We start from the raw sequence: 56,286 nt of genomic DNA, 5'->3' as shown, positions 1-56,286 counted from the left end.
GACGCCATCGCTCAAGCTGCCCTCAAAGGCACGGTTGACCGATTCCTTGGCAGCCATGACGGCAATCTGCGAGAAGCCACAGATGGTGATGGCTGCACCAAGGGCTTCTTCCATCATCTTGTCGTAGGACACGACGCGGCTGACCAGGCCAGCGCGCTCGGCCTCGGTGGCATCCATCATGCGCGCAGTCAGTGCCATGTCCATGGCCTTGGCCTTGCCCACAGCGCGGGGCAGGCGCTGTGTGCCACCAGCGCCGGGAATCACGCCCAGCTTGATTTCAGGCTGGCCAAATCTGGCGTTGTCCGCCGCAATGATGAAGTCGCACATCATGGCCAGTTCGCAGCCACCACCCAGTGCAAAACCGCTGACAGCTGCAATCACGGGCTTGCGGATGCTGCGGATGGCTTCCCAGTTGCGGGTGATGTAGTCGCCCTTGTAGGCATCAGCAAAGCTGTACTTGGCCATGGCACCGATGTCAGCACCCGCAGCAAAGGCGCGCTCGCTGCCGGTGATGATCATGCAGCCAATGTTTTCGTCGGCATCAAAGGCCTTGAGTGCCTCGCCCAGCTCGTTCATGAGCTGGTCATTCAGCGCATTGAGCTGTTTGGGGCGGTTCAGGGTGATGATGCCGACCTTGTCCGCCTCCACGCGGACTTCGATGGTTTCGTATGCCATGGGCTTGTTCTCCTTGTCGTCTTGTGTGTGCAAAACCAGCACATGACTATACCCAAGCAAGCCCGCAGACTGGCTTACGGTTTACGCTGACAGCCAGCGGTTCACAGCCGCTTCGTCCTGCACACGGAGTTTGTAATTGGACAGCGGTGCACTGGCCTGCGGCAGGGGCAGCGTCAGACGCAGCAGCTGTCTGTCGCGTGCGACCAGCGCCGTGATGGAGGTCGTGCCCTGGGGCGCATACATGGCCAGCTCTTCGAGCTTGCCCAGACGCCAGCCCTGGCCTCCGATCTCGATGCCGTACCATTCGTCGCCTGCCATCATGCCGGCCTGCTCGGCCAGGCCGCCGCGCAGCACCTGCTTGATCAGCACGCTATGGCTCTCCTGAACACGCAGGCCCAGCGCCTGTGCCGGCACGGGCTGGTCGGCATCTGCGGCTACGCCGTGGGCAGCCAGCAGCTCGGTGACAGGCAGCTCCTGCGTGCCGTGCACCCAGGCTTGGAGTTCGGTTTCCCAGCTGCGGCCAGTCAGTGCCTGCAGCACGGTCAGCACATCGGCCTCGCTCATGGCACTGCCCTGGCAGCGCTGCCACAGGGCACGCATCACGGCGTCCAGCGTGGTCTGACCTTCCTGGCGCAGCTTCAGGTCCAGACTCATGGCGACCAGTGCGCCCTTGGTGTAGTAGCTCACCGTGGCATTGGCCGTATTTTCGTCCTGGCGGTAATACTTCACCCAGGCATCAAAGCTGGACTGGGCGACGGACTGCACCTTACGGCCCGGGGTCTGCTGTACCTGGTTGAGCGTCTTGGTGATGAGCTTGAGGTAGGTGGCGTTGTCGATCAGCCCTGCGCGGCGCAGTAGCAGGTCGTCGTAGTAGCTGGTAAAGCCTTCGAAGAACCACAGCAGCTCGGTGTAGTTCTCCTGATCGTAGTTGTAGGGCACCAGCTCTGCAGGGCGCAGGCGCTTGACGTTCCAGGTGTGGAAATACTCGTGGCTGATCAGGCCCAGCAGCTGTACGTAGCCGTCGCTGGCTTTGTCCACGCCCTGGCGCGGCAGATCGCTGCGGCTGCAGATCAGGGCGGTGGAATTGCAGTGCTCCAGACCTCCGTAGCCATCATGCGTGACATTGAGCATGAAGACATAGCTGCTGTGTGGCGCTACGCCCCAGAAGTCGATTTCTGCCTCACAGATCTTCTGGGTATCACGCAGCAGGCGCTCGCCGTCAAAGGATGCAGGGGCACCAGCAACCACGAAGCGGTGCGGCACTCCGCGTGCGGTGAAGCTGCTGCTCCAGAAGTTGCCCATCTCTACGGGGCAGTCCACCAGCTCGTCGTAGTTTCCTGCGGTGTAGGTGCCAAAGCCCTGTGCATCGACCTCCACAGCGCTCAGGCCGGTAGCCAGCTTCCAGTCCGGCACCTGGGCCGATGGGCTGATGCGCAGCTGGTGGGGTTGTGCCTCCTGGCCATGCACGCGCAGCAGCAGGCTGGTGCCGTTGAAAAAACCACGGCGCTGGTCCAGCCAGGCGGTACGCACGGAAGTGTCGTAGGCATTGACCAGATAGCTCAGCTCCACAGGCGCATTTGCGCTGCAGTCCAGCTGCCACTGGTGCTTGCTCAGTTGCTGCACGGCAATGGGCTGGCCGTTTTGGCGGGCGTTCAGCTCCTGCAGGTTCTTGGCAAATTCACGCACCAGATAGCTGCCGGGAATCCAGACGGGCAGTGACACCAGCTGTTGCGCGGCAGGTGTAGCAATGCGCAGCGTGACGCGGTACTGGTGGGCATGCAGGTGGTGCAGTTCAACGTGGTAGTGCAGGCTGGCGGTCAGTGTGGGCATGAAGGTCTGAAGTCAGAACAAAACAGAGGTATTGAAAGCAAAACAGGCTGCCTGGGCAGCCTGTTGCGGGTTTATTGTTTGTGCGCTGCGGCGAGGTATTTTTCGACCTCGGCCGCGGGAATGGCGCCGGGCACACGTGTGTTGTCGGCAAAGATCAGGGTCGGTGTGCCAGTGATCTTGTGCTTGCGGCCCAGTGCCAGATTGCGCTGGATGGCATCAATGTCACAGCTGGCGGCAGCGGGGGCCTTGTCCTTGAGCATGTAGTCATGCCAGGCCTGGTTCTGGTCCTTGGCACACCAGATGTTGCGCGACTTCTCGACGGAGTCACGGCTCAGGATGGGGTAGAGGAACATGTGGATGGTAACGTTGTCCACATTCTGCAGATCACGCTCAAAGCGCTTGCAGTAGCCGCAGTTGGGGTCTTCGAACACGGCGATTTGGCGCTCGCCATTGCCGCGCACGATCTTGATGGAGTCCTCCAGCGGCAGTTGCTTGAAATCAATGGCTGTGAGCTGGTTGATGCGGTCTTCGGTCAGGTTGCGCTGGGCCTTGGTGTCAATCAGCTCGCCCTGAATCAGGTAGTCACCGGTGGCATTGGAATAGAACACGTCATTGCCAATACGCACTTCATACAGCCCCTTCATGGGGGTTGCAGTGATTTCGTCCACGGTCTGCAGCTGCGGAATACGCTCTGCCAGGGTTTTGGCAATTGTGTCCTGAGGCTGGGCAGCCATGGCACAACTCCAGGCTGCGGTCGCCATCAAAGCCGTCACAAAGAATTTCATGGCAAAGATTCCAATGCAAAAAAGAAGTAAATGGTGGTTGGGGCTCGAAGCGTGCAAAAGGTTCCTGAAAGAAGCTTTGCAGGTCAGCGCATGAGCCCCATGGCCTGACGGGCAGCCCAGTCCTTGAGCAGGCCGCTGCGTTCAAAGTTGCGCATGCCCCAGTTACGCAGTGTCTGCAAGGGCGCTTCGGTACGGGTGAACAGCTGCTGCAGGCCATCCATGGCCAGACCCAGCGGAGCCAGACCTGCCTTGCGTTCGCGCTCATAGCGGCGCAGCAGCTTGAGGTCACCGGGGCTGCGCCATTCGCCGCGTGCCTGCAGGATGCGCGAGAGCGTCTGCACATCGGCCAGGCCAATGTTCAGTCCTTGTCCTGCCAGAGGGTGTACCGTGTGTGCGGCGTCACCTGCCAGCACCCAGCTGGTGGGGGTGCGGGCATCGCTGCTGCCGGGCACAGGGCCACACCAGCGTTTGGCCACGGCCTGCTGCAGCGGCCAGCTCATGCGCGGGCCTTGCAGTGTCAGCTGGCCCAGGCCGCCCTGGCTGATATCAGTCAGGGCTTGAACAAATTCAGCTTCATCGGCTGTCTGCCAGTAGGCGGCATCGGCCTGTGCCACCGACCACACCACAGCCACGCTGCGGCCATCGGCACCGTCGAGCGGCAGCAGCGCCAGAATGCCCTGGGGGGAGAACCACTGACGCGCCACCTGGCCGTGGGGCAGCTCGCACTGCAGGCGTGTGGCAATCGCATGCTGGTCGTAGGGGGTGACGTCAAAGTCCACGCCGAACTCAGCACGGGTGGCGCTGGCTCGGCCTTCGCAGATGGCGGTCAGCGGGGCATCCACAGGGGCGTCCACCACCTCGACCTGGGGCTGGTAGCGCACGGCCTCGGCCAGGCGCTGCTCCAGTGCGGGGACATCCACAATCCAGGCCAGTGCATCTACGTCCTGCACTTGCGCATCAAAGTGCACGCTGCCGTCCTGGTCGCCATGCACTTCCATATGGCGTACCGCAGTGGCGCAAGAAGCATCCGGCCAGGCACGCAAAGACTCGAGCATCTGCCTGGAGTTGGCATTGAGTGCATAGGCCCTGACATCGGCCTGTGCCGATGCCGCACGCGGTGCTGCCACCAGAGCAACACACAGCCGCTCTCGTGCCAGAAGGAGAGCCAGAGTGCGGCCGACAATGCCAGCCCCGCGAATACATACATCAAAGGTTTGCGCCATAGGTTGCACATTGTAGGCAGGGCAGCCCGTCTGCGGAGAGACCTCTGCAAACAAGAAGGGGCGCTTGTAGGCAATCTGCTATCGGGGCCGCACAATGGTGAGATGACAGAGTTGCAGACCGATTTCGATGTCACAGGCACCATAGGCGCGCTGTGGGTATTTCCGATCAAGTCCTGTGCCGGTATTGCGGTGCAGCAGGCACGCTTGCTGGCCAGCGGGCTGGAGTGGGATCGCGCCTGGATGGTGGTAGATGCGCAGGGGCGCTTCATCACCCAGCGTGAGGTGCCGCAGATGGCCTTGATTCAGCCACGGCTGGATGTGGCCAATGGTCAGCTGCTGGTGGCACATGCCGGGCAGGAGACGCTGTCCGTGCCACTGGCGTTGCCTTGGATGGAGACTGCACCGCAGCGCATGGTGCAGGTGTGGAAGAGCCAGGTGCTGGCATGGGATATGGGGGATGCAGCCGCACAGTGGTTCAGCCAGGCGCTGGGCCGGGCTTGCCGTCTGGTGCGCTTCGATCCTGCGCAGCAGCGCCTGTCCAACCTCAAATGGACGGGGGGCATTGAGGCACCGAATCAGTTTTCCGATGGCTATCCTTTGCTGGTCACCACCAGCGCAGCGTTTGAAGGGCTCAACGCCCGACTGCAGGCGCAGGGGCATGCGGCCGTAGATGGCCTGCGTTTTCGCGCCAACATCGTGCTCGACGGGCTGGCTGAGCATGAGGAAGACTTTATCGACGCCGTCTGGGTGCAGGCGGCAGCGCCGGTTGCCATTCGTCTGGGCAAGCCTTGCTCGCGCTGCCCGATTCCGAACATTGATCCGCGCACGGCCACCTTCAGCCCCGAAGTAGGGGACACCATCGCCCAGTACCGGCAGGATGCACGGCTGGATGGTGCCATCACCTTTGGCATGAATGCCGTGGTGGCGCAGGGCGCCGGGCAGATGCTGCAGGTGGGGCAGACTGTAGGCGGCCAGCTGAAGTTTGATTGAACCGCGGTGCATCTTCGTTAAGATGCCGTTCAACTTTGGAGGAGTACATCCATGAAATACATGCTGCTGGCAGCCACGGCTGCTCTCACTCTGGCGGGCTGTGCCACACAGACAGCCAACGACCCCATGGCCAAGGAGGGTGCGCCCTATGTGGTCACACCTGACTATGACCATGCCATGGTCTGCGATACACGCTATGACGACCTGCGCAAGTGCGAAGATGCGCTGAAGGCCCTGTGCGGCAAGCGCGGTTTCCTGGACCTGCGCATTCGCCCCCTACGCGAGCCCGGCAGCGATGTGGACAGCGCTACGCACCGCCTGCTGCAGCTGCAGTGCAAGCCGCGCCTTGCCAAGTAATTCGCGCTTGCCGTGGACAGCAAAAAGCCAACCTTCCGGTTGGCTTTTTTGTGGGTCAAATATGCCTCAGAGGCTTACTACACAAGCGCTGGAAGCTATGTTTATTGCATGCACAGCCAGCGCCTGAACTGTCGGTGGCTTATTCCTTGATGGCGACTTCACCGCGCAGGGTGTAGGTCATGGCTTCGGTGATTTTTACATCCACCATCTGACCAATCAGGCGCTCGTTGCCAGGGAAGTTCACCACGCGGTTGCACTCCGTGCGGCCCATGAGTTCGCTCTTGTCGCGCTTGCTGAAGCCTTCAACCAGCAGCTTTTGCACGGTGCCCACGCGCTCCAGGCTGATGTCCTTGATGTTCTGGTTGATCACAGCCTGCAGCTCCTGCAGACGGCGCAGCTTCACCTCGTGCGGGGTGTCGTCCTGCAGGTTGGCGGCAGGCGTGCCGGGGCGGGGGCTGAAGATAAAGCTGAAGCTGTTGTCAAAGCGGATGTCGTGGATCAGCTTCATCATCTTCTGGAAGTCTTCTTCCGTCTCGCCGGGGAAGCCGACGATGAAGTCCGAGCTCATGGCCATATCGGGGCGAATCGCACGCAGCTTGCGCACCGTGCTCTTGTATTCCATAGCGGTGTAGCCGCGCTTCATGGCCATCAAAATCTTGTCCGAGCCGTGCTGCACGGGCAGGTGCAGGTGGGACACCAGCTGTGGAATCTTGGCGTAGGCCTCGATCAGGCGGGGGGTGAACTCATTGGGGTGGCTGGTGGTGAAGCGAATGCGCTCAATGCCGGGGATTTCCGCCACGTATTCCAGCAGCAGGGCAAAGTCGGCGATCTCGCTGGTGTCACCCATCTTGCCCTGATAGGCATTCACGTTCTGGCCCAGCAGCGTCACTTCCTTGACGCCCTGGTCGGCCAGGCCGGCCACTTCTACCAGTACGTCTTCAAAGGGGCGGCTGACTTCTTCACCACGGGTGTAGGGCACCACGCAGTAGCTGCAGTACTTGGAGCAGCCTTCCATGATGGACACGAAGGCCGATGCACCTTCCACGCGTGCGGGGGGCAGGTGGTCAAACTTTTCAATCTCGGGGAAGGAGATGTCCACCTGGGGCTTGGCCTTGCTCTGGCGTGCGTTGAGCAGCTCGGGCAGGCGGTGCAGGGTCTGGGGGCCAAACACCACGTCCACGAATGGGGCACGCTTGATGATTTCGTCACCCTCTTGGCTGGCCACGCAGCCGCCCACGCCAATGAGTACGCCTTTTTCCTTGAGGTGCTTGATACGGCCCAGGTCGGAGAACACTTTTTCCTGTGCCTTTTCGCGCACGGAGCAGGTGTTGAACAGAATCAGGTCGGCCTCGTCGGGGTTGTCCGTGGGTTCATAGCCCTGGGCGGCGTTCAGCACGTCGGCCATCTTGTCCGAGTCGTACTCGTTCATCTGGCAGCCAAAGGTCTTGATAAATACTTTTTTGCTCATCGTGTGTGCCATGCAGTCGCGCAGGACTGCTGCATATGGGAAAAGGGGAAAAGAGCGCAGCGCCGCCAGCAGGCTGTGCGGCGTTGCAGTTCAATGGGGTGGGGGCGTATCTGTCAGCGCTTTTTGAAGGCGCTGGCCGCTTCTTCCGGCGTGAGAATCCAGGCGGTGAGCAGCCACTGGGTGCTGGCTTCCCGGACATAGGCCACACGCAATGCTTCGTTCTGCACGGTGTGGGCAAATATCAGCTTGTTGTCAGGAGCGAAAAGCCTGAAGCCCGGTGCAGTGCGCACAGGCTTGCCATTGATTTCGGCGCGTGGAATCTGCTCAATGCGCAGCACGCCGTATTGCACATGGCTAGGGAAATTGCGGTAGCTGGCCTTGGGAATGGTCGAAGGCGCAGTCTGCACTGCGGACAGCGTCGTCTGTGCCTGGCCAGGCAGAGCCATGGCAAGCACAGGGGCCAGAAAGACAGATGCAAGCAAGCAGCGGGTCATGGTGTTCATCCAGGGGCTGACAGACCGGCGCATTCTACGCAATGTGTACGCAGGCAGTGCCTTGCTCAGGCTTGCGGGGCATCCAGATGCAGGCCAGCACCTGGGGCATACAGCGTGGCCTTGGGTGGGCGCGCCAGGCCCCAGAAGCGCAGCCCAGTGAGTTCCGCCATGCGCACGCCCATGGCCGTGGGGGCAGAAATAGTGGCCAGCGCAGCAATGCCGAGCTTGGCGCATTTGCGCACCAGCTCATGGCTGCCACGGCTGGAGAGCACCACAAAGCCCGGCTCACTGAGGCGGCCCGTGCGTGCTAGGCGGCCCAGCAGCTTGTCCAGCGCATTGTGGCGGCCCACGTCTTCGATCACATCGTGCACCTGTCCGTCCAGCGTGGCCCAGCCAGCGGCGTGGATGGCGCCGGCTTCGGCATTGAGCACTTGCTTGGGCGGCAGGTGGTCTATGGCTTTCAACACGGTGGGCAGGTCCACCTGTGCCACCCAGTCGCGAGCAGGCAGGGCGTCGAATGTCAGATCGAGTGCCGCAAAGCTCTCCACCCCGCAGACCCCGCAGCCTGTGCGGCCACTCATGCTGCGGCGGTGGTCTTTGAGGCGCATGAAGCAGCGCGAAGCAATTTCCAGCTGCACTTCCATGCCATCCATGCCAACAGGCAAACCGGCTGCGGTGGCAGAGACCGGGCGCACGTCCACGCCATAGCAGTCGGCGGCGCTGTCGATGATGCCTTCGCTGAGCGCAAAGCCGATGGCAAAGTCTTCCAGGTCCAGTGGCGTGCCCATCATCACCGCATGGGCGATGCCGTTGAACACCAGGGCAATTGGCACTTCGTTGGCCAGCACGCGCTGCTCGGCCTGCACGCCGCGCTCGGCGTGGTGAAAGCGCACGTCGCAGCGGGTCAGTGCAGGGACATCGGGAGTTTCAAGAGAGCAGGCGCTGGCATCAGTCATACAGCGGATGATAGGCCGCTGCGTTTAATCCAGCAGGGCCACGCTTTTGATTTGCGCAATCACAGACTGGCCTTGGTGCAAGCCCAGCTCGCGTGCTGAACGTGCTGATACGCGTGCCAGTAGCGTGGTGCTGCCCGCCTGCAGGCTGAGCATGACCTGGCCGGGGCTGTCCTCATGCAGCGTCGTGAGCGTGGCGGGGATGCGGTTCAGAATGCTGCTGCCCTGCGGTGCCTGCAGCGCAATGCTCACGTCCCGCGCCAGCACGCGCAGGCGTACGGCGTCCCCCAAGCGGCGGTTGGCAGCGCCGCTGATCAGGAGCTGGCCACCGTCAAAATGCACGGTGCTCAGGTGGTCCTGCGCGTCATAGGCCGTGATCTGGCCTTGCACCAGGCTGGCAGCTTCGGCAGCCGGTGCCATGGGGTGTTCGCTCTGGGCCATGGCGCTGGCCGTGTCGCCCGCAAACACGGCGCGCCCGGCCTGCAGCAGCACGACATGGTGGGCCAGCCGCGCGACTTCGTCCTGCGCGTGGCTCACGTAGAGCACGGGCATGTCGAGGTTTTTTTGCAGACTTTCCAGATAGGGCAGCACCTCGGCCTTGCGCTGGGCATCCAGGGCAGACAGGGGCTCGTCCATCAACAGCAGTTGCGGGCTGGTAGCCAGCGCCCGTGCAATGGCTACGCGCTGGCGTTCACCGCCAGAGAGCGTGGCCGGGCTGCGCTCCAGCAGATGGCCAATGCCCAGCAGCTCCACCGCCTGCTCCAGCTGCACCTTGCGGCGGGCTGCCGGGGTGCGCTTGAGGCCATAGGCCAGATTGCCGTGCACGCTCAGGTGGGGGAACAGGCTGGCTTCCTGAAACACATAGCCCAGCGCACGCTGGTGTGTGGGCAGCCACTGGCGTGTGGCCTCGTCCTGCCAGACCTGGCCGTTGATGGTGACGCGACCCCGGGCACGTTCCAGCCCGGCCATGCTGCGCAGCACCGTGGTCTTGCCGCAGCCCGATGGGCCAAACAGCGCGGTAATGCCTCGGCCGGGCAGCTGCAGATGCACATCCAGCGTGAAGTCGGCACGCTGCAGTGCCAGTTGGGCTTCGATCATGCGCGCTCCTTGCTGGGTTGCAGCCAGTGCAGCAGCATCAGCACCACAAAGCTGAAGACCACCATGCCACCCGCCAGCCAGTGGGCGCTGGCGTAGTCCATGGCTTCTACATGGTCGTAGATCTGCACGGACACCACGCGCGTCACGCCCGGGATGTTGCCGCCAATCATGAGCACCACGCCAAACTCGCCCACGGTGTGCGCAAAGCTCAGCACGGCAGCGGTGACAAAGCCGGTGCGCGCCATGGGCAGCACCACGGTAAAAAAAGTATCGAGCTTGCTGGCCCCCAGCGTGGCCGCCACTTCCAGCGGACGCTGCCCCAGGCTTTCAAAGGCACGTTGCAGGGGCTGTACGGCAAAGGGCAGGGAATAAATGATGGAGCCCACGACCAGCCCCGGAAACGTAAATGGCAGATAGCCCAGCCCCAGCCATTCGGTGAACTGGCCTACCGGGCCGCTGGGGCCCATGGTGACCAGCAGATAAAAACCAATCACCGTGGGCGGCAGCACCAGAGGCAGGGCCACGACTGCGCCCACCGGTCCCTTCCAGCGTGAAGCCGTGTGTGCCAGCCACCATGCCAGCGGGGTGCACAGCACCAGCAGCAGCACGGTGGTGACCGTGGCCAGCTCCAGTGTCAGCCTGATGGCGGCCCAATCTTCGGTAGATAGCATGCCCAGCGTGTGAAGAATTAAAAAAATGAGCTGCTAGCGCTGATGAATCAAGCACTTCAATATGAAAACTATTTGAAGTGCTTGATATTCAAGCGCTAGCTGCTTCAAAAACCATAGCCGTAAGCGCTGATGATGGTGCGGGCCTTGTCGCCCTGCAGGTAGCGCATCAGTGCCTGGGCGGCTGCGTTGTCTCTGGCCTGATTCAGCACAATCGCATCCTGGCGGATCGGCTCATGCATGGTTTCAGGCACGATCCAGCCTGAGCCTGAGTTGATGCGGCCATCTTGCATAACCTGCGACAGGGCCACAAAGCCCAGCTGGGCATTGCCCGTGGCAACGAACTGGTAGGTCTGACCAATGTTCTCACCCTGCACAAACTTGGGCTGGACCGCATCCAGCAGCCCCAGCTTGCGCAATGTCTGCTCCGCCGCCAGGCCGTAAGGCGCAAGCCTGGGGTTGGCAATGGCAAGGTGCTGGAAGTGGTTGGCTTTGAGCACTTCGCCTTGCTCATCCACATAAGTACTGTCCTTGCTCCACAGCACCAGCTTGCCGATGGCATAGGTGATGCGCGAGGCTGCATCGGCCTTGCCTTCGCGCGCCAGTTTTTCGGGCGTGGCCGCATCTGCCGACAGCAGCACGCCAAAGGGTGCGCCGTTGTGGATCTGGGCGTAGAACTTGCCGGTGGAGCCAAACGACAGCTGCGCCTGGTGGCCTGTGTCCCTGGCAAACTCCTGTGCAATCTTTTGCATGGGGGCTGTGAAATTCGAAGCCACCGCCACCGACACCGTGTCGGCATGTGCTGTGGCAGCCAGCACAGCAGATGCCAGCAGACTGGTGCGCAGAACAGAAGCGATCAACATAAGCGTTATTCCTTTTTTGAATAGCGAAAGTATAGCTGCAACGTTATTCCTTGTGTGAATAGCGGCATGATAGGGCCATGTCTTCAAACACTGCTGATTCATCTTCATCCCTGCTGCAGGCGCTGGGTCACCCCCTGTCTGACCGGCGTCTGCAGGTGCTGCGTGCGCTGGGAGAGTGTGGCTCCATCTCGCAGGCGGCCCGCGCAGTCGGCGTGAGCTACAAGGCCGCCTGGCAGGCCATTGATACCCTGAGCAATCTGGCCGGCGTGCCCGTGGTGCAAAAGTCCGTGGGCGGCGCGGGTGGCGGCGGGGCCAGACTCACCGAGGCAGGCCAGGAATTGCTGCGTGCGGCTGAGGCCCTGGCGCAGGCCAAGGGCGCAGTGATGCAGCAACTGCAGTCCAGACTGCCCGTGCAGCGCTTGGGCATTCAGACCAGCATGCGCAACCAGTGGCCCTGCATGGTGCAGCAACTGGCAATGAGTGGCCCGCTGGCACAGGTGCATCTGCAGGGGCTGCATGCCGATGTGACCGTGCAGGCACGCATTACGGCCGAGAGCGCGCAGCTGCTGGGTCTGCACAACGGTATGCAGCTGCTGGCCATGTGCAAGGCCACGGCAGTAGAAGTGACGGCGGCCACTGCATCACTGGCGCAGGGCAACAGCTGGCAGGGCAAGATTGCACGCATCACCCCCGGTGCGCTGGGCGATGAAGTGGCGGTGCAGCTGTCACCCGGCATGCAATGGGTGGGGTTTGCTGCTGCACACACAGGCTGGCGCGTGGGCCGCAGGGTGCAGGTGCATGTGCCTGAAGCGGCTGTGGTGCTGGCGCTGGAAGGGGGAATGCTGGGCTGATGACGGTGCGCTGGGCGCAGTGCCAATGGAGCAAAGAAAGACGGGAATGGAAAGCTTATCTGCGCCTAGACAACAACGTGATTTGCTGCTTTTTGCGACAATACCGGGCTTGAACCCGGTTTCACAGCCTGCATGCCTGTTGCAAAGTCTGGCTGCTGCCTGTGCAGTGGCAGGCTGCCAGCAGTGCTGGTGAAGGTGATGAATATCTGCATGGTGCAGGTAGACCAGAAAGAAAAGACGCAGTGAGCATTTTTGATCGATTGATTTCTACGTTGTCAGGGAGTGGTGCCCAAGATGCGCCGGCCTCTGCCTCCGCAGCTGCCGCTGAAAGTGAAGGGCAGAAGCGGCGCTTCATGGGGCGTGAAGGCGTGGAAGCTCATCAAACAGCACCTGTTGTAGAAGAAAAAGGCTTTGATGGCCCCTCCGAGGTCTGGCTGCATGTGCAGCCCGCCACACAGCGTCTGCTGCTGGTGCCCGAGCTTGGCATAGGTACGGGCGAAGAGCTGACGCCCAAGATGATGCAGGACCTGCAGCGCAAAGGCCTGTGCGATGCCGTGGCCTACCACGCGGGCTACGAGCAGTACTGGAAGATGCCATCGCAGGAAGCCATCCTGCGTACCCCTTCGCTGTACTCCATCGAGACACCGCTGCCGCACAAGGTCAAGCTGGATACCCGCCTGGTCAAGCAGGACGAGGCGCGCGGCTTCTGGATGCATGTGCGCATTCGCGGCGAAGAAGAGCTGCAGCACTTGCAGGAGACGGAAGCCCCCGCCTGATTTCAGGCGTTGCTGCACACCAGACGCCTGTCCTGTGACAGGCGTTTTTGTTGGTAGCGGTTGGAACGGCGGTTGGGGATCAGTGCTCGGTGCGCTCTTGCGCGGGAGCGCTGTCGTCAGGGCGCATATGTGCATGTACGCGTTCCCAGACCGCGTCGGTGAACGCAGCACCCAGCTCACGCATGCTCTGGCGCAGTGCGGCCAGTCCTTCCTGCGCCGAGCTGCTGAGCATGTACTCCGGCGGTGCCAGCAGCAGGTTCAGCGGCTCTACGGGCTGACTCAGCAAGGCATTGCCGAACAGTGCACCCCAGACAAAGCAGGCCATGCGGCTGGTCAGGCGCTGGTAGATGCGGCGCAGCCAGGAGACAGGAGTGGATGACTTTTTGTTGCGCGTTGCCATGAAACATGCAGCCCAGCCGCGAATGCTGCTGTTTTAAGAGCAGTCAGGGCTTGAATTTTAAGGCGTAGCAGGGCTGATGCTGCAAAGAATCTGTATGTAAATACAGTGACTGAGATTTTTTGGAAAAAATGCGCAATTTCAAAAAAGATGTGAAAAATGTGCCTATAATTCGTAGCTTCAGCGGCTGTAGCTCAGCTGGATAGAGTACTTGGCTACGAACCAAGGGGTCGTGGGTTCGATTCCTGCCAGCCGCACCAAACGACAAGCCCCAGAACTGCAAAGTTCTGGGGCTTTTTCGTTTTTCCCAGCTGCTAATGCGCCTGAGGCGCTCAGCTGGGCTGCAGTGCTGGTACCGGCGCCTTGGGCAGGCGCAGGATAAAGCTGGCGCCGTGGCCGACTTCGCTGACCACGCTGATGCTGCCGCCATGCTGCTGGGCCGTGGTGTGCACATAGGCCAGGCCCAGGCCAAAGCCCTGGATCTTTTGTGCCTCGTGCTGTGCCTGCCGGGTAAAGGGGGCAAACAGGCGTTCCTGCTCTTTGGCGCTGATGCCATCGCCCTCATCGCGCACGGTGATGCACCAGGCATCGCCATCCTGGGCCAGGCTGCAGTACACCGTGCCTTCCACAGGGCCGTACTTGATGGCATTGCTGATCAGGTTCACACAGGCGCGGCGCAGCATGCTGGCGTCTCCCAGCACCCAGGCCTCTTCTTCCTGGGGCATCCAGTCCAGCTCGACCAGGCGTGCGTTGGCGGCTGCCCAGGTGTCGTCCAGTGCCTGGTCAATGATGGCCCCCAGTTCCACCGGCACACGCTGGGCCGTGGTGTGCTGGGCACGGGCCAGGTAGACAAAGTCGTCAGCCAGGGACAGTCCGTTGCGTGCGTAGCGCTGGATGCGCTCGATGAGGACGGAAGAGGTGTCCTCCTGCCCAAAGTGCTGCTCCATCTCAATGGCCGTGAGGATGGCACCTATGGGCGCGCGAATATCGTGTGAGATGAAGTGCAGGGCCTGGTCGCGCTGGGCCATGGCGGCACGCAGTTCGCTGATGTCCACCAGACTGACCAGCCAGCCGGTGTCACCAGCCACGGAAAACGGCTTGCTCAGCATCAGCAGGCTGCGTTGCTGCAGGTCTATGCCTTCGCGCTGCATGGTCTTGTCCAGTGGCGGAGGCTGCTCGCTGCTCCACAGCGGCTGCAGGCTGCCACGTTCTACCGCCCCCTCCAGCAGTTCGGCGATGGGCTGCAGCTCCTGCAGCGGACGCTGCAGCTGCTGGGCATAGCGGTGGGCCGCCCTGTTGGCCAGCACGATCTGCCCCTGGCGGTTGCAGACCATGGTGGGCGATGGCAGCTGCAGCAGGGTGTCGGTCACAAACTCATGCAGCTGGCGCAGCTGCTGCGTAGCCTGCTCCACGGCCAGAATGCGGCCTTGCAGAAAGTCGCCTCGCCGCGGCACAGCGGCAGGCGCTGTGTTCAGCCCCTGCACGCGCAGATGCTGCATTTCCTGGTTCAGAAACTGGGCTGCGGTACTGAGCCTGCGCCAGCTCCACAGCGGGTAGGCCAGCAGCAGCACCAGCAAGGCGGCCGCCGGGCTGAATACGGTGTGGGTGAGGGTGGGGGCCAGAGCGTGCAGCAGCAGCGTCAGCAGTGCCAGCCCCAGGCAGGTGAGCAGGGCTGCAGACGGGCCCAGCACGGACAGTGCGGCCAGTCCCAGTGCCACGGGAAGCAGGTTGAAGATGCGGTTGGCCCAGGGGCTGGCAGTGCTCACGTGTTGCTGCTGCAGTGCGCCGCTGACGATGTGGGCCAGCATTTTCACATTGTGCAAGGCGCTGGGGCTGGCGCCGCTCGGTGGCAGCACCGTGGCACCAAGGCCGGTGGCGGTCGCACCGATCAGCACATGCTTGTTGCGAAAGGCGCTGGCTGGAATCTTGCCCCGCAGCACGTCGATATAGGAGTAGGTGATGAAAGGTGCCTCGCCCCTGGCAAAGGCAATCCGGATCGGCTGGCTGCGCAGCCATGGGCCGGAGGCAGATGGCGCATCGGTCTGGGCGGTGCTGCGGCAGTCCGGGCCCTGTGGCTGACTCAGGCAGAGCATGGACAGGCCCAGGTGCAGCCACTGGTGCTGGGCAAAGCCTTCTCTGGCATAGAAGCTGCGCACGCCACCGTCCGGGTCCAGCGGCAGGTGAACGTGGCCCAGCCGTGCAGCGGTCTGGGCAAACAGTGGCAGCGGCAGGCTGGTGGTCTGGGCGTTGCCGCTGCTGACCAGCGGCAGAACCACGCGCCCGCTGCGCACCATGCTGTGGGCCAGCAGGGCGTCGTCTTCGGGGTAGTCCAGATCGGCTTCGGCCAGCAGAATGTCCAGCCCAATGGAGCGTGGCTGGCCCATGCTGACGAAGTCGATCAGGTGTGCATGCAGGGCGCGGCGCCAGGGCCAGCGGCCAATGCTGGCAAGGCTGCGCTCGTCCACGGCGATCAGGACCACATCGGGCGATGGCTCGGGGCTGTGCAGCCGCAGCGCCAGGTCTTTGAACCACAGATTGGCCCGGGGAAACTGCAGGGGGCCGGACAGCCAGAACACCAGCGCCAGCAGGCCCAGTGACATCAGCAGCCATTCCAGCGTGAGCGAGCGTTTCATGCGGAAAATATCAAAAAAAGGAGCTGCTTGCGCTTATCTTTCAATGATTTGAAAGTTAATTGCATTGAAAAACCTTGATGGATAAGCGCTAGCAGCTCTCTTTTTTATCTGTCCCAGCGTTCAATACCCAGGCCTGTGCCGGACTGCACGGGCTGGCCCGTGCCATCGAGCAGCAGATCGCGCACCTGCACGCTGCGTGGTGGCGAGAAGGCGCTGTTCAGCCCCGATGGGTCCTGCACCTGAATGCGCACATGCCAGGTGCCTGCAGGTAGGCCTGCGGCCGCCCAGCGTGGGCTGTCGAGCAGTGTATCCAGTGCTGGTGCTGTGCCATCGGGCGTGGCAAAGGCCTGCAGGCGGTAGCGCTGACCAGGCTCGCCGGGCCAGTGGATGGTGCTCAGGCCGGCGACGGTGTGCTCCTGCATATTTGCTGCGGAGAGCGTGGCTGGCCGGGGCGCAATGCGGAAGCGGTGCGGATCGGCAAATGGCCCGCGGTCGGGCTGCCCGGCCATGCTGCGCACACTGGCAGCGCGCCATGCGTAGTCACCAGCGGGCAGGTTTTGCAGGTCGATGCGGCAGTCCTGCGCAGGGCTGCTGCTTTGCAGAGCAGGCTGTGCAAACGCACTGGTGGCAATGTCTGCATCTGCTGCAGGCAGGGCAATGATCTGGTGGCGGTAGCTGTCAGCGCCATCCACGGGGGTGCACAGCAGCTGGGCTTCACCCAGGGCCAGCGTGGCTCCGGGGGCAGGCGTTTGCACCAGCGGTGGCACGGGGTGGGCTTTGACGCGGATCGGCAGCGTGCGCGGCAGACCGCTGATGCCGTACGGGTCCAGCGCCCGTACATGCAGGTAGTAGCCGCCATCAGGCAGGGCGGCAAAGCGTGCCTGCTGGCCCTGCACCTGGGCATTGCGCAGCACCTTGTGGCCCTGCGCATCGCTGCTGATGCTCACCAGCCAGCCCTGTGCCTGTGGCATGGCAGGCAGGGGAATGTCCAGCCACTGCGCGTCTTCATACAGGCTGGGCAGGGACTGTGCACTGGGCGCGGGCAGCAGTGCCGTGACAGGGCCGGGCTGGCCATTGGCCGCCACGGCCATGCCAAAGTGAGGGGGGAGCGTCTGCACGGCGGACTGAGCGCCGGTCAGCGACTGCATGGCCACCTGGCCCTGCAGTACAGCGGCTGTGGTGCTGCCGTCGGGCTGCAGCTGCACGTCAAAGCGGGTGCCGCGCACACTGGTGGCAGCAACGGGCGTGCGTATGTCCAGATGGCGCTGGGCATCCGGCTTGCCGGGCACCTGTATATCTACACCGCCTTGCTGCAGTTCGAGGACGGACTGCAGGCTGCCCGCACGGCCACGGCGGCGCAGCTGGTTCAGCTGCACGGAGGAAGCCGCGCGCACCTGAATCAGGCTGCCGTCGGCCAGCTTGACGGTGACGAATGCATCGGGCGAGAGCTGCAGCTGGTCACCTTCCTCAAGCGGCATGCCAGGCTGCACAGGCACGGCGGCTGTGGTGCTGCGGTTGCGCAGCTGGGCATTGCCCTGCACAAAGTCCACCGAAGCCGTAGCCTTGCGCATCAGCCACATGGGCACTTCCAGCATGGAGCCGGGCTGCAGGCGGTAAGGGCTGCCCACCTTGTTGTGGCTTTGCAGGGCCTGCCAGAGCGTGGCATCGCCCAGATAGCGCTGGGCAATCTGGGTCAGCGTGTCGCCAGTCACGATGCGGTGGGCAATGACCTGCTGCGGTTGCGACGTCTGCTGCGCAGCAGCAGGCAGCAGCACCAGGGTGCTGCACAGGGCCACGGCGCAGGACGATGCGGAAATGCAGAAGGCAGTGCGAGGGAGCATGGTGACGGCGGAAAGTGTGGTGGCTGTTTAGCTGAGGTGGCTGTCCAGGCGGTAGCCCAGACCGTAGACCGCAGCAATGGAATACGCATTGCCGGGCCGCAGTTGCAGGACTTGCCGCAGGCGGGACACATGGGTGTCCAGCGAACGCGACAGCACTTCGGCGTTCTGGCCCCAGACCGCCTCACGCAGATAGTCGCGTGACAGCAGGCGGCCTGCGTTCTGGAACAGCAGCAGGGCCAGGGCGAACTCGCGGTGCGTCAGCGCCACATGCTTGTCCTGAAAGCTGACCGTCAGCTGTGAGCGCGTAAAGATATAGGGGCCGAAGTGCTGTACATCGTCGCTGGGAAACGGATAGGCGCGGCGCAGCAGGGCCTGAATGCGTGCCTGCAGCTCGGCCACACGCAGCGGCTTGATCATGAAGTCATCCGCCCCGCTCTGCAGCCCCTCCACCACATCGCGTTCTTCGCTGCGGTGGGTGATGAACAGAATCGGCAGCTGGGACTCCAGATGCTGCCGCGCCCAGCGCACCACCTCAGGGCCGCTGGTGTCGGGCAGTTCCCAGTCGACGACCAGCAGGTCAAACGTGTCGCGGCGCAGCGCCAGCATCAGCGCCTGACCTTCTGAAAACAGCGCGCAACTGTGGCCCATCTCCTGGGCCACGCGCTCAATCATGGCCAGCTGTGCGGGATCGTCATCCAAAACGGCAATGCGCATAGCGGCACCTCCCCCTTTTTTTGCAATCAGTCTGTGTCAGCCTTTATTGTTTGCTGCTTCCTGCAGTGTCTGCAGCGCCTGCAGTACATCGGTATCCGAAACACCTTCGCCCAGCTGGACGCAGGCCTGCAGGGCACGCAGTGCATCGGCACCCTGCTGCTGCAGTTGCGCAATGCTCTGGCCGGCCTGTTTGGGTTGCTCAAACCCTGTGCTTTGCAGCAGCAGGCTTCCGTCGGCAGCCATGAACTTGAAGTAGAACTTGCCATCGGCTTCGCGGTACTGCTTGAAGCTGGGCAGTGCCACCTTGGCGGCCTTGGCCTTCTTGGCATGACCGTCCTGGCTGGCCAGGCTGCGCAGGCCCACGGCGGCGCGCAGCTTGGTGATGAAGGGGCGGCTGAGCGCACGGGCACGTTCGGCACCGATCTGCAAAGCGGCTTCCACCTTCTCGGGATGGGCCATCAGGTCTTCATAGATGGCGCGCTTGGGTGCGATTTCGGCATCGATGCGCTCGAACAGCATGTTTTTCGCATCACCCCAGGCAATGCCTTCGGCAAAGGCCTTGCGCATGGCTTCGGTTTCCTCGGCGGTGGCAAAGGCCTGGTACAGCTGGAACAGGGCAGAGCCTTCGGTGTCCTTGGGCTCCCCGGGGGCGCGCGAGTCCGTCACGATGCTGTTGATGAGCTTTTTCAGTTCATTGCGGGGAGCAAACAGCGGAATCGTGTTGTCGTAGCTCTTGCTCATCTTGCGGCCGTCCAGACCTGGCAGCGTGGCTACGTTTTCTTCAATAGCAGCCTCGGGCAGCACAAAGTGCTCGCCATACAGGTGGTTGAAGCTGGAGGCAATGTCGCGCGCCATTTCGATGTGCTGGATCTGATCGCGCCCCACAGGCACTTTGTGCGCGTTGAACATCAAGATGTCAGCGGCCATCAGCACGGGGTACATGAACAGGCCAGCGGTCACACCGTCGTCCAGTTCCTTGCCTGCTTCGGCATTCTTGTCCTGCGACGCCTTGTAGGCGTGGGCACGGTTGAGCAGGCCCTTGCCGGTCACGCAGGAGAGGAACCAGTTCAGCTCGGGAATCTCGGGCACATCCGACTGGCGGTAGAACACCACATGCTCGGGGTCCAGACCACAGGCCAGCCAGCTGGCGGCAATTTCCAGCGTGGAGCGGTGCACACGGGCAGGGTCCTGGCACTTGATCAGGGCGTGGTAGTCGGCCAGGAAATAAAAACTTTCCATGCCGGGGGTGCGACTGGCGGCCACGGCAGGGCGAATGGCGCCTGCGTAATTGCCCAGGTGAGGTGTGCCGGAGGGCGTAATGCCAGTCAGAAAACGGGTGGTGCTCATATCTCAAACCAAGTTATCAAAAGAGGCTGCACGCAGGCAGCCTGAATCAGTCAAAGCTTTGTGTGTTTACTGCAGCGCAGACAGCAGGGGGCTGATGAGGGTGTTGATCACGCTGTAGCCAATGTCCATCAGCGGGCGCAGCCAGACCGTGCCCACAATGCCCAGCAGGACCAGCGCCAGCACGATGAAAAAGCCATAGGGCTCAATGCGCGAGAAGGTGATGGCTGCCTTGGTAGGCAGCAGCCCCACCAGAATGCGGCCACCGTCCAGCGGCGGCAGCGGAAACAGGTTGAAGGCCCACATCACCAGGTTCACCAGCACACCGGCGCGTGCCATTTCCATGAAAAAGCGCTCTTCCACATTGGTGGCAACCAGCACGACCAGCAGCAAGGCCCAGGCAATGGCCTGCACGAAGTTGGAGGCAGGGCCCGCCAGTGCGACCCAGATCATGTCGCGCTTGGGGCGGCGCAGATGGCTGAAGTTCACGGGCACGGGCTTGGCGTAGCCAAACAGGAAGGCACCCGAGGTCGAAAAGTACAGCAGCAGCGGCATCAGAATGGTGCCGATGGGGTCAATGTGCTTGATGGGGTTGAGCGTGACGCGGCCCAGCATGGTGGCGGTGTAGTCACCAAAGTAGCGCGCGGCATAGCCGTGGGCAGCTTCGTGCACTGTGATGGAAAACAGCACAGGAAGGGCGTAGATAAGGACGGTTTGTATCAGATCGTTCACGGTGTCATTGTCTCAAACATCCACCGCTTGCGGTGGTTTGCCATTGCAGCCCGTTTTACAGGCCAATTGCAGACAGCGGGCCTGCGCCTTCACGCACACACACGGGCGGGTTGCCCAGACGCATGGGCGTGAGGTCAATCACCGTCGTGGGCTCCAGCGGGCAGGCACCGGCATCGACAATGGCGTCGATCTCGTGCTCAAAGCGTTCGCGGATGGCTTCCGGGTCGTTCATGGGCAGCTCTTCGCCCGGAGGAATCAGCGTGGTGGCCAGCAGCGGTGCCCCCATGAGTTCCAGCAGCATCTGCGTGCCTTTGCGGTCCGGTACACGCAGGCCAATGGTCTTGCGCGAAGGGTGGCTCACGCGGCGTGGTACTTCCTTGGTGGCATCCAGGATAAAGGTGTAGGGGCCGGGGGTGCCCAGCTTCATGAGGCGGTACTGCTGGTTATCGACCAGGGCGTAGTTGGCCAGTTCGGACAGATCACGGCACAGCAGGGTGAGGTGGTGCTTGTCATTGACCTGGCGAATGCGGCGCAGGCGTTCCACGGCATTCTTGTCATCCAGCTGGCAGACCAGGGCATAGCTGGAGTCGGTCGGCAGGGCAATGACTCCGCCTTTTTGCAGCAGCGCGACGGCCTGCTTGAGCAGGCGTGGCTGCGGGTTGTCCGGATAGATTTCAAAGTACTGGGCCATGGTGCTTCCTTGATCTTGTGCGCGGTATGCGCATTGTGCGCCGTCTCTGGCGCTGCTGCATGCAGGTCAGATGCTCACAAAATGTGGGGGCAACCTAGCAGATACGGTGCTGCAGCAGCTCCCACACGCCGGTCAGCCGTGCAGGGTCAGGTGGCAGGCCGCCAAGGTCGATGGAGGACTCTTGCGGGCTGTGAAAGTCACTGCCGCGTGAGATGGCCAGGTTCAGCTCCTGGGCCAGATCCGCATAGTGTTCGTATTCGTGCGGTGTGTGGCTGCCGCAGACCACTTCCACAGCCTGACCGCCCAGCTCCTTGAAGCGGCAGAAAAAGGCGTACTCCTCCATGGGGCTGAAGTGGTAGCGCGCAGGGTGGGCCACCACGGCCACGCCCTGAGCATCGGTGATCCAGCGCACAGCGTCTTCCAGCGATGCCCAGCGTTGCGGCACATAGCCAGGTTTGCCTGGCACCAGATAGCGCTGAAACACTTCCTGCGTGCTGCGGCAGGCCCCGATTTCCACCAGATAGCGTGCAAAGTGGGTGCGCGAGATCAGCTCCGGATTGCCCACGTATTTAAGCGCCCCTTCGTAAGCGCCAGAAATGCCCGCAACCGCCAGCTGCTGCGCCATTTCTCTGGCGCGCGGACCGCGGCTGTGGCGCACGCTGTGCAGGCCATCGCGCAGCTGTGCATCGTCCGGATCAAAACCCAGACCCACGATGTGTACGGTGGTGCTGGCAAAGCTGACAGAAATTTCCACGCCCGTCAGAAAGGACAGCCCCTGCTCCTGCGCGGCTGCATGGGCCAGGGGCAGTCCGCTGATTTCGTCATGGTCGGTCAGTGCCCACAGCGTCACGCCGCACGCTCTGGCACGCTGCGCCAGTGCCTGTGGAGACAGGGTGCCGTCGGAATAGGTGGAGTGGCAATGCAGGTCGGCCTGGAAGGGGAGGGAGGAAGGCATGGGATGGGGCATAGGTCAGCGGCGCTGCCGTTTAAAAACAACAGGCAAGTGCTGATTCTCGACGGGAGTTGCTTTTGCGCAAAATCCCCTTGAAGCTGCTATGTTTGTATCAGGCGTTTTTCTGATGCCTGCACAAAATGTTTCAAATTTACGCGAAAAGTATTAAATCGGGAGGGAGAAGATGCAATTTAAGAACTGGTCGGTATCTACAAAGATATGGGGGCTGATGCTGGGGGTGCTGGTGCTGGCCGTGTGCGCAGGGGGGGCCATGCTGCGCTACATCAATGGGGTAGAGACGCACTTGCGCGCTGAACTGCAGGACTATGAGCAGCGCATCCGGCTGGCCGAGCAGTGGCGCGGCATTACTGACCATGCAGTGGCTCACGTGGTGATGGGCGCCATGACCACCGAGAGCAGCCTGAGCGCTTATGCCCAGAACAAAACCCGTGAGGGCGTAGAGGGGGCATCGGCCATCCAGAAACAGCTGGAGCAGGCGCTGACCAGCCCTGAAGGCCAGCAGCAACTGGCCAAGATTGCACAGGCGCGCGCCAAGGTGCTGGAGCTGAACGGGCAGATTGCGCAGGCGCGCAATGCCTATCGCTACGAGCAGGCCCGTGAACTGCTCGACCAGCAGATGATGCCTGCCGTCGCGGCCTATAACCAGGCGCAGACCGATCTGGTGCGCCTGCAGGAGCGCATGCGTGACCGCATGATTGAGCAGGGCCTGCAAAAGCGCAATTCCGCCTTGCTGGTGGGCGGCGCCGCACTGCTGCTGGTGGCAGTGCTGGCTGTGTTGCTGTCCCTCTATGTGATTCGCCAGATCACCCGTCCGCTGGACGAAGCCGTGCAGCTGGCCGAGACCATTGCTGCAGGTGATCTGACGGCCAGCCTGCAGTCTGACCGCAGGGATGAGCTGGGCAAACTGCTGCAAAGCCTGAGCGCCATGACCCAGCGCCTGCGCAGCGTGGTGCTGGAAGTGCGCAACGGTGTGGACTCTGTCTCCTCAGCAGCATCGCAGATTGCTACGGGTAATCAGGATCTGTCCAGCCGCACGGAGCAGACCGCAGCCAACCTGGAAGAAACCGCATCCAGCATTGAAGAGCTGACGGCGAGCGCCTCGCAGTCTGCCGATACGGCACGCCAGGCCAACCAGCTGGCCAGCACAGCAGTGCAGGCTGCGGAGCGCGGCGGCAGCGTGGTGCAGCAGGTGGTGAGCAGCATGCAGCAGATCACCAGCAGCAGCCACAAGATTGCCGACATCATCAGCGTGATCGATGGCATTGCCTTCCAGACCAACATCCTGGCGCTGAACGCCGCGGTGGAAGCCGCACGTGCGGGCGAGCAGGGGCGTGGCTTTGCCGTGGTGGCCGGTGAGGTGCGGGCGCTGGCGCAGCGCAGTGCCGAGGCGGCCAAGGAAATCAAGTCCCTGATTACGGCCAGCGTGGCCAATGTGGATGCAGGCTCGTCCCAGGTCGCAGAAGCGGGCAAGAGCATGCAGGAAATCGTCGAGAGCGTGCGCCGCGTGACCGATCTGATTGGTGAGATCAGCGCTGCGGTGCATGAGCAGCACGATGGCTTTGCCCAGGTCAATCAGGCGGTGAGCAATCTGGACCAGATGACCCAGCAAAACGCCGCGCTGGTGGAAGAGTCTTCGGCAGCTGCCACGGCCATGAATGAGCAGGCCCAGCGCCTGGCGCAGGTGGTGGCGGTGTTCAATGTAGGGAATGCGGGCGGACTGTCCATGTCCTACCAGCATCCGGTGAGCCCAGCAGCTGCGGCCGTGAATGCCGTGCGCAGCGCGCCTGCGGCCGTGCCTGCACCTCAACCTGCCAAGGACAAGGTTGAGCCAGTGCGCAAGCCTGTCGCTGCTTCACCTGTGGCGTCGGCGGCTTCCACACCAGCCAAGGCAAGGCCTGCAGCCAGCCTGGCCGCACCCGCAGCAGCCAAACCTGCAACTTCCACCAAGGCCGCTGCCGATGATGACTGGGAAAGCTTCTGAGTACGTGCTCAGATAGCGCATACAGCAAAGGCCTGCATTGCAGGCCTTTGTTTTTGATAGCTGCTTGCGCTGATGTATCAAGCACTTCAAATAGAAAACTATCTGAAATGCTTGATTTGTCAGCGCTGGCAGCTCTTGTTTTTATGCTTGCGCACCTTCGACCAGAAACTGCACCTTGCGCTCACCGCGGAACTCGTTGATGTCCAGGCGAAACGCCATGTGCACCCATTCAGGCAGCGGCTCGGTGCGGCCAAACCAGATCCCGTCCACCTCGTCGCCACGGTGGCGCACCTTGAGCTTGAGGTGTTTCTCAGCCACCAGCCGTTGCGAGAGGATTTCCACATCCTCGCTGAAGGTGGGTGGCGCAAAGCCCTGGCCCCAGACTTCCAGATTCAGCTGCTCCACGATCTCGGCACGGCGGAAGGTGGGGTCCAGCGGCCCGTCGGTTTCCACGCAGCGGGTGAGTGTCTTGGCATCCAGCCACTCCTGCGCCACTTGCGTGAACGCACGCTCAAATTCGTGGAATTTGTCTTCCGCAATGGTGCAGCCTGCCGCCATGGCATGGCCGCCAAAGCGCAGCAGCACGCCGGGGTGGCGCTTGGCGACCAGGTCCAGCGCATCGCGCAGGTGAAAGCCGGGAATGGAGCGGCCCGAGCCCTTGAGTTCATGGCTCTTGCCTTCCGCCTGGCTGGCCGCAAACACAAAGGTGGGTCGGTGCAGGCGGTCCTTGACGCGTGAGGCCACAATGCCGACCACGCCTTCGTGGAACTCCGGGTCATAGACGCTGATGGCCGCAGGCGGCGTGACGCCATCTTCAAACAGCTCGTCGGCCAGTGCAAAGGCCTGCACGCGCATGTCGGACTCCATCTCCTGGCGCTCGCGGTTGATGCGGGTGAGCAGCTTGGCCAGTTCCAGCGCCTTGCCGTAGTCGTCCGTCAGCAGGCATTCAATGCCAATCGTCATGTCGGCCAGGCGGCCTGCGGCATTGATGCGCGGGCCGAGCGCAAAGCCAAAGTCCGAAGTGGTGGCCTGCCAGTATTCCTTGCCCGCAGCTTCATACAGCCCGCGAATGCCGGCCTGCATATGGCCCTTGCGAATGCGCTGCAGGCCCTGTGCAACAAGACGGCGGTTGTTGGTGTCCAGCCTGACCACATCGGCCACCGTGCCCAGTGCCACCAGTGGCAGCAGCGTATCGAGCTTGGGCTGGGTCTGCGCCGTGAACACGCCGCGTGCGCGCAGTTCGGCACGCAGCATGAGCAGCACGTAGAACATGACGCCTACCCCGGCCATGTGCTTGCTGGCAAAGCTGCAGCCGGGCTGGTTGGGGTTGACCATGGCGTGGGGCGTGGGCAGCACCTCGCCGGGCAGGTGGTGGTCGGTGACGACCACGGTCATGCCCAGCCGCATGGCTTCAGCCACACCATCGATGCTGCCGATGCCGTTGTCCACGGTGACCAGCACCTCATGCCCGGCGGCATGTACGCGCCGGGCGATGGGGGCGGACAGACCATAGCCGTCCTGAATCCGGTCTGGCACTTCGTAGGTAACGTGCTGGGCGCCCAGCATGCGCAGGCCGCGCACACCCACGGCGCAGGCGGTGGCTCCGTCGCAGTCATAGTCGGCCACGATGCAGATGCTGCGCTGCGCGGCGATGGCGTCGGCCAGAATGCGCGCCGCTTCATGAATGCCTTTGAGGCCGGAGGGCGGCAGCAGCTTGCTCAGGCTGGTGTCCAGTTCGTCGCAGGACTGCACGCCGCGCGCCACATACAGGCGTGCCAGCAGCGGGTTCACGCCTGCGCGTACCAGGTCTTGCACGCTGTGTTCAGCGATTTCTCTTTCAATGATTTTCATAGCGCTTCATGCAATCCAGCAAAGCGCTGGGGGCTGATCTTGTTCTTGATTTTTTGCAGCCAGCTGCGGCGCTGCGTGGTGTAGCTACGCACATGCTGCTCTCCGCAGAAAGTGACGGTGGCGGTGCCGCCCAGCTGCACATGGGCCAGGGTCTGGGCCACAGGGCCAGCCTCGGCTGCCAGCCAGGCCTGTTTCCAGGCGGGCCAGTCCTGGCGCAGTGCGCTCTGGCGCAGGCTGTCTACGAACAGCACGGGCGTCACGCTGTGCAGCGTGCGCGCTGCCTGTAGCGCTTCTGCATCCAGCTGGCCCACGCCATGCAGCCAGAAGGCGTTGATGGGGGGCAAACCGCGCGCGGCACGCTCGGCGTTAAAGCGGTGGTTGTACAGCAGCATCTGCACTTCGCTGTGCAGGCGCTGCAGCGTGCGCTGGTGCGGGCCTTGCGGCATCCAGTGGCTCACGTCGCGCAGCAGCACGCGGTCCAGTGAGGCGGATTCCAGCCTCTGCAGCGGCGCGCCGCTGACCAGCCAGCGGCCGGGGCTGGTTAGCTCCAGCTGCAGGCCATCTTCTGCAAACCAGGGCTGCAAAATGGTGTGCAGGGTCTGGGCGTCCTCCATGTCCAGCGGCAGGCTGGCAGGGTCGTCCATGCGAATCTGATCGGCCCCGGCTGTCCAGTGGCACAGCGTCATCCAGGCGCAGGGCTGGGGGCGGGGCGTGTCCTGTGCCAGCGCTGCCCAGGCGGGGGATTGTGCATCCAGCCCCCAGAGGTGGGCCAGTGCCCGTTCGTGGGGCGGAATCAGCTGGTCCATGCTGCCTTCGTCCACATGGCTGGGGGCCAGCTGGGCCAGCAGCTGATCGAGCTGGGGCAGTTGCAGCTCCCGCAGGATCAGCTGGCAGCTGTCCTGTGCCAGCGCGGCGTAAGGCAGGACCAGATGCAGATGGCGGGCACGTGCCGGGCGGGGAGGCACGGTAAACGGCAGCGGAAGTTCAGGCAGGACAGGGGACGACATAGGCGGGTATTGTCCCCAAACCAGAAGGCCTGCGCTGAAGACTTCTGACATGCTGGCCTTTGGAGCAATGCCACAATGGCGTCCACGTATGCAAATTCCCTACGAACTCGCTCTGGGCTGGCGCTACACCCGCGCAGGCCGCGCCACACGGCGCAATGGTTTTATTTCCTTTATTTCCGGTGTCTCTATGCTCGGCATTGCGCTGGGCGTGGCAGCGCTGATCATTGTGCTGAGTGTGATGAACGGCTTCCAGAAGGAAGTGCGCGACCGCATGCTCAGCGTGGTCTCGCACATCGAAATCTTTGCGCCCAATGGCCAGGCCATGGTGGATGTAGACACCACCATGCAGCAGGCACGGCAGCACCCGGAGGTGGTGGGCGCAGCGCCTTTTGTGGCAGCGCAGGGCTTGATTGCACGCGGAGAGGACATGAAGGGCGCCATCGTGCGCGGCATTGATCCGGCGCGCGAAGGCGAGGTGACCGATCTGGCAGCGACGAATGCCGATGTGCTGCAGCTGCTGCAGCCCGGCAGCTTCAACATCGTGCTCGGCCAGGAGCTGGCACGCCAGATGGGCGTTAGCGTGGGGGACAAGGTGACGCTGATTGCGCCCAGCGGCCAGGTCACACCGGCTGGTGTGGTGCCGCGCCTCAAGCAGATGACGGTGGCGGGCACGTTTGACTCCGGCCACTACGAATACGACTCTGCCATGGCCATGCTGCACCATGAGGATGCGCAGCGCATCTTCCGCCTGGAAGGGCCAACAGGCATTCGCCTGAAGCTCAAGGACCTGCACGAAGCGCCGCGCGTGGCCCGAGAGCTGGCGGGCATGATTACCGAGTTCCTCTACCTGCGTGACTGGACGCAGCAGAACAAGACCTGGTTTGCCGCCGTGCAGCTGGAAAAGCGCATGATGTTCATCATCCTGACCCTGATCGTGGCCGTGGCGGCCTTCAATCTGGTCTCGACCCTGGTGATGACGGTGACGGACAAGCGCGCAGACATTGCCATTCTGCGCACGCTGGGTGCCTCGCCCGCGTCCATCATGGGTATCTTCATGGTGCAAGGTGCCATGGTGGGCGTGATTGGCACCTTTGCCGGGCTGGCGCTGGGCCTGCTGGTGGCCTGCAATATCGACGTCATCGTGCCAGCCATTGAGCAGGCGCTGGGCGCGACCTTCCTGCCCAAGGACATCTATCTGATCAGCACCATGCCCAGCGAGCCACAGGCCAGCGACATCGTGCCGATTGCCGTGATTTCTCTGATTCTGGCCTTTGTGGCCACCATTTACCCCAGCTGGCGCGCCAGCCGCGTGAACCCTGCGGAGGCGCTGCGTTATGAATAAGCAAGTCGTACTGGACGCGCGCAATCTCTCCAAGCGCTTTGAAGATGGGCACCTGAACGTGCAGGTGCTGCATGAGGTCAACCTGCAGGTGCATGCGGGCGAGACGCTGGCCATCGTCGGCGCCTCGGGCTCGGGCAAGAGCACGTTGCTGCATCTGCTCGGCGGTCTGGATGCGCCCACGCAGGGCAGTGTGCAGCTCATGGGGCAGCCCATGCACACGCTCAGCCCTCGCAAGCAGGGTGAGCTGCGCAACCAGCATCTGGGCTTTATCTACCAGTTCCACCACCTGCTGCCCGAGTTCAGCGCGCAGGACAACGTGGCCATGCCGCTGCGCATTCGCCGCGATTCCAAAGAGCAAGCTCTGGCGCAGGCCGCACGCATGCTCGAAGCCGTGGGGCTGAAGGAGCGCATGGCGCACCGCCCGGCAGAGCTCTCTGGCGGTGAGCGCCAGCGCGTGGCCATTGCACGCGCGCTGGTGACGCAGCCTGCCTGTGTGCTGGCCGATGAGCCCACGGGCAATCTGGACCGCTCGACGGCCGATGGCGTGTTCGAACTCATGCTGGAGCTGGCACGCAACCACGGCACGGCTTTTGTGATGGTCACGCACGACGAAAGCCTGGCCGTCAAGTGTGACCGCGTGGTGCGCATTGTGCGCGGGCGCTTGTCTGAATGAAAAATGAGAGCTGCTTGCGCTTTATATATAAGCATTTCAAATACTTTTCTATCTGAAAGTATTGATTTACAAGCGCTAAGAGCTATCAAAAATGAATGATGCACAGCTGGATTGACACCCATTGCCACCTCGACGCAGCGGAATTTGACGCCGACCGTGACGCTGTGCGTGCAGCGGCTAGGGCTGCGGGTGTGGGCCACATAGTCATCCCCGCCGTGCACCGTGCGCACTGGCGCGAGGTGATCGCACTGGCCCACCGGCATGGCGACAGCTATGCGCTGGGCATTCACCCGCTCTACACCCCGAACGCGCAGGAAGGCGATATTGCTGTGCTGCGCGAGCTGCTGGTGGAGGTGCAGGACGACCCGCACCTGGTGGCAGTTGGCGAAATCGGCCTGGACTTTTTTGTACCGGGGCTGGATGCCGAGCGGCAGATCTGGTTCTACGAGCAGCAAATCCAGCTGGCGCGCGAGTTTGGCTTGCCCGTCATACTGCATGTGCGCAAGAGCAGCGACCGCCTGCTCAAAAACCTGCGTGCCAAGCCGGTGGTGGGCGGCATTGCCCATGCTTTTAACGGCAGCTTGCAGCAGGCCCAGGCGTTTATCGATCTGGGCTTCAAGCTCGGCTTTGGCGGCGCCGTCACCTATGACCGCGCGCTCAAGTTGCGTGAGCTGGCGGCGACACTGCCGCTGGAGAGCATCGTGATGGAAACCGATGCGCCAGACATTCCGCCGCACTGGCTCTACACCACGGCCGAGGCGCGTGCTGCAGGCCAGCCGCAGGGCCGCAACAGCCCGGCGGAGCTGCCGCGCATTGCGCAGGAGGTGGCGCAGCTGCGTGGCATCAGCGCCGATGCGCTGGCGCAGGCCACCAGCAACAACGCACGTGCTGTGCTGCGTGGTTTGTCAGCGTTGAGATAGTTTTTGGCCTCTGGCGCTGATGCAGCAAGCGCTGACAGCTATAGATTTGTAAAAACTCCAGTGACAGCAGACAGCATGCCTTTGGCCGCACAATGCCAGCCCATGAACGATGCATCTGAGCGTCTGCAAGGCTTGCCGCCGGTGGCCGATGTGCGCACGCGGCTGGTGATTCTAGGCAGCTTTCCCGGCGTGGCTTCGCTGGCGGCGCAGCAGTATTACGCCCACCCACAGAACAAGTTCTGGCCCATTCTGGCGGCCCTGTGGCCTGCCCATCCGCAGCCCGGGCGCGAGGACTATGCCGCCCGCTGCGAATGGCTGCTGGCGCGAGGCCTGGGCCTGTGGGATGTGTATGACAGCTGTGAGCGCCAGGGCAGTCTGGACAGTGCGATTCGGCAGCCCCAAGTCAATGACTTTGCCGCGCTGAAGGCGCGCTGCCCGCTGCTGCAGGCCGTGGCCCATAACGGCGGTGAAAGCTACAAGCACGCCAGCAAGCTCGAGGGACTGGGCTTGACGGTCCACAAGCTGCCATCCACCAGCCCGGCCAATGCCTCCATCAGCTTCGAGCGCAAGCTCACTGCTTGGCGGGATGTGATGCAGGCCGCAGGACTATTTGAGAAAGAACACTAAGGTGGCAACACGCAAGAAAAAATCCAGTGCCTTTACCGAAGAGGACATGCCCCAGGTCAGTGTCTCGGACGATGGTGTTTCGCGCTATCTGCATCTGGGCACACCCTGGGTGCAGGGTTCTATGAACCTGAAAAAACCGTTCGAGATCGACCTGGAATACGTGCAGCGCATGATGGCCTGGCTGCTGTTTGTGGACCCGGACACCGTGGCCGAGCGCCGCGCCGTGCAACTGGGGCTGGGCGCTGCGGCGCTGACCAAGTTCCACTACAAAATGCTCAAGATGCACACGGCGGCGATTGAGATCAACCCGCTGGTGGTCAATATCTGCCGCAGCTGGTTCAAGCTGCCGCCCGATAACGAGTCGCTGGAAGTGGTGCTGGGCGATGCCTCCATGGAAATCCTCAAGCCCCGCTGGCAGGGTGCAGTCGATGCCTTGCAGGTGGACCTGTACGACCACAATGCCGCTGCCCCCGTGCTGGACAGCGCCGAGTTCTATGCCGACTGCCGCAATATGCTCACGCCCGAAGGCTGCATGACGGTGAACCTGTTTGGCCGTGCATCGAGCTATCAGCGCAGCCTGGACAAGATCACGGAGGCTTTTGGTCAGGGCCATGTCTGGGCTTTCAAGCCCACACGCGAAGGCAACACCATTGTGCTGGCGCAGCGCACGCCGCAGATGCTGGACCGCGAAGCGCTGCTGGTTCGCGCCGAAGCGATTCAGGCCCGCTGGGGCCTGCCTGCCACCAAGTGGCTCAAGGTCTTCAAGCCGGTGGTTGACGCTGCATAAATGGCAGCATACGGGCAAGCAAGTACAGTTAGCTTTTTGTGTCTGATGTGCTTGCTGCCATGACTACTTCTGTTGCTGCTTCGGCTTCTTCTCTGACATTGCGTGCTGTGGGCGGCCCCTTGAGCGGGCGTGCGCTGGACTGGCGTCTGGTGCTGCAGTGGCTGGAGGAAGACGGCGTCATCGATGCCGCAGAAGCCGGCCGCGTGCGTGCCCGTTGCTCCACGGCCGAGAGCAGCCAGCACCCGCTGGTGCGACTGGCAGGTGTGGGCGTGACGCGCAGCAGCGACGGAGTGCCGCTGGATGTGGAGCAGCTCACAGCCTTTGTGGCGCAATGCACGGGCATGTCTTATCTGCGTATTGACCCGCTCAAGGCCGATGTGGCCCGTGTGGGCGAAGCCATGAGCGGTCCCTATGCGCAGCGGCACCACATCCTGCCCGTGCAGGTGGGTGCGGCTGAGATTGTGGTGGCCACGGCAGAGCCCTTTGTGCAGGGCTGGGTGGCCGAGGTCGAGCGCCAGACGCGCAAGACCGTGCGCCGGGTGATGGCCAATCCTGCCGAAATTGCACACTACACCAAGGAATTTTTTGCGCTGGCCAATTCGGTGCGCGCAGCGCAAAAGGCGGGAGGGGCAGCATCATCTGCCAGCTTTGAACAGCTGGTGGAGCTGGGGCGCAGCAGTCGCCAGCTGGACGCCAATGACACCGGGGTGATTCGTGTGGTGGACTGGCTGTGGCAGTACGCCTTTGACCAGCGCGCCAGCGACATCCACCTGGAGCCCCGGCGCGAGCAGGGTGTGATTCGCTTTCGCATTGACGGGGTGCTGCACAGCGTCTACCGCATGCCCATGGGTGTGTTTAACGCCATGCTGGCGCGCATCAAGCTGCTGGGGCGCATGGATGTGATGGAAAAGCGCCGTCCGCAGGACGGCCGCATCAAGACGCGCAACCCGCGCGGTGAAGAAATTGAAATGCGTCTTTCCACCTTGCCCACCGCCTTTGGCGAGAAGATGGTGATGCGCATTTTTGACCCGGACAACACCATCAAGCAGCTGGACCAGCTGGGCTTCATGCCGCATGACGCGCAGCGTTGGGAAGACCTTGTGCAGCGGCCCCACGGCATTATTCTGGTGACCGGCCCCACAGGCTCGGGCAAGACCACCACGCTGTACTCCACACTCAAGCGCGTTGCCACGGAAGAGGTGAACGTCAGCACGGTGGAAGACCCCATCGAAATGATTGAGCCGGCTTTTAACCAGACTCAGGTGCAGCCGCAGCTGGACTTTGGTTTTACCGAAGGGCTGCGTGCCCTGATGCGCCAGGACCCGGACGTCATCATGGTGGGCGAAGTCCGTGACACCGCCACGGCAGAAATGGCCGTGCAGGCCGCACTCACGGGGCACCTGGTGTTTTCTACGCTGCACACCAACGATGCGCCCAGTGCCGTGAGCCGCCTGATGGAGCTGGGCGTGCCGCCCTACCTGATCAATGCCACGCTGCTGGGCGTGCTGGCCCAGCGTCTGGTGCGCGTGCTGTGCCCGCAGTGCAAGCAGCCAGATCCCGACACCTCATCCGACATGCTGGTGCAGGCCATGCATCCGTGGAAGTTCAATGGTCAGGCCACGCCTTACCGCCCTGTGGGCTGTGAGGCCTGCCGCATGACCGGTTTCAGAGGCCGTATGGGGTTGTATGAGCTGCTGGTGTGCAGTGACAGCCTCCGGCAGCAGATCCACCAGAGTCCGGCCATGGAGACGCTGCGCCGCCAGGCCGTGCAGGACGGCATGCGGCCTTTGCGGGTGTCCGGTGTACTGCGGGTGGCGGAGGGGCAGACCACGCTGGCCGAAGTGCTGGCAGCGACGCCGCCGTTGCATTAAGCAATCATCACTCAATGAAAAAAGCGTAAGCCTTGTCGCTGAGATAGCGGAACCAGTGACAGTTGTACCAAAGGCATCCACAGGCTGTATTTTTATGTTTGCAAGTACTTGCACTTGCATTTTCCTAGGGGAAACGCGTAAAAAATCCCGCAAATTCGCGGTTTATGTCGGTTATTCCGTAGGTGGAACCCACATGAATTCCACTTCACTTTGCTTACTGAATCCACAGGTCGTGAATCCCTTGCAGGAGACGTTTTCGTGAAAATCAAGAGTCAAAAAGACTTTTTCGCTGGCCTGATGTACACGGTCGTGGGCGCTGGCTTTGCCATTGGCGCGACGGAGTACAGCATTGGTACCGGCGCGCGCATGGGCCCTGGCTACTTCCCCATGATTCTGGGCATCTTGCTGGCCATCATCGGTCTGGCAATTTCGTTCAAGTCAACACTCAGTGGTCCGGCTGATGGTGACCCTATCGGTAAGTGGGCATGGCGCCAGATTGCCTTCATTCTGGGTGCGAACTTTGCCTTCGGTATTTTGCTGGTTGGCATTCCTGCCATCGGCATTCCCAGCTTTGGCCTGATCGTGGCAATTTATGGTCTGGTGATCATTGCCAGCTTTGCGCGCAAGGAAGTGGAGATCAAGGAAACCCTGGTGCTCGCAACCATTCTGGCCGCGGGTAGCTATGCGGTGTTCGTGTGGGCGCTGAGCCTGCAGTTCCCTGTCTGGCCTTCCTTCATCGTCGGTTAATGCCCCCTGGAGATTTGCATCGTGGAATTGATTGAACACTTGTCGATGGGCTTCGGGGTCGCCTTCACGGCCCAGAACCTGATGTATTGCTTGATCGGCTGTATCCTGGGTACGCTGATCGGTATCTTGCCTGGCCTGGGTCCAGTGGCGACCATCGCCATGCTGCTGCCCGCCACCTACTCGCTGCCACCCGTGGCAGCACTGATCATGCTGGCCGGTATTTACTACGGCGCCCAGTACGGTGGCTCTACCACCGCTATCTTGGTGAACCTGCCCGGTGAGTCGTCCTCTGTGGTGACCATGATTGACGGCTACCAGATGGCACGCAAGGGCCGTGCAGGCCCTGCGCTGGCGGCTGCTGGTATTGGCTCCTTCTTCGCTGGCTGCGTGGGCACCGTGATCCTGGCTGCCTTTGCTCCCCCGCTGACTGAAGTTGCCTTCATGTTCGGCCCTGCCGAGTACTTCTCGCTGATGGTGCTGGGTCTGATCGGTGCTGTGGTGCTGGCTTCCGGCTCGCTGCTCAAGGCCATTGGCATGATCGTGCTGGGTCTGCTGTTCGGCATGATCGGCACGGACGTGAACTCCGGCGTGGCACGCTACAGCTTTGACATTCCTGAACTGACCGACGGTATCGACTTCGTCGTGATCGCCATGGGTGTGTTTGGCTACGGTGAAATCATTGCCAACCTGTCCAAGCCAGATGACCAGCGTGAAATCTTCACCGCCAAGGTCAAGGGGCTGATGCCTACCGCGCAAGACTTCAAGCTGATGTTCCCCGCCATGGTGCGTGGTACGGCGCTGGGTTCGGCACTGGGTATCCTGCCAGGCGGTGGCGCCATGCTGTCGGCTTTTGCTTCCTACACCATCGAGAAGAAGACCAAGCTGCGTCCTGGTGAAGTGCCTTTCGGTCAAGGCAATATCCGTGGTGTGACAGCACCTGAGTCTGCCAACAACGCTGGCTCTCAGACTTCCTTTATTCCTCTGCTGACCCTGGGTATTCCTCCTAACGCTGTGATGGCGCTGATGGTGGGTGCGATGACCATCCACAACATCCAGCCTGGTCCTCAGGTGATGACCAGCAACCCCGAGCTGTTCTGGGGCCTGATCGCCTCCATGTGGCTGGGTAACGCGATGCTGATCATTCTGAACCTGCCCATGATCGGCATGTGGATCAAGCTGCTGTCTGTGCCTTACCGCTGGCTGTTCCCTGCCATCGTGCTGTTCTGCGCGGTGGGTGTGTACGGCACCAAGAACTCTGAGTTCGACGTGTGGATGGTGGGTATCTTCGGTTTCATTGGCTACATTTTCTACAAGCTGGGCACAGAACCTGCGCCCCTGCTGCTGGGCTTCATCCTGGGCCCCATGATGGAAGAAAACCTGCGCCGTGCGCTGCTGCTGTCGCGTGGTGACTGGAGCGTGTTCGTGACACGTCCAATCTCTGCCACCATGCTGGTGCTGTCCGTGATCCTGCTGGTGATCGTGTGTCTGCCCGCAGTGAAGAACAAGCGTGAAGAAGCGTTTGTGGAAGATTAATTTCTCTTCCCGGCATTTCCCAGAAAAGGCGCCTTTCGAGGCTAATGCCAGTCAGTTAAGGTTCAGCAGCCTCTAAATGCGCTAAAAGGCAACGTGTTTACACGTTGCCTTTTTCATTGATGGGTGTTCTCTCAGGCGCATTGCGCCAATGTCTCTCTCAAGCGCCAGATCAGCTTGATCAATTGGCTGCTTTCATTGATCGTTCTTGGATTGAGCAAGCTTTGCAAAGGACAGGAAAAGCGTCGATCCGCTCATAGCCTGAGCGTACAAGCTGTTCGCCGAGCATTTATGCAACAAAGCCACGATGAGTGGGAAGCTTTCTAAGCCTGCTCCCGCACAGTGACTGAGCCCCGCCACGGCGGGGCTTTTTCATGTGCCCATGATGGCGATATGGGGCTACTGCAATCGTGTGGAGCGGGGCAGTCATGGTTCGCCGCACAATATGTGCTGATCGTTTTTCTCCGCTTATGCCCGTTCTTTCGCATCCCCAACAGCACCCCCTGCGTGCGCTGCTGCACAACGAAGTCCATGCCCGGCCTGCCGAAGCCATTGAAGGCCCGGCCGCCATTGCCCATGTGGTGATGCTGGCAGACCCGGCGCAGCGTGAGGCCAGTCGTGCGCATCTGGCTGCCTTGCTGCACGACCACCACTGCACGGGACCGGATGCAGACTGCACGCACCTGCGTGTAGATCTGGGCACTTTTCGCCTGCGTTGGGAGCTGCATACCGAGTTTGTCAGCTGGACCTTCATGGTGCCACTGCCTGCCGATGCGCCGCTGGATACGCGTGCACCGCTCACAGCCATGGAAGAGGTGCCGCAGCAGTGGCTCCGCAACCTGCCTGGCGAGTGCCTGAGCAGCATTCACCTGTGGATCGTCAAGGATGCGCAGTGCGAAGGCAAGGGCATGAAGCATCTGGTGCAGCAAATGCTCAATGCAGACACGCTGGCGGGCGCGGCCGTGCATGCGGGGCATACCGAGGTCTGCACCGACTTTGCCATCCATGCCGATGGCTATTCGCGCATGCTGGTCAAGCCTTCAGACAGCATCAGCGCACGCCGTATGGGCCGTCTGGTGCAGCGCCTGCTGGAGATTGAAACCTACCGCATGGCTGCCTTGCTGGGCCTGCCTGCTGCGCGCAAGGCCGCCAGTGTGCTGGGCGCTGCAGAAAAAGAACTGGCTGAGCTGGCCAATGCCATCCGCGAGGCGGATCGCGATGCCGAGCCTGCGCTGCTGGACCACCTGACGCGGCTGGCGGGGCAGGTGGAGAGTGAATATGCCGCCACCCATTCGCGCTTTTCTGCCAGCAAGGCCTACTTTGAGCTGGTGGACAAGCGCATTCAGGACTTGCGCGAAGAGCGCCTGTCTGGCCTGCTGACGATTCAGGAGTTCATGGAGCGGCGCCTCTCGCCCGCACGCAGTACCTGCGAGTGGGCTGTGCACCGCCAGAATGCCTTGTCGCAGCGTGTCTCGCGGGTGAGCAATCTGCTGCGCACGCGTGTGGAAATCGAGCAGCAGCAAAGCAACCAGGAAATTCTGGCGACCATGAATGACCGCCAGGGCACGCAGCTGAAGCTGCAGTCCACGGTGGAAGGACTGTCTGTAGCGGCCATCACCTACTACATCACGGGGCTGATTACTTATCTGAGCAAGGGCGCGCAGAAGCTGGGCTGGCCGCTCTCGCCTGAGATCACGGCGGCTGTGGCCATTCCCGTGGTGGCTTTCAGTGTCTGGTGGTCGCTGCGCCGCCTGCATCACAAGCTGTTTGGCGGCAAGCACTGAGTGATTCTTTAAAACAATAGCGCCTTGCGTTTGATTTATCTAGGTTTGCAATATAAAAGTGTCTGAAATCCAGAATCCACCAGCGCAAAAAGCTCCTAAAGGGGTAGCGCTAGGCCTGACGCTGGCGGTGCTGGGGGCGATTGCCTTCAGTGGCAAGGCCATCATCGTTAAGCTGGCCTATCGCTATGGGGTGGATGCGGTCACGCTGCTCATGTACCGCATGCTGTTTGCGCTGCCCATCTTTTTGCTCATGGCATGGTGGGCCGGGCGCGGGCAGGCAGCACTCACACGCAAGGACTGGCTGGGCGTGCTGGGGCTGGGCTTTAGTGGCTACTACCTGGCCAGCTATCTGGACTTTGCCGGGCTGGCCTACATCACAGCGGCGCTGGAGCGGCTGATTCTCTACCTCAACCCCACCCTGGTCGTGCTCTTTGGCTGGGTGGTCTACAAGCGCGGCATTACCTGGATGCAGTTTGTCGGCATGCTGCTGAGCTATTGCGGCGTGCTGCTGGTCTTTGGGCATGAGGTGGGCGCGCAGGGCAGTGATGCCATCTGGGGCACGCTGCTGGTGTTTGCCAGTGCCGTGAGCTATGCCATCTACATGGTCTACAGCGGCGAGATGGTCAAGCGCCTGGGCTCGCTGCGGCTGGTGGGTCTGGCCTCCAGCGTGGCCTGCTTTTTCTGCATTGCACAGTTTTTGCTGACCCATCCCATCTCGGCCATGGCAGTGGCGCCCGAGGTGCTGTGGCTGTCCGTGCTCAATTCCACGGCCTGCACGGTAGCGCCGGTGCTCATGGTCATGATGGCGATTGAGCGCATCGGCCCCGGCATGACAGCGCAGACCGGCATGATTGGCCCGCTGTCCACCATCTTGATGGGCGTGTGGCTGCTCGATGAGCAGCTGAATGTCTGGATGGTTGCAGGCACCAGCCTGGTCATGGTGGGCATTTTTGTGTTTACGCGCTGGGCCAAGAAGCCAGGCGCTGTCAGGTAGACGCTAGCAAGTACAAAGAGGAGATAAGCAATGGATCTGGGAATTGCAGGCAAATGGGCGCTGGTCTGCGGCGCGAGCAAGGGCCTGGGCTTTGGCTGTGCCAAGGCGCTGGTGCAGGAAGGTGTGAATGTGGTGATCAACGCCCGTGGTGCAGAAGCCCTGCAGGCTGCGGCCGAGCAGCTGCAGGCGTTGAACACCAGCGTACAGGTGCTGACTGTGGCCTGCGACATCACGCAGCCAGAAGGCCGCGCCGCCGTGTTCAGCGTACCCGGAGGCCCCGGCAAGGACTTTGACATTGTGGTGACCAATGCGGGCGGCCCGCCACCCGGCGACTTCCGTGACTGGGAGCGTGCCGACTGGATCAAGGCCGTGGATGCCAACATGCTCACGCCGATTGAGCTGATCAAGGCCACCGTGGATGGCATGGCCGCGCGTGGCTTTGGCCGCATCGTCAACATCACCTCCAGCGCGGTGAAGGCGCCGATCGACATTCTGGGGCTGTCCAATGGCGCGCGTACAGGGCTGACAGGCTTTGTGGCCGGTCTGGCGCGCTCTGGCATTGCCGCCAAGGGCGTGACCATCAACAACCTGCTGCCTGGCAAGTTCGATACCGACCGTCTGGCCACCACCTTCAAGGCGGCTGCCGCCAAGAGTGGCAAGGAGCTGGAGGACATCCGCAAGACACAGTCTGCGCAGATTCCGGCCAGGCGCTTTGGCACGCCCGATGAGTTCGGTGCCATCTGTGCTTTCCTGTGCAGCCAGCAGGCAGGCTATATGACGGGGCAGAACATCCTGCCTGACGGTGGCCTGTACGCTGGCACTTTCTGAGGCGCTGCCCGGACACACAGAAAAAGCAGCTGAAAAGCTGCTTTTTTGTTGCACTGTGATTGCCGCCTGCCTTATTTGCGGGACGAGACCACAATCCCGCCCACAATCAGCGCAAAGGCCAGCGCATGGTAGAGCTGTGGCACCTCACCCAGCACCGGAATGGAAAGCAGGGCGGTGAACAGCGGAATCAGATTCGCAAAAAATCCCGCTGTCGCAGGCCCTGCGCGGCGCACCCCTTCGCCCCAGAAACGGTAGGCCAGAATGGCCGGGCCAATCACAATGAACAGCATGGCAGCAGCCAGTTGCCAGCTGGGCACGAACACCAGATCGCCCACGGCTGTCTCTCCGCCGGTAATCAGGGCTGACCAGGCAATGCCAAACAGCATCTGGGCCATCAGAAAGCCCACCCAGTTGCTGCGAATGCTTTCCTGCCCCTGCATGGTCTGGCCGCTGCGCGCCAGCAGCCAGCTGTAGAACGACCAGACGATGGTGGCCAGCAGGATGAACCAGTCCCCCGGCACCAGATGCAGCCCCAGCAACTGGTTCACATCTCCGCGGCTGAGCACCACGGCCACGCCCAGCACGGACAGCAGGGCCCCCACGGCCTGACGGCCACTGATGGCCGTGCCAAACCAGATGCGGCCAATCAGCAGCATCCATATGGGCATGCTGGAGCCCACCAGCGTCACGTTGATGGCCGAGGAGGTCTTGAGTGCCAGATACAGCAGGGCGTTGTAGCAGCCAATGCCCAGCACGCCGAGGACGGCGTACTGCTTCCAGCACTTCCACATGGTACTGTTTTTGCGTAGTACATAGCCACCCCAGGGCAGCAGGATGACAAAGGCAATGCACCAGCGCAGCAGATTGAGGGTGAAGGGGGAAATCAGATCGTGTACCAGGCGGCCCACAATGGCATTGCCAGCCCACATCAGTGGAGCCAAAGTCAACATGGCAGCCGTGCCAATAGTCAAAGGGGAACTCATGGCCGGCAATGGTAGCGGAGACAAATCGCAGACAGCCGTCCAAACGTGGCACGATGATGCAGGTGACAGCGTTTCATCAGAATAAGGAGGCAAAAAATATGTCAGCGATACTCAGCAAGGCGGTACAGATACAGCGCAACGGCGGCCCCGAGGTCATGGACCTCGTGGTGCGAGATGCAGGGCAGCCCGGTCCGGGAGAAATCTTGTTGCGCCACCACGCAGTGGGACTGAATTTTATTGATGTCTACCAGCGCTCCGGCCTGTACAGCTTGCCCCTGCCTTTGCAGCTGGGCATGGAAGCTGCGGGCGTGGTGGAGGCCGTAGGTGACGGCGTTACCCATCTTCAAACAGGAGATCGGGTGGCGTATGCATGCAACCCTCCGGGCAGTTATTGCGAACGCCGCGTCATGTCGGCCACCCATGTCTGCAGGCTGCCTGACAACATCAGTTTTGACACGGCAGCTGCCATGATGCTCAAGGGCATGACGGTGCAATACCTGCTCAAGCAATGCCAGCCTATGCAGGGTCTGCAGGCTGGGGACTATGTGCTGTTCCATGCCGCCGCCGGTGGTGTGGGGCTCATTGCCTGCCAGTGGGCCAGGGCCCTGGGGCTGCAGCTGATCGCCACGGCAGGCAGTGATGAAAAATGCCAGCTGGCGCTTGCCAATGGGGCATCACACGCTATCAATTACAGAACAGAAGACTTTGCCGCACGGGTGCAGGAGATCACGCAGGGGCTGGGCGTGAAAGTGGTCTACGACAGCGTAGGCAAGGACACCTGGGAGGGCTCCATCGCCTGCCTGCGCCGCTTTGGGCTGATGGTCTCGTTTGGCAATGCCTCGGGGCCCGTGCCGCCGGTGTCTCTGGCAGCACTGACTGCCAAGGGCCTGTATGTGACGCGTCCCAGCCTGTTTGTCTACGCCCATGATCGTGCGACGACACAGGCCATGGCAGATGACCTGTTTGCCGTAGTGAGCAGCGGTCAGGTCAGGATTCATATTGACCAGCGCTTTGCGCTGGACGAGGTGCGTGCGGCTCACGAGGCATTGGAGGCACGGCGCACGACAGGGTCGACCATTTTGATGGTGTGAAGGAGCGAGGAAAGAGCATGGATTGGCTGGAAAAACTCCGAGATGCGGCACAGCGCCCGCCTGATCAACCGCGCATGCCCCTGCTTTGGAACGGGCAGGTCATAGGCACGGTCGCAGAGGGTTTCCTGGAACGGGTGGGGGTCGATTTCCTGCGAGGGCAGCGCATTACGCTGACACAGAAAAAAACACCAGGGCTGGGCAATGCCTGGAGCCTGACAGCCCCTGATGCCAGCTTTGGTCTGAATGCGCTGGCACAGCTGCTGCGTGAGCAGGGGCGCAGCGGTCCCTGGCGGGATGAGCAGATTGCCGTCTGCACCCCGCAGGGCCAGCGCGTGGCGACGGTAGAGCGTGGAGTGGTGCGCGTGCTGGGTGTGGCAACGCATGCCGTACATCTCATTGGTCTGGCGCAGGATGGCCGCATGTGGGTGCAGCAGCGCAGCAGCACCAAGGCCAACCACCCCGACAAGTGGGACACCTTGATGGGTGGCATGGTCTCGGCCAGCGACAGCCTGCAGCAGGCGCTGGCACGTGAAACCCAGGAAGAGGCTGGGCTGGATGTCACCCAGCTGCTCCACCTGCGCCATGGTGGCCATGTGATGTTTGCATGCCCCAGCGATGAGGTGCCGGGTGGCGCTGCCTATATGCGCGAGCGCATCGACTGGTTTGTGGGCACGGTGCCGCAGGAGGTGACGCCCAGCAACCAGGATGGCGAAGTGCAGCAATTTGCCTGCATTGACCATGAAACCTTGCTGGCCTGGCTGAAAGCCGGGCGTTTTACACCGGAGGCAACATTGGTGCTGGGCGATTATCTGGAGCTTTAATCCAGTCTCATTTTTTTAGCATGTAAAAAGCCGGCAAGAAGACATGCCGGCTTTTTTTATTTTCATGAATATTTTTTCTTATTAAAAAGAATCTATGAAATGATCGAGGCTCTTCATGTCCAGTGTCGGTTCGTGCGTTTTGCTTGCGTAGTCTTTTTTCCTTCTTGGCGTCTGCGGCGTTCCTCTGGAAGGAATGTTTGGTACAAAGTCCAAGCCGTAGTAAAAAATCTTTGCTATGTGCAAACTTGATGTTGAAAGAGAGAGGTAATAGATGGCGCAAAACCTGAATGACGATATTTATGCATCGCGAGAGCTGCTCTCGTCGTTGCCCAAAAAGCGTTTTCCAGAAAACGAGCTCAATGGCCGCAATGTGTTCAGCGCCGTACGTGACGAGCTGATGCTGGACGGCAATTCGCGCCAGAACCTGGCCACCTTCTGCCAGACCTGGGTGGATGACTATGCGCGCGCCATCATGGACTTGTCGATCGACAAGAACATGATCGACAAGGACGAATACCCCCAGACCGCGGAAATTGAAAGCCGCTGCGTGCACATGCTGGCGGACCTGTGGAATTCCCCTTCGCCCGAGACCACGCTGGGCTGCTCCACCGTCGGTTCTTCGGAAGCGGCCATGCTGGGTGGTCTGGCCCTGAAGTGGCAGTGGCGCAAGAAGCGCGCAGCGCAGGGCAAGTCCACCGACCGCCCCAACATGGTCTGCGGCCCCGTGCAGATCTGCTGGCACAAGTTTGCGCGCTACTTTGATGTGGAAATCCGCGAAGTGCCGCTGGAAGGCGATCGCATGATCATGAATCCGGACGAAGTGCTCAAGCGCGTGGACGAAAACACCATCGGCGTGGTGCCCACCATGGGCGTGACCTTTACCTGCCAGTACGAGCCCGTCAAAGCGATTCACGATGCGCTGGACAAGCTGCAGCAGGAAACCGGTCTGGACATCCCCATGCACGTGGACGGCGCCAGTGGCGGCTTCCTGGCGCCCTTCTGTGCTCCTGAAATTGAATGGGACTTCCGCCTGCCCCGCGTGAAGTCCATCAACTCCTCCGGCCACAAGTTTGGTCTGGCACCACTGGGTGTGGGCTGGGTGATCTGGCGTGAAGCCAAGGATCTGCCCGAAGAGCTGATCTTCAACGTCAACTACCTGGGCGGCAATATGCCCACCTTTGCGCTGAATTTCTCGCGCCCCGGTGGCCAGGTGATTGCGCAGTACTACAACTTCCTGCGCCTGGGCCGTGAGGGCTATACCAAGGTGCATGGTGCCTGCTATGACACCGCCATGTATCTGGCCAAGGAAATTGAAAAGCTGGGCGACTTCAAGATCATCTTTGATGGCAACCCCAAGCACGGCATTCCTGCGCTGGCCTGGACGCTCAAGAACCCCGATGCCATCAACGGCTACACCCTGTATGACTTCGCGGACCGCCTGCGCAGCCGCGGCTGGCAGGTGCCTGCCTACTCCATGCCTGCCAACCGTGAAGACCTGGTGGTGCAGCGCATTCTGGTGCGCCACGGCGTGAGCCGCGATCTGGCCTCCTTGCTGATTGAGGACATGAAGCGTGCGCTGGAGTACTTCAAGGCACACCCTGTCTCCAACCCGTTGACGGAAAAGGAAGCAGGTGGATTTAGCCACCGTTAAACGCTAGTCCTGGCATGCCTGTGGAGATTGCTTCCCGGCATGCCATTTTTTTATCCGGCGGAGGACTTATGGCCACAGCGCAAGCATCAAACGCAAAAAATCAGCTCAGTCTGATCGGTTTTTTTGCCATCACCGCATCCATGGTGATGGCGGTCTATGAATACCCCACCTTTGCCACCTCGGGCTTTAGCCTGGTGTTCTTCTTACTGCTGGGCGGGCTGCTGTGGTTTGTGCCACTGGGCCTGTGCTCTGCAGAAATGGCGACGGTAGAAGGCTGGGAAGAAGGTGGCGTTTTCTCCTGGGTCTCCAACACGCTCGGCGAGCGCTGGGGCTTTGCTGCCATCACCTTTGGCTATCTGCAGATTGCCATTGGCTTTATCCCCATGCTGTATTTCGTGCTGGGGTGCCTGTCATACATTTTGAAGTGGCCTGAACTCAATACCAGCCCCGTGCTCAAGACCATTGGCGGGCTGGTGATTCTGTGGCTGCTGGCCTTCACCCAGTTCGGGGGGACCAAGTACACCGCCAAGATTGCCAAACTGGGCTTTTTCGCAGGTATTTTGCTGCCTGCCGCCATTCTGGTGCTGCTGGCTATCAGCTACCTGTCCAGCGGTGCAACACTGCAGATCAAGATGGACGCTGCCAGCTTCTTCCCGGACTTCACCAAGCTGGGCACGATGGTGGTGTTTGTAGCCTTTATCCTGAGCTACATGGGCGCGGAAGCTTCGGCCACCCACGTCAACGAGATGAAAAACCCCGGGCGTGATTATCCGCTGGCCATCATCTTGCTGATGGCGGCAGCCATTGTGCTCAGCTCTATCGGCGGTCTGTCTGTGGCTGCGGTCATTCCGCATGCCGAGATCAATCTGTCCGCTGGCGTGATGCAAGCCTTTGAAGTGCTGATTGGTCAGTTTGGCCCCGGCGTGGAGTGGACCATCCGCATCATTGCTACCTTGCTGATGCTGGGAGTGCTGGCTGAGGTTGCTGCCTGGATCGTAGGCCCCTCGCGCGGCATGCTGGTGACGGCGCAGCGTGGTCTGTTGCCCAAGGCGCTGAGCCGCGTGAACAAGAACGGTGTGCCCGTGGCACTGGTGATCAGCCAGCTGGTGATTACCACCGTAGCGCTGATTGTCTTCACCAACACAGGGGGCGGCAACAACATCTCCTTCCTGATTGCGATGTCGCTGACCGTGGTGATCTATCTGTGCAGCTACTTCATGCTCTTCCTGGGCTATATGCACCTGGTGTGCAAGCAACCTGAGAAAAAGCGCGCCTTCAACGTGCCTGGAGGCAAGACCTTCAAGCTGCTGATTGCCGGTGTGGGCTTCCTGGTTTCACTGTTTGCCTTTGTGATCTCTTTTGTGCCCCCCAGCTCTTTGCCGGGCGCACATGGCATGGACGTATACGTCAGCAGCCTGGTGGTGAGCTTTTTGATTGTTGCCGCCATTCCTTTCATTCTGTATGCCGTGCATGACAAGCAGGGCCAGAAGCTGAATGCGGATCTGGAGCACATCAAGCCACACACCATCCATAGCGACCACTTCTTTATCCACCCTCGTGCACGCAGCACACACCATGTGATCGTGGATGGCGTGAACACCACGCACTCATAAGAGCAGATCTGAGCTGCCAGCAAAAACGCCCACTTTTCAGTGGGCGTTTTTTTGTTCAGTGGCTGGTTCAGCCCTTTTGCTCACGCAGACGGCTGGGAGCCAGGGCGCCAGCCTGCTCGAGGATGGGGTAGGCCACAGAGCACAGCAGGGAGTTGATGCGCTTGAGGTCGCTGATCATGTCAATGTGCAGCGAGCTGGTTTCAATGCTTTGCACCGTGTTGTCATACAGGCGGCCCAGGTGGGTGGCAGAGTAGGCCAGTTCCAGATCACGAAAGCGTACTTTTTCTTCCAGCAGCTTCTGTGCATCGCGCACATTGCCGGTCAGGAACACGCTCATGGCCAGACGCAGATTGGAGACCAGATGCTCGTGCAGGCGGTTGATTTCCTCCAGGCCCGCCTGTGAGAACTGGCGGCCCTTCTTGATCTTCTTGTCTTCCAGGTCCTGCAGCACGCGCTCGATCAGGTCACCCACCTGCTCCATATTGATGGTGAAGCTGATGACTTCCGTCCAGCGGCGGCCTTCATGCTCGTCCAGCTCCTCACGGGAAATCTTGGTCATGTAGTACTTGATGGCGGAGTACAGATCGTCCACTTCGTCATCCAGCTTGCGCAGATGCTCCGACAGCTTCTGGTCGTCGCTCATCCACACTTTCTGCAGGCCCAGCAGCATGGCTTCTACCACATCGGCCTGGTGCAAGGCTTCGCGCGCGGCGCAGGAAATAGCCAGCGAAGGTGTGCTCAGGGCCGACACATCCAGATGGCGTGGGCGAGAGGTGGACAGCGACGCTTCTTCCTCCTGCTGTGGCAGGATTTTCTGCACCATCCATGCCACCTTGCCAGTAAAGGCAATGCACACCACGGCCACAACGGCGTTAAAGGCCAGGTGGAACATGACGACCTGGCTGGCCAGATCTGGCAACAGCTGGGAGGCATAACTTGCCCACAGGCCAGTGAGCGGCACCATCAGCAGCACGCCAATGATCTTGAAAATCAGATTACCCAGGGGCACCTGGCGGGTCTGTACATTGGCCTTGAGGGTGGTGATCACGGCCAGCAAGCCGCTGCCCAGGTTGGCACCAATGACCAGGCCCAGTGCCACATCCACGGGAATGCCGCCAGACGCTGCCAGGGTTGAGACCAGCAGCACGGTGGCCAGGCTGGAGTAGCAGATGATGGCCAGAATAGCGCCGGTGAGCACTTCCATGGTGATGTCGCTGGTCAGTGCTTCCAGCAGGGTCACCATGACGGGGCTTTGCGTGAGCACCGTGGTGGCCTCATTGATCAGCCGCAGGGCCAGCAGCATCAGCCCCAGACCAATCAGCACCCGGCCCACGCGGCCTGCAGTTGTGTCCTGGCGTGAAATAAACAGCACCACGCCGGTGAAGATACACAGTGGCGACAGCCAGGACAGGTCCAGCGAAAACACCACAGCCATCACGCTGGTGCCCACGTCCGCACCCAGCATCACGGCCAGCGCTGCGGTGAGCGACACCATGCCCTGCCCCACAAAGGAGGAGACGATGAGCGCCGTGGCCGTGCTGGACTGCACGATGGTGGTGACACCAATCCCCGAGAGTACCGCGCGCAGGCGGTTGCTGACCCCGCGCGAGAGAAATTCACGCAGATTGGCACCAAAAACACGCAGCACTCCGGTGCGTACCAGCTGTGTGCCCCAGACCAGCAGGGCAATGGCGGCTAAGAGATTGAGTAAATGCTTCATGGATCAGACGATGACGCCAAGGAATATACCCTTGAGGCTGCCAATCGCGCTCTCAGGGCCGGCCCATCACGCACAAGTAGGTGCGGAATAAAGAAAACAATCGAACCAAAACGAAAATATCAGATTCTATTGAAACGAAAATTTTCGGGGCGACTTTTTGGAGCACATGCACGGAGCATGCCCAAGAAAAAGCCCACCGCGAGGGTGGGCTGGCTGTAGCTGGGTCTGGGGGCTGTTTAGGCAGCAGTGTTTGTCCGCTTGGCACGTCTTGCGCGCAGAATTTCGTCCAGGATCAGGCAGGCGGCGCCCACGCAGATGGCAATGTCGGCCACGTTGAAGGCCGGGTAGTGCCAGCCGCCGAGGTGAAAGTCCAGAAAGTCCACCACATAGCCGTGCTGCAGGCGGTCAATCACATTGCCCAAGGCACCGCCGAGGATGGAGGCAATGGAAAAGCAGAAGAACTTCTGCTGGGGGTGTTTGCGCAGCTGCCAGATGATGAGCACGGTGGCAATCACGCCAATGCCGACAAACAGCCAGCGCTGCCAGCCGTCATGGCTGGCCAGAAAGGAAAATGCTGCCCCTGTGTTGTGGGCACGAACCAGGTTGAAGAAGCTGGTGATGGGGGCCCAGTCACCATATTCAAAGATGTTCAGAATCCACTGCTTGGTGATCTGGTCCACAAAGATCAGCAGCGCGGCCCAGATCAGCCAGGGCCAGTAGGCCGGTTTGCGTGCTTGCAGGTCGGTGGTGGGCGCTGGGGTGCTGCTCATGGCCAATCTTTACAGTGAAAGCGGTTTGCAAATAAAACAATAGCTGCTTGCGCTTGTAAATACTTGGTTTCAGATAGTTTTCATATTGAAACCAAGCAAATACAGGCGCTAACAGCTCATCTTTTTAAGGCTCAGGCCTTGGTGCGGACTTCACCTTCGCCGTGCAGGTTGCTGTCGCAACGGCCGCACAGGGTGGGGTGCTCGGGGTTGACGCCCACGTCTTCGCGGTAGTGCCAGCAGCGCTCGCACTTGGCGTGTTCGCTGACCTTCACCGTGGTCTGCAGTGCGTCACCAGCCACAGCATTGGCTGCCGAGGTGATGAACACAAACTTCAGGTCATCGCCCAGCGATTGCAGCAGGGCGAGATCTTCTGGCTCGGCGGCCAGCGTTACTTCGGCTTGCAGCGATGCGCCAATCTTGCCTTCGGCACGCACGGTTTCGATGTCCTTGTTCACCACGTCACGGATGTCGCGCAGGCGCTTCCACTTGGCCAGCAAGGCTTCGTCGCCTGCGGGCAGGTCGGTGAACTTCTCCAGGAAGATGGAGTTGCTGTTGCCAAAGATCTTCCAGGCTTCTTCGGCCGTGAAGGACAGGAAAGGCGCCATCCAGCGCAGCAGCGCATGGGTGATCTGGTGCAGTGCGGTCTGGGCCGAGCGGCGGGCCAGGCTCTTGGGTGCGCTGGTGTAGAGGCGATCCTTGAGCACATCCAGATAGAAGCCGCCCAGGTCTTCTGAGCAGAACAGCTGCAGCTTGGCAACCACGGGGTGGAACTCGTACACGTGGTAGTGGCCGAGGATTTCCTTTTGCAGCTCGGCCGCACGTGCCAGCGCGTACTGGTCGATTTCCAGCAGCTGCTCGTAAGGTACGGAGTCGGTAGCAGCGTCAAAGTCGCTGGTGTTGGCCAGCAGGAAGCGCAGGGTGTTGCGGATGCGGCGGTAGGCGTCCACCACGCGGGCCAGGATCTTGTCGTCAATGCCCAGGTCGCCCGAGTAGTCGGTCGAAGCCACCCACAGGCGGATGATTTCCGCCCCCATTTTGTTGGACACGTCCTGTGGCGCCACGGTGTTACCCAGCGACTTGGACATCTTCTTGCCCTGGCCGTCCACCGTGAAACCGTGGGTCAGCAGGCCGCGGTAGGGCGCGCGGCCGTAGATGGCAGAAGCCAGCAGCAGCGAAGAGTGGAACCAGCCGCGGTGCTGGTCGTGCCCTTCGAGGTACAGGTCAGCCTCGGGGCCGCTGTCGTGGTGGTGCTCAGGGTGCGAGCCACGCAGCACGTGCCAGAAGGTGGAGCCAGAGTCGAACCACACTTCCAGAATGTCGGTGCTCTTGGTGTAGTGCTTGGCTTCTTCGGCACCCAGAATTTCTTCGGTGGTTACGCGGCTCCAGGCCTCGATGCCACCTTGCTCGATCATGTCGGCCGCCTGGTCGATGATCTCCATGGTGCGGGGGTGCAGAGCGCCCGTGTCCACATGCAGGAAGAAGGGGATGGGCACACCCCAGCTGCGCTGGCGCGAGATGCACCAGTCAGGGCGGCCTGCGATCATGTCGCGCAGGCGGGACTTGCCGTTTTCGGGGTAGAAGCTGGTTTGCTCAATCGCTTCCAGCGCGATCTGGCGCAGCGTCTTCTCAGGCTTTTGCGCGGGGTCGGTAAACACGCCTTCGCCTTCGTCCATACGGATGAACCACTGGGCGGCCGCACGGTAGATGACGGGCGTCTTGTGGCGCCAGCAGTGGGGGTAGCTGTGGGTCAGGCCTGTGGTGTCCATCAGGCGGCCAGCCACCTTCAGGGCATCCAGAATCACGGGCACAGCCTTCCAGATGTGCTGACCGCCGAACATGGGCAGGTCAGCCGCATACACGCCGTTGCCGGTCACGGGGTTCAGGATGTCCTTGTACTCCATGCCGTTGGCCACGCAGGAGTTGAAGTCGTCCACACCATAGGCAGGGGCCGAGTGCACGATACCGGTACCGTCTTCGGCCGTGGCGTATTCGGCCAGGTACACGGGCGAGATGCGGTCAAAGCCCTTGTCCACGTGTGCCAGCGGGTGCTTGAAGGGCATGTGGTCCAGCTTTTCGCCCTTGGCGGTGGCAACCACGGTGCCTTCGATCTTCCAGCGGGCCAGGCACTTTTCGACCAGAGCGGAAGCCACGATCAGCAGGCCGCGCTCGGTGTCGACCAGGCTGTATTCCAGATCGGGGTTGACGTTCAGCGCCTGGTTAGCAGGGATGGTCCACGCAGTCGTGGTCCAGATCACCACAAACGCTTCTTTGGAAAGCTGAGGCAGACCGAAAGCTGCAGCCAGCTTGGCTGGATCGGCTGCGGGGAACATCACGTCCAGCGTCTGCGACTGCTTGTCCGCGTATTCGATTTCAAACTCGGCCAGCGAGGAGGCGCAGTCAAAGCACCAGTACACGGGCTTCAGACCGCGGTAGACAAAGCCTCGCTCCATGACTTTCTTCAGCGCACGCAGCTCATTGGCTTCGTTGGCGTAGTTCATGGTCTTGTAGGGGTGGTCCCAGTCGCCCAGGACGCCCAGGCGCTTGAAGTCCACCATCTGCTGCGCGATCTGCTCGGTCGCGAAAGCGCGGCTCTTGGCCTGCATTTCGTCGCGGGGCAGGTTGCGGCCATGCAGCTTTTCGATGGCGTTCTCAATCGGCAGACCGTGGCAGTCCCAGCCGGGTGCATACAGCGCGTCATAGCCTTCGAGCTGGCGGCTCTTGACGATCATGTCCTTGAGCACCTTGTTCACGGCGTGGCCAATGTGGATCTTGCCGTTGGCGTAGGGGGGGCCATCGTGCAGGATGAACTTGGGCGCACCACGACGGGCGTCACGCAGCTGCTTGTAGACGCCTTGCTCGTCCCATTCCTTGGCCCAGTTGGGCTCGCGCTTGGGCAGATCGCCGCGCATGGGGAAGGGGGTATCGGGCATGTTCAGCGTGGCGCGATAGACGGACGCTTCGGGCTTGTTCGATTTTTGGTCAGACATGGGGGAACCTTGAAAGCAGGGCTGCCAAGCACAGGGCCGGGCGAAAAAAGCGGGGTGGAGCACCGAGCGCAATGTCGGCGCTCGAGCTGACGAAGGCGAGCGTCAAATTCGGTCGCGCGTGGTCTGGCGACGGGTTTCTGTGTACGTGGCGAAGAACGCGCGTGCGTCATCGCAGTCCTTGGCGATGCCCTGGGTCAGGGCTTCCAGACTGTCGTATTTCAGCTCGTCGTGCAGTTTGTGCAAAAGTTCCACGCGGATGATTTTACCGTAGGCACCTTCGCTACCCAGCTCGGATGGCCAATCCAGACAATGCGTCTCCAGCAGCACGCGGCCGCCGTTCACGTCATTGGGGTCCAGGGAAGGGCGCACGCCCAGATTGGCCACGCCGCGCAGGGGGGCATCGGCAAGGCCATGCACCAGCACGGCAAAAATGCCCTGGGCGGCAGGCTTCCAGTGGTTAAAGCGCAGATTCAAGGTGCGAAAGCCGTCCAAGGCGCCTGGGGTAGTCTCGGCCAGCTGGCGACCCAGCTTGCGGCCATGGACCACGTGGCCGGAGATGGTGTAGGGGTGGCCCAGCATCTGTGCGGCCAATTCCATATTGCCATCTGCCAGTGCGGCACGCACGGTGGTGCTGGACACGCGCTCGCCATGCACCTCATAGCTGTTCATGCGGGCCACATCAAAGCCCAGGCGCTGTCCGGCGGCGTCCAGCATGGCGTAGTCGCCTGCGCGCTTGGCACCAAAGCGGAAGTCATCGCCCACTAGTACATATTGCGCGCCCAGGCCTTCGACCAGCACTTCCTGGATAAAGGCTTCGGGCGACTGGCTGGCCAGGATGTCGTTGAAAGGCAGCACCACGACCTGGTCTACGCCGCAGAACTCCAGCTGGGAGAGCTTGTCGCGCAGCGTGCCCACGCGTGCAGGGGCCAGTTCGGGTTTTTTGAATTTCTCGGCGAAGTAGTCGCGGGGGTGGGGCTCAAAGGTCAGCACGCAGGTGGGAATGCCGCGCTGTGCGGCTTCACCCGCCAGCAGGGCCAGCATGGCCTGATGGCCTCGGTGCACGCCATCAAAGTTGCCGATGGTGACCGCGCAATTTGGTGCTAGCCCCGGGTGTTTGAATCCGCGAAAAATCTTCATTTGATTGCTTTGGTTTTTATAGCTTGAAAGCCCACAGAAATAAATCGTGGTGGCAGTTTGTCACCGAAAGCAAGTATATTGTGATGCAGATGCATGGCGCGCCAAGCCCGGCTCTGGTCTGAGGTGCAGCCATCCTCTGCTTGTGCAAGGAGGCCTGAACGTGAGAGTCTTGAAGCTGTCCGCCCACGGTTTGCCACAGTCCTGGATCACCCTGGAAGAAGCGGTGCTGCACTACGCTGCGGACGATGTTCGCTGGACCATGGGTTCCACCATCGCCGTATTTCGCGGGGGGCACAACGCGCGCACTGGCCTGCAGTCCAGCATCGAGGTGCACAGCATCATTGGCACACGCGGCGTGCCACGCATCAACCCGCACGAGATGGAGCCGGGTCTGAGCAATACCAAGCTGTTTGCGCGTGACCGCAATGTCTGCGCTTACTGCGGCAAGGTGTTTCATGCAGACGAGCTCACGCGCGAGCACATCATTCCGCTGTGCCAGAAGGGGCAGACGTCCTGGATGAATCTGGTCACGGCCTGCCGCTCCTGCAACCACCGCAAAGGTCCCCGCACCCCTGAGCAGGCACGCATGCCGCTGCTGTATGCGCCTTACGTTCCCAGCATCTGGGAAGACTTCATCCTGCGCAATCGCCGCATTCTTGCTGACCAGATGGAGTTCCTGCGCATGCACGTGCCCAAGACATCGCGTCTGGCGCAGGACCTGGTGCTTGACAAAGACCATGCGCCCGAGTTTGAAAATTTCAGTAATGCCTGAAATGGGGTAGGGCGCATGGTGAAATCGCCGGTTTTCTTCCGCCAAGCTACACCATGATCGTGCACGAGCGCCCTTCTGGGCTGACCCTGTTTCTCATTCTGAGAGGGTCTGTGCTACAGCGCATCCGCTGGAAACTGAGCCTGAACATCCTGCTGGCCGTGCTGGTCACGCTGGCTCACGGTTATCTCTTCGATATCAAGATCACCGTCACCACCATTCCCTTTTCGCTGATTGGTCTGCCGCTGGCCATTTTTCTGGGCTTTCGCAACAACACCGCCTATGACCGCTATTGGGAAGGGCGCAAGCTCTGGGGTGACATCAACATCCGCGTGCGCGTGCTGGCGCGCCAGTGCCTGAGCCTGATTCGGCTGGACCAGCCGCTTGACCCCAACAACCGCGAAGGTGATGTGCGCGTGCGCGTGATCCACCGCGCACTGGCCCATGCCCATGCGCTGCGTGCCCAGCTGCGCCACCACATGGACGACCGCGCTGTGGAGCGCTGGCTGACCCGGGACGACTGGGACAAGGTGCGCAACCTGCCCATGGATTACCGGGGGGACGCCATCATCCAGGCCAATGCCAACGACCTGGCGCAGTGCGTACGTGACGGCCAGATTGACTCCATCAGCTACAACAAGATGGATGAGACGTTGACTTTCATCACCTTTGCTGCCGCCTCCTGCGAGCGCCTGCGCTACACGCCCATTCCGTTTTCCTACACCTTGCTGCTGCACCGCACGGCGCATCTGTACTGTTTCCTGCTGCCCTTTGGCCTGGTGGATGTGACCGGCTTTATGACCCCGTTTGTGGTCGGCATCGTGGCCTATACCTTCTTTGGGCTGGATGCGCTGGGTGACGAGCTGGAAGAGCCTTTTGGCACGGACAACAACGACCTGCCGCTGGACGCCATGTGCCGCACCATGGAGCGCAATGCCTTGCACCTGCTGGGCGACACAGACATTTCTCCGCCCATGCAGCCGGTAGACAGCCGTCTGACCTGAGCCGCGCCCAGCATGGGGTGCACCCTAAAACAAAGGCCACCGCGAGGTGGCCTTTGTGCTTTCTGCGTTCTGTGCGCTGGTACGTGCTGTGGCTGCTCAGGCTTCGCCTACGCCTGCAGTCTCCAGCATGCGGGCAGACACTTCGCCGAGGTGGTGCAGGGTGTCGCCGTAGGTCATTTCCAGTTGCGTGAGCTTTTTGAACTGGTGGCTGACGATGTACTCGTCCGTCACCCCAATACCGCCATGCAGCTGCACGGCCTGCTGGCCCACATAGCGCATCGACTGGCCCAGCTGCACACGGGCACGGGCCATGGCACGGCGGCGCTGCTCGGCAGGGGTCTCCAGCATCAGGCTGGCGTAGTAGCTCATGGAACGGGCCAGCTCCAGCTGCATTTTCATGTCGGCCAGACGGTGGCGCAGGGCCTGGAAGCTGGCAATTGGCACGCCAAACTGCTTGCGCTGGTTGAGGTAGTCGGCCGTGATGCGCAGCACTTCTTCCATCACGCCCACGGCCTCGGCGCAGACGGCGGCGCTGCCCACATCCACCGCCAGCTCCAGCGCCGCCAGCCCTTCGGTGGTGATCAGCGTGGCGGGGCTGCCATCGGTTTCCACCTCAGCGGCGCGGCTGCCGTCCTGTGTGCCATAGCCACGGGCGCTGACACCGGGCGCGCTGCGCTCGACCAGGAACAGGGCGATCTGGCCATCCAGCTGTGCGGGAACGAGATAGGCATCGGCCTGATCGCCCGCAGGTACTATGCTTTTCTGAGCGGTCAGTGCATAACCATCGGGCGTTTGAGAGGCTTTAGACTCACAAATGTCCAGTCTGTAGCGCGCTCGGCGCTCCTGATGTGCGAGCACGGCCAGCGCTTCGCCACTGGCAATACGCGGCAGCCATGCGGCCTGGACGGCTTCGCTGCCGAACTGGCTGATGACGCGTGCGGCCAGAAAACTTTGCGCCAGCGGCTCCAGCACCATGCCACGGCCCATTTCCTCCATGACCACCATGGCTTCTACGGCGCCCATGCCCATGCCGCCATGGGCTTCCGGCACGTTCAGTGCGGTCAGGCCCAGTTCGGCCAGGGCGTTCCAGCTCTCGCGCTGAAAGCCCCCCGCCTGTACGGCAGCGCGGCGGTGTTCAAAGGTATAGGCTTTTTCTACCCAGCGGCGTGCGGCTTCGCGCAGCTGCTGCTGGTCATCGGAAAAATCGAAATCCATTGCTGTATCTCCTTCTCAGCCCAGCAGCGTCTGCGCGACGATGTTGCGTTGCACTTCGTTGGAGCCACCGTAAATCGTGGTCTTGCGGAAGTTGAAGTAGGCCCCCGCCAGCGGCGCATTGCCGACGATGCCACCGGGGAAATCGCCCTGCCAGCCGGGGTAGAGCGCTTCCTCGATCAAGGGCAGGCTGTAGGGGCCTGCGGCCAGCATCATGAGTTCGGTGTAGCGCTGCTGGATTTCGCTGCCCTTGATCTTGAGCAGGCCTGCAATGTCCAGCGGGTTCTTGCCGCTTTTCTCGGCCGAGAGCACGCGCAGCACCAGCATTTCCAGCGCAATGATGTCCACTTCCAGCAGGGCAATCTGGTCACGGAAGCGGCTGTCCTCCCACACGCCTTCCTGCTTGGCAATGCGCTTGAGATGCTCCAGCTCGCGCTTGCTGCGGTTGACGTCGGCAATATTGGTGCGCTCGTGGGCCAGCAGGTGCTTGGCGTAGGTCCAGCCCTTGTTTTCTTCGCCAATGAGCTGGTCGGCAGGTACTTTGACGTTGTCAAAAAACACCTCGTTGACCTCGTGCTCGCCATCCAGCAGCTTGATGGGGCGCACGGTCACACCGGGGCTTTGCATGTCAATCAGCAAAAAGCTGATGCCGGTCTGCGGCTTGCCTTCGGTGCTGGTGCGCACCAGGCAGAAGATCCAGTCGCCGTACTGACCGAGCGTGGTCCAGGTTTTCTGGCCGTTGACGATGTAGTGGTCGCCCTGGCGCTCGGCGCGGGTCTTGAGGCTGGCCAGGTCCGAGCCGGAGCCGGGCTCGGAATAGCCCTGGCTCCACCAGACTTCACCGCTGGCAATGCCGGGCAGAAAGCGTTGCTGCTGCTCGGGCGTGCCATAGGCCATGATGACGGGGGCCACCATCACCGGGCCAAAGGGCACGATGCCAGGGGCACCGGCTTTGGCCAGTTCTTCGGCAAACAGGTGCTTTTGCACCGCATTCCAGCCGGGGCCGCCAAACTCCTTGGGCCAGCCATGGGCCAGCCAGCCTTGTTTGCCCAGGGTCTTGGCCCAGCCTTGCAGGTCTTCGCGGCTCAGGCGCAGGCCACTGCGCACCTTGTGCGCCAGTGTCTGGTCCAGATGGGCATTGATCCAGGCGCGTACTTCTTCGCGGAAGGCCTGTTCTTCGGGCGTAAATGCCAAATCCATGCGTTGCTCCTCTTGATGGCGTGCCGGCGC

General features: G+C 61.5%; 50 protein-coding genes and 1 tRNA gene (1 of these 51 cut by a window edge). 24 read left to right on the top strand and 27 right to left on the bottom strand.

Going from position 1 to position 56,286, the window contains the following annotated elements; all coding sequences use genetic code 11:
- From F7P80_RS01610 to F7P80_RS01600, 3 genes are all read right to left on the bottom strand, one after another.
- Positions 1–675, bottom strand: partial view of an enoyl-CoA hydratase gene (locus F7P80_RS01610; protein ID WP_151042283.1) — the 5' portion only. The gene continues 105 nt to the left of window position 1, outside the view; 675 of the gene's 780 nt are visible here — the first part of the coding sequence; its start codon is at positions 673–675; its stop codon lies beyond the left edge, outside the window.
- An 81-nt stretch (positions 676–756) separates the two neighbouring features.
- Positions 757–2,505 (bottom strand): M61 family metallopeptidase, encoded by a 1,749-nt coding sequence (locus F7P80_RS01605; RefSeq protein WP_151042281.1) that lies wholly within the window; start codon positions 2,503–2,505, stop codon positions 757–759.
- Between the two features lie 71 nt (positions 2,506–2,576).
- Positions 2,577–3,290, bottom strand: coding sequence for a DsbC family protein (locus F7P80_RS01600; RefSeq protein WP_151042279.1), 714 nt, complete (start codon positions 3,288–3,290; stop codon positions 2,577–2,579).
- Between F7P80_RS01600 and F7P80_RS16685 the strand changes: the two genes are divergently transcribed.
- Positions 3,238–3,384 carry a hypothetical protein gene (locus F7P80_RS16685; protein ID WP_170265314.1) on the top strand — a complete coding sequence of 49 codons (147 nt, stop codon included), beginning with the start codon at positions 3,238–3,240 and terminating at the stop codon, positions 3,382–3,384. The two genes, F7P80_RS01600 and F7P80_RS16685, sit on opposite strands and share 53 nt — an antisense overlap.
- Here the strand turns inward: F7P80_RS16685 and F7P80_RS01595 are convergent.
- Entirely contained in the window at positions 3,374–4,513 is a 1,140-nt protein-coding gene (locus tag F7P80_RS01595) for an FAD-dependent monooxygenase (protein ID WP_151042277.1), read from the bottom strand. The genes F7P80_RS16685 and F7P80_RS01595 overlap by 11 nt on opposite strands.
- Positions 4,514–4,615: 102 nt before the next feature.
- Here F7P80_RS01595 and F7P80_RS01590 point away from each other — a divergent pair, with 102 nt between their 5' ends.
- Both F7P80_RS01590 and F7P80_RS01585 read left to right on the top strand, forming a co-directional pair.
- Positions 4,616–5,503 (top strand): MOSC domain-containing protein, encoded by an 888-nt coding sequence (locus tag F7P80_RS01590; RefSeq protein WP_151042275.1) that lies wholly within the window; start codon positions 4,616–4,618, stop codon positions 5,501–5,503.
- Positions 5,504–5,554: 51 nt separating this feature from the next.
- Positions 5,555–5,860: a hypothetical protein gene (locus F7P80_RS01585; RefSeq protein ID WP_054065067.1), complete on the top strand. Its 306-nt coding sequence runs from the start codon at positions 5,555–5,557 to the stop codon at positions 5,858–5,860.
- Between the two features lie 139 nt (positions 5,861–5,999).
- Here F7P80_RS01585 and miaB read toward each other — a convergent pair whose 3' ends face one another.
- The 6 genes from miaB to modA form a co-directional block, all read right to left on the bottom strand.
- The gene (gene miaB / locus F7P80_RS01580) at positions 6,000–7,328 is read right to left on the bottom strand and encodes a tRNA (N6-isopentenyl adenosine(37)-C2)-methylthiotransferase MiaB (RefSeq protein ID WP_054065116.1); all 1,329 of its coding nucleotides are present in this window, start codon (positions 7,326–7,328) and stop codon (positions 6,000–6,002) included.
- A gap of 113 nt (positions 7,329–7,441) precedes the next feature.
- Positions 7,442–7,822 (bottom strand): hypothetical protein, encoded by a 381-nt coding sequence (locus tag F7P80_RS01575; protein ID WP_054065117.1) that lies wholly within the window; start codon positions 7,820–7,822, stop codon positions 7,442–7,444.
- Positions 7,823–7,887: 65 nt separating this feature from the next.
- The gene (gene fdhD / locus F7P80_RS01570) at positions 7,888–8,778 is read right to left on the bottom strand and encodes a formate dehydrogenase accessory sulfurtransferase FdhD (RefSeq protein WP_054065068.1); all 891 of its coding nucleotides are present in this window, start codon (positions 8,776–8,778) and stop codon (positions 7,888–7,890) included.
- Positions 8,779–8,802: 24 nt separating this feature from the next.
- Positions 8,803–9,873 (bottom strand): molybdenum ABC transporter ATP-binding protein, encoded by a 1,071-nt coding sequence (modC, locus tag F7P80_RS01565; protein WP_077345526.1) that lies wholly within the window; start codon positions 9,871–9,873, stop codon positions 8,803–8,805.
- Entirely contained in the window at positions 9,870–10,544 is a 675-nt protein-coding gene (gene modB, locus F7P80_RS01560; protein ID WP_151042273.1) for a molybdate ABC transporter permease subunit, read from the bottom strand. Before modB ends, modC begins: the two co-directional genes overlap by 4 nt.
- Before the next feature lie 104 nt (positions 10,545–10,648).
- Positions 10,649–11,404, bottom strand: coding sequence for a molybdate ABC transporter substrate-binding protein (modA, locus tag F7P80_RS01555; protein ID WP_151042271.1), 756 nt, complete (start codon positions 11,402–11,404; stop codon positions 10,649–10,651).
- A 77-nt stretch (positions 11,405–11,481) separates the two neighbouring features.
- Between modA and F7P80_RS01550 the strand changes: the two genes are divergently transcribed.
- Together F7P80_RS01550 and F7P80_RS01545 are read left to right on the top strand one after the other, a co-directional pair.
- Positions 11,482–12,255 carry a LysR family transcriptional regulator gene (locus tag F7P80_RS01550; RefSeq protein WP_077345528.1) on the top strand — a complete coding sequence of 258 codons (774 nt, stop codon included), beginning with the start codon at positions 11,482–11,484 and terminating at the stop codon, positions 12,253–12,255.
- Positions 12,256–12,623: 368 nt separating this feature from the next.
- Entirely contained in the window at positions 12,624–13,031 is a 408-nt protein-coding gene (locus F7P80_RS01545) for a hypothetical protein (RefSeq protein ID WP_133936506.1), read from the top strand.
- A gap of 79 nt (positions 13,032–13,110) precedes the next feature.
- On the opposite strand, the gene F7P80_RS01540 is transcribed toward F7P80_RS01545, so the two are convergent.
- Positions 13,111–13,431, bottom strand: coding sequence for a hypothetical protein (locus F7P80_RS01540; protein ID WP_151042269.1), 321 nt, complete (start codon positions 13,429–13,431; stop codon positions 13,111–13,113).
- Positions 13,432–13,611: 180 nt separating this feature from the next.
- On the opposite strand from F7P80_RS01540, the gene F7P80_RS01535 reads away from it, so the two are divergent.
- Positions 13,612–13,688: transfer RNA gene (locus tag F7P80_RS01535), tRNA-Arg, on the top strand.
- Positions 13,689–13,760: 72 nt separating this feature from the next.
- Here F7P80_RS01535 and F7P80_RS01530 read toward each other — a convergent pair.
- From F7P80_RS01530 to F7P80_RS01500, 7 genes are all read right to left on the bottom strand, one after another.
- Positions 13,761–16,061, bottom strand: a complete 2,301-nt coding sequence (locus tag F7P80_RS01530) for a CHASE2 domain-containing protein (RefSeq protein ID WP_151042267.1) — start codon at positions 16,059–16,061, stop codon at positions 13,761–13,763.
- 104 nt (positions 16,062–16,165) lie between these two features.
- A complete protein-coding gene (locus F7P80_RS01525) occupies positions 16,166–17,902 on the bottom strand; it encodes a FecR domain-containing protein (RefSeq protein WP_151042265.1) in 1,737 nt (578 codons plus the stop codon).
- 27 nt (positions 17,903–17,929) lie between these two features.
- Entirely contained in the window at positions 17,930–18,616 is a 687-nt protein-coding gene (locus tag F7P80_RS01520; RefSeq protein WP_151042263.1) for a response regulator transcription factor, read from the bottom strand.
- 36 nt (positions 18,617–18,652) lie between these two features.
- Positions 18,653–19,963 carry a tryptophan--tRNA ligase gene (locus tag F7P80_RS01515; RefSeq protein ID WP_151042261.1) on the bottom strand — a complete coding sequence of 437 codons (1,311 nt, stop codon included), beginning with the start codon at positions 19,961–19,963 and terminating at the stop codon, positions 18,653–18,655.
- 66 nt (positions 19,964–20,029) lie between these two features.
- The gene (locus tag F7P80_RS01510) at positions 20,030–20,692 is read right to left on the bottom strand and encodes a site-2 protease family protein (protein ID WP_077345533.1); all 663 of its coding nucleotides are present in this window, start codon (positions 20,690–20,692) and stop codon (positions 20,030–20,032) included.
- Positions 20,693–20,747: 55 nt separating this feature from the next.
- Positions 20,748–21,383 carry an L-threonylcarbamoyladenylate synthase gene (locus tag F7P80_RS01505; RefSeq protein ID WP_054065081.1) on the bottom strand — a complete coding sequence of 212 codons (636 nt, stop codon included), beginning with the start codon at positions 21,381–21,383 and terminating at the stop codon, positions 20,748–20,750.
- Between the two features lie 94 nt (positions 21,384–21,477).
- On the bottom strand, positions 21,478–22,338 hold the full coding sequence (locus F7P80_RS01500) for a 3',5'-nucleoside bisphosphate phosphatase (protein ID WP_151042259.1): 861 nt from the start codon (positions 22,336–22,338) through the stop codon (positions 21,478–21,480).
- A gap of 181 nt (positions 22,339–22,519) precedes the next feature.
- Here F7P80_RS01500 and F7P80_RS01495 point away from each other — a divergent pair, with 181 nt between their 5' ends.
- On the top strand, positions 22,520–24,337 hold the full coding sequence (locus F7P80_RS01495; RefSeq protein ID WP_151042257.1) for a methyl-accepting chemotaxis protein: 1,818 nt from the start codon (positions 22,520–22,522) through the stop codon (positions 24,335–24,337).
- A gap of 141 nt (positions 24,338–24,478) precedes the next feature.
- Here the strand turns inward: F7P80_RS01495 and recJ are convergent, their stop codons facing one another.
- Together recJ and F7P80_RS01485 are read right to left on the bottom strand one after the other, a co-directional pair.
- Entirely contained in the window at positions 24,479–26,188 is a 1,710-nt protein-coding gene (gene recJ, locus F7P80_RS01490; RefSeq protein ID WP_151042255.1) for a single-stranded-DNA-specific exonuclease RecJ, read from the bottom strand.
- Entirely contained in the window at positions 26,185–27,195 is a 1,011-nt protein-coding gene (locus F7P80_RS01485) for a phosphoglycerate mutase (RefSeq protein ID WP_151042253.1), read from the bottom strand. The genes recJ and F7P80_RS01485 overlap by 4 nt, the downstream gene beginning before the upstream one ends.
- An 88-nt stretch (positions 27,196–27,283) precedes the next feature.
- Between F7P80_RS01485 and F7P80_RS01480 the strand changes: the two genes are divergently transcribed.
- The 11 genes from F7P80_RS01480 to F7P80_RS01430 all read left to right on the top strand — a co-directional run bounded on the left by F7P80_RS01480 (position 27,284) and on the right by F7P80_RS01430 (position 39,298).
- Positions 27,284–28,537 carry a lipoprotein-releasing ABC transporter permease subunit gene (locus tag F7P80_RS01480; RefSeq protein WP_151042251.1) on the top strand — a complete coding sequence of 418 codons (1,254 nt, stop codon included), beginning with the start codon at positions 27,284–27,286 and terminating at the stop codon, positions 28,535–28,537.
- Positions 28,530–29,210, top strand: a complete 681-nt coding sequence (lolD, locus tag F7P80_RS01475; protein ID WP_054065085.1) for a lipoprotein-releasing ABC transporter ATP-binding protein LolD — start codon at positions 28,530–28,532, stop codon at positions 29,208–29,210. The genes F7P80_RS01480 and lolD overlap by 8 nt, the downstream gene beginning before the upstream one ends.
- A gap of 98 nt (positions 29,211–29,308) precedes the next feature.
- Positions 29,309–30,130, top strand: a complete 822-nt coding sequence (locus tag F7P80_RS01470) for a TatD family hydrolase (protein ID WP_151042249.1) — start codon at positions 29,309–29,311, stop codon at positions 30,128–30,130.
- Between the two features lie 102 nt (positions 30,131–30,232).
- Positions 30,233–30,757, top strand: a complete 525-nt coding sequence (locus tag F7P80_RS01465; RefSeq protein WP_054065121.1) for a DNA-deoxyinosine glycosylase — start codon at positions 30,233–30,235, stop codon at positions 30,755–30,757.
- A 1-nt stretch (position 30,758) separates the two neighbouring features.
- The gene (locus F7P80_RS01460; RefSeq protein WP_054065086.1) at positions 30,759–31,544 is read left to right on the top strand and encodes a class I SAM-dependent methyltransferase; all 786 of its coding nucleotides are present in this window, start codon (positions 30,759–30,761) and stop codon (positions 31,542–31,544) included.
- Between the two features lie 59 nt (positions 31,545–31,603).
- Positions 31,604–33,415 carry a type IV pilus assembly ATPase TfpB gene (tfpB, locus tag F7P80_RS01455; RefSeq protein ID WP_077344435.1) on the top strand — a complete coding sequence of 604 codons (1,812 nt, stop codon included), beginning with the start codon at positions 31,604–31,606 and terminating at the stop codon, positions 33,413–33,415.
- Positions 33,416–33,673: 258 nt separating this feature from the next.
- The gene (locus F7P80_RS01450; protein WP_054065087.1) at positions 33,674–34,162 is read left to right on the top strand and encodes a tripartite tricarboxylate transporter TctB family protein; all 489 of its coding nucleotides are present in this window, start codon (positions 33,674–33,676) and stop codon (positions 34,160–34,162) included.
- 21 nt (positions 34,163–34,183) lie between these two features.
- On the top strand, positions 34,184–35,695 hold the full coding sequence (locus F7P80_RS01445) for a tripartite tricarboxylate transporter permease (RefSeq protein WP_151042247.1): 1,512 nt from the start codon (positions 34,184–34,186) through the stop codon (positions 35,693–35,695).
- Positions 35,696–36,162: 467 nt separating this feature from the next.
- Positions 36,163–37,476, top strand: a complete 1,314-nt coding sequence (locus F7P80_RS01440) for a DUF3422 family protein (RefSeq protein WP_054065089.1) — start codon at positions 36,163–36,165, stop codon at positions 37,474–37,476.
- A 58-nt stretch (positions 37,477–37,534) separates the two neighbouring features.
- A complete protein-coding gene (locus F7P80_RS01435) occupies positions 37,535–38,470 on the top strand; it encodes a DMT family transporter (RefSeq protein ID WP_077344422.1) in 936 nt (311 codons plus the stop codon).
- Between the two features lie 30 nt (positions 38,471–38,500).
- On the top strand, positions 38,501–39,298 hold the full coding sequence (locus F7P80_RS01430) for an SDR family oxidoreductase (RefSeq protein WP_151042245.1): 798 nt from the start codon (positions 38,501–38,503) through the stop codon (positions 39,296–39,298).
- Positions 39,299–39,369: 71 nt separating this feature from the next.
- On the opposite strand, the gene F7P80_RS01425 is transcribed toward F7P80_RS01430, so the two are convergent.
- Entirely contained in the window at positions 39,370–40,281 is a 912-nt protein-coding gene (locus F7P80_RS01425; RefSeq protein ID WP_151042243.1) for a DMT family transporter, read from the bottom strand.
- Positions 40,282–40,379: 98 nt separating this feature from the next.
- Between F7P80_RS01425 and F7P80_RS01420 the strand changes: the two genes are divergently transcribed.
- The 4 genes from F7P80_RS01420 to gadC all read left to right on the top strand — a co-directional run bounded on the left by F7P80_RS01420 (position 40,380) and on the right by gadC (position 45,457).
- Entirely contained in the window at positions 40,380–41,372 is a 993-nt protein-coding gene (locus tag F7P80_RS01420; RefSeq protein ID WP_151042241.1) for a quinone oxidoreductase family protein, read from the top strand.
- Between the two features lie 17 nt (positions 41,373–41,389).
- Positions 41,390–42,193, top strand: coding sequence for an NUDIX hydrolase (locus tag F7P80_RS01415; protein WP_151042239.1), 804 nt, complete (start codon positions 41,390–41,392; stop codon positions 42,191–42,193).
- A gap of 271 nt (positions 42,194–42,464) precedes the next feature.
- Complete coding sequence (gad, locus tag F7P80_RS01410) at positions 42,465–43,844, top strand: glutamate decarboxylase (RefSeq protein ID WP_151042237.1); 1,380 nt, start codon at positions 42,465–42,467, stop codon at positions 43,842–43,844.
- Positions 43,845–43,912: 68 nt separating this feature from the next.
- Positions 43,913–45,457, top strand: coding sequence for a glutamate/gamma-aminobutyrate antiporter (gene gadC / locus F7P80_RS01405; RefSeq protein WP_077344420.1), 1,545 nt, complete (start codon positions 43,913–43,915; stop codon positions 45,455–45,457).
- A 67-nt stretch (positions 45,458–45,524) separates the two neighbouring features.
- On the opposite strand, the gene F7P80_RS01400 is transcribed toward gadC, so the two are convergent.
- The 4 genes from F7P80_RS01400 to F7P80_RS01385 all read right to left on the bottom strand — a co-directional run bounded on the left by F7P80_RS01400 (position 45,525) and on the right by F7P80_RS01385 (position 52,071).
- Positions 45,525–47,177 (bottom strand): Na/Pi cotransporter family protein, encoded by a 1,653-nt coding sequence (locus F7P80_RS01400; RefSeq protein ID WP_151042234.1) that lies wholly within the window; start codon positions 47,175–47,177, stop codon positions 45,525–45,527.
- 236 nt (positions 47,178–47,413) lie between these two features.
- Entirely contained in the window at positions 47,414–47,947 is a 534-nt protein-coding gene (gene lspA, locus F7P80_RS01395) for a signal peptidase II (protein WP_054065096.1), read from the bottom strand.
- Positions 47,948–48,078: 131 nt separating this feature from the next.
- Positions 48,079–50,934, bottom strand: coding sequence for an isoleucine--tRNA ligase (gene ileS / locus F7P80_RS01390; protein WP_077344419.1), 2,856 nt, complete (start codon positions 50,932–50,934; stop codon positions 48,079–48,081).
- Positions 50,935–51,036: 102 nt separating this feature from the next.
- Positions 51,037–52,071 carry a bifunctional riboflavin kinase/FAD synthetase gene (locus tag F7P80_RS01385; protein WP_054065098.1) on the bottom strand — a complete coding sequence of 345 codons (1,035 nt, stop codon included), beginning with the start codon at positions 52,069–52,071 and terminating at the stop codon, positions 51,037–51,039.
- Positions 52,072–52,231: 160 nt separating this feature from the next.
- Here F7P80_RS01385 and F7P80_RS01380 point away from each other — a divergent pair, with 160 nt between their 5' ends.
- Both F7P80_RS01380 and F7P80_RS01375 read left to right on the top strand, forming a co-directional pair.
- On the top strand, positions 52,232–52,843 hold the full coding sequence (locus F7P80_RS01380) for an HNH endonuclease (RefSeq protein WP_054065099.1): 612 nt from the start codon (positions 52,232–52,234) through the stop codon (positions 52,841–52,843).
- Positions 52,844–52,896: 53 nt separating this feature from the next.
- The gene (locus F7P80_RS01375) at positions 52,897–53,844 is read left to right on the top strand and encodes a bestrophin family protein (protein ID WP_054065100.1); all 948 of its coding nucleotides are present in this window, start codon (positions 52,897–52,899) and stop codon (positions 53,842–53,844) included.
- Positions 53,845–53,940: 96 nt separating this feature from the next.
- On the opposite strand, the gene F7P80_RS01370 is transcribed toward F7P80_RS01375, so the two are convergent.
- Positions 53,941–55,059 carry an acyl-CoA dehydrogenase family protein gene (locus F7P80_RS01370; RefSeq protein ID WP_151042232.1) on the bottom strand — a complete coding sequence of 373 codons (1,119 nt, stop codon included), beginning with the start codon at positions 55,057–55,059 and terminating at the stop codon, positions 53,941–53,943.
- A 15-nt stretch (positions 55,060–55,074) separates the two neighbouring features.
- Positions 55,075–56,256, bottom strand: coding sequence for an acyl-CoA dehydrogenase family protein (locus F7P80_RS01365; protein WP_151042230.1), 1,182 nt, complete (start codon positions 56,254–56,256; stop codon positions 55,075–55,077).
- Between the last annotated feature and the right edge of the window lie 30 nt (positions 56,257–56,286).

Origin of the sequence: Comamonas kerstersii, assembly GCF_008801935.1 — a bacterium.
GTDB lineage: Bacteria > Pseudomonadota > Gammaproteobacteria > Burkholderiales > Burkholderiaceae_C > Comamonas > Comamonas kerstersii.
Note: the sequence above shows the minus strand (reverse complement) of the source record. Positions and strands in the feature narration are given on the sequence as shown.

What these genes read in the sequence shown, in the direction of transcription:
- F7P80_RS16685 (WP_170265314.1), top strand. Translation starts at nt 3,238, where the DNA reads ATGGCACAACTCCAGGCTGCGGTCGCCATCAAAGCCGTCACAAAGAAT.
- F7P80_RS01385 (WP_054065098.1), bottom strand. Translation starts at nt 52,071, where the DNA reads ATGAAGATTTTTCGCGGATTCAAACACCCGGGGCTAGCACCAAATTGC.
- F7P80_RS01605 (WP_151042281.1), bottom strand. Translation starts at nt 2,505, where the DNA reads ATGCCCACACTGACCGCCAGCCTGCACTACCACGTTGAACTGCACCAC.
- F7P80_RS01515 (WP_151042261.1), bottom strand. Translation starts at nt 19,963, where the DNA reads ATGAGCACCACCCGTTTTCTGACTGGCATTACGCCCTCCGGCACACCT.
- F7P80_RS01525 (WP_151042265.1), bottom strand. Translation starts at nt 17,902, where the DNA reads ATGCTCCCTCGCACTGCCTTCTGCATTTCCGCATCGTCCTGCGCCGTG.
- F7P80_RS01600 (WP_151042279.1), bottom strand. Translation starts at nt 3,290, where the DNA reads ATGAAATTCTTTGTGACGGCTTTGATGGCGACCGCAGCCTGGAGTTGT.
- F7P80_RS01595 (WP_151042277.1), bottom strand. Translation starts at nt 4,513, where the DNA reads ATGGCGCAAACCTTTGATGTATGTATTCGCGGGGCTGGCATTGTCGGC.
- F7P80_RS01485 (WP_151042253.1), bottom strand. Translation starts at nt 27,195, where the DNA reads ATGTCGTCCCCTGTCCTGCCTGAACTTCCGCTGCCGTTTACCGTGCCT.
- F7P80_RS01520 (WP_151042263.1), bottom strand. Translation starts at nt 18,616, where the DNA reads ATGCGCATTGCCGTTTTGGATGACGATCCCGCACAGCTGGCCATGATT.
- gadC (WP_077344420.1), top strand. Translation starts at nt 43,913, where the DNA reads ATGGCCACAGCGCAAGCATCAAACGCAAAAAATCAGCTCAGTCTGATC.
- tfpB (WP_077344435.1), top strand. Translation starts at nt 31,604, where the DNA reads ATGACTACTTCTGTTGCTGCTTCGGCTTCTTCTCTGACATTGCGTGCT.
- ileS (WP_077344419.1), bottom strand. Translation starts at nt 50,934, where the DNA reads ATGTCTGACCAAAAATCGAACAAGCCCGAAGCGTCCGTCTATCGCGCC.
- F7P80_RS01480 (WP_151042251.1), top strand. Translation starts at nt 27,284, where the DNA reads ATGCAAATTCCCTACGAACTCGCTCTGGGCTGGCGCTACACCCGCGCA.
- F7P80_RS01370 (WP_151042232.1), bottom strand. Translation starts at nt 55,059, where the DNA reads ATGGATTTCGATTTTTCCGATGACCAGCAGCAGCTGCGCGAAGCCGCA.
- F7P80_RS01425 (WP_151042243.1), bottom strand. Translation starts at nt 40,281, where the DNA reads ATGAGTTCCCCTTTGACTATTGGCACGGCTGCCATGTTGACTTTGGCT.
- F7P80_RS01415 (WP_151042239.1), top strand. Translation starts at nt 41,390, where the DNA reads ATGGATTGGCTGGAAAAACTCCGAGATGCGGCACAGCGCCCGCCTGAT.
- recJ (WP_151042255.1), bottom strand. Translation starts at nt 26,188, where the DNA reads ATGAAAATCATTGAAAGAGAAATCGCTGAACACAGCGTGCAAGACCTG.
- F7P80_RS01375 (WP_054065100.1), top strand. Translation starts at nt 52,897, where the DNA reads ATGATCGTGCACGAGCGCCCTTCTGGGCTGACCCTGTTTCTCATTCTG.
- fdhD (WP_054065068.1), bottom strand. Translation starts at nt 8,778, where the DNA reads ATGACTGATGCCAGCGCCTGCTCTCTTGAAACTCCCGATGTCCCTGCA.
- F7P80_RS01575 (WP_054065117.1), bottom strand. Translation starts at nt 7,822, where the DNA reads ATGACCCGCTGCTTGCTTGCATCTGTCTTTCTGGCCCCTGTGCTTGCC.
- modA (WP_151042271.1), bottom strand. Translation starts at nt 11,404, where the DNA reads ATGTTGATCGCTTCTGTTCTGCGCACCAGTCTGCTGGCATCTGCTGTG.
- F7P80_RS01430 (WP_151042245.1), top strand. Translation starts at nt 38,501, where the DNA reads ATGGATCTGGGAATTGCAGGCAAATGGGCGCTGGTCTGCGGCGCGAGC.
- F7P80_RS01500 (WP_151042259.1), bottom strand. Translation starts at nt 22,338, where the DNA reads ATGCCTTCCTCCCTCCCCTTCCAGGCCGACCTGCATTGCCACTCCACC.
- lolD (WP_054065085.1), top strand. Translation starts at nt 28,530, where the DNA reads ATGAATAAGCAAGTCGTACTGGACGCGCGCAATCTCTCCAAGCGCTTT.
- F7P80_RS01540 (WP_151042269.1), bottom strand. Translation starts at nt 13,431, where the DNA reads ATGGCAACGCGCAACAAAAAGTCATCCACTCCTGTCTCCTGGCTGCGC.
- F7P80_RS01440 (WP_054065089.1), top strand. Translation starts at nt 36,163, where the DNA reads ATGCCCGTTCTTTCGCATCCCCAACAGCACCCCCTGCGTGCGCTGCTG.
- F7P80_RS01590 (WP_151042275.1), top strand. Translation starts at nt 4,616, where the DNA reads ATGACAGAGTTGCAGACCGATTTCGATGTCACAGGCACCATAGGCGCG.
- lspA (WP_054065096.1), bottom strand. Translation starts at nt 47,947, where the DNA reads ATGAGCAGCACCCCAGCGCCCACCACCGACCTGCAAGCACGCAAACCG.
- F7P80_RS01420 (WP_151042241.1), top strand. Translation starts at nt 40,380, where the DNA reads ATGTCAGCGATACTCAGCAAGGCGGTACAGATACAGCGCAACGGCGGC.
- F7P80_RS01400 (WP_151042234.1), bottom strand. Translation starts at nt 47,177, where the DNA reads ATGAAGCATTTACTCAATCTCTTAGCCGCCATTGCCCTGCTGGTCTGG.
- modB (WP_151042273.1), bottom strand. Translation starts at nt 10,544, where the DNA reads ATGCTATCTACCGAAGATTGGGCCGCCATCAGGCTGACACTGGAGCTG.
- miaB (WP_054065116.1), bottom strand. Translation starts at nt 7,328, where the DNA reads ATGAGCAAAAAAGTATTTATCAAGACCTTTGGCTGCCAGATGAACGAG.
- F7P80_RS01585 (WP_054065067.1), top strand. Translation starts at nt 5,555, where the DNA reads ATGAAATACATGCTGCTGGCAGCCACGGCTGCTCTCACTCTGGCGGGC.
- F7P80_RS01365 (WP_151042230.1), bottom strand. Translation starts at nt 56,256, where the DNA reads ATGGATTTGGCATTTACGCCCGAAGAACAGGCCTTCCGCGAAGAAGTA.
- gad (WP_151042237.1), top strand. Translation starts at nt 42,465, where the DNA reads ATGGCGCAAAACCTGAATGACGATATTTATGCATCGCGAGAGCTGCTC.
- F7P80_RS01530 (WP_151042267.1), bottom strand. Translation starts at nt 16,061, where the DNA reads ATGAAACGCTCGCTCACGCTGGAATGGCTGCTGATGTCACTGGGCCTG.
- F7P80_RS01465 (WP_054065121.1), top strand. Translation starts at nt 30,233, where the DNA reads ATGAACGATGCATCTGAGCGTCTGCAAGGCTTGCCGCCGGTGGCCGAT.
- F7P80_RS01470 (WP_151042249.1), top strand. Translation starts at nt 29,309, where the DNA reads ATGCACAGCTGGATTGACACCCATTGCCACCTCGACGCAGCGGAATTT.
- modC (WP_077345526.1), bottom strand. Translation starts at nt 9,873, where the DNA reads ATGATCGAAGCCCAACTGGCACTGCAGCGTGCCGACTTCACGCTGGAT.
- F7P80_RS01505 (WP_054065081.1), bottom strand. Translation starts at nt 21,383, where the DNA reads ATGGCCCAGTACTTTGAAATCTATCCGGACAACCCGCAGCCACGCCTG.
- F7P80_RS01550 (WP_077345528.1), top strand. Translation starts at nt 11,482, where the DNA reads ATGTCTTCAAACACTGCTGATTCATCTTCATCCCTGCTGCAGGCGCTG.
- F7P80_RS01495 (WP_151042257.1), top strand. Translation starts at nt 22,520, where the DNA reads ATGCAATTTAAGAACTGGTCGGTATCTACAAAGATATGGGGGCTGATG.